Below are 57671 nucleotides of genomic sequence, written 5' to 3'. Positions count from 1 at the left end.
AGAAGCAGGAAAGTGGCGTTTAGAAGGTAAAGAGTACCGCGTTAAAGATGGTGACGTTGTACATTTCCGCTTTAATGTATAGTCTTTAACACATTATTAAATAACAAAAAAAGAGAACTTAGGTTCTCTTTTTTATTTTGGCAAGATCACTTTCCATTACTCCCATCTTTGTTCATATTTATTCAGCACAATCCGCATAGCAAGCTTCATATAGGCTACTTTGTCTAACACAAATACATTAAAATAGACCCAATAGTACTTGAAGCTATAAATCATTTACTAATCAAACTGGCAAAGTTTAATTTTACCGATAAACTTTCTAATACAATAAAATATATATGCTAGGAATTATATGAAAACTACGCTATTAACTTCTTTAGTACTTGCTACTGCATTTTCTTATACACCACAAAGTATGGCTTTTGATGAAAACATGTCATTACGTATTTGTGAATATGTCGCTATTAATGACAAGAAGCGTTTACGAAAGTATTTAAAGTCTAACAATATTACGATTAGATCAATATTTGATAACATTCAGTGTAACGGAGAAAACTTACTGACATTTTCTGCAACTTCAAACGCCCTAGATGTTGGCGAGTATTTAATAGGGAAATTACCAGTAAAAACCGTTAATGATAATTTAGCCGTAATAAAGAAAAATTCAGCACACTTAGCAAAAGTAGCAAACGATCGCATAAAATAAAGTTAATCAAATATACATTCACAAACTTATTAGTCTTATTGAACTAATAAGTTTGCCTTTTGCTGTGACTTTTGCACATATATCCGACAAATTGCACATTGAATAGCCAAACAAGCAAAAAGTCTTATTTATTTGATAAAAAACGGTTGACGTAACGCAATCAGATTTGCATAATACGCGCCACTTGCTGAGAGGCAAGATGGAAAGGCTACATAGCTCAGCTGGTTAGAGCACATCACTCATAATGATGGGGTCCCAGGTTCAAATCCCGGTGTAGCCACCACTTTACTCTTAGTAATATAGAAGAAATGCGGGTTTGGCGGAATTGGTAGACGCGCTGGATTTAGGTTCCAGTATCGAAAGATGTGAGAGTTCAAGTCTCTTGACCCGTACCATTCTACTAACATACATCATCATGATATATGTTAGAAAGTAAGTAACATTGTTGGGGTATAGCCAAGCGGTAAGGCAGCGGGTTTTGATCCCGTCATTCTGAGGTTCAAATCCTCATACCCCAGCCACTTTCTTTTACTCTCTGTATTATTCGAAAGTCCATCAATGTTACAAACTTAATTAAATAGAAGTATTCTGTTGGGGTATAGCCAAGCGGTAAGGCAGCGGGTTTTGATCCCGTCATTCTGAGGTTCAAATCCTCATACCCCAGCCACTTTCTTTTATTTATGTTCTATAGTTAGTTTATACAGTTTTGATTTATCAAAATTACTACCTGAAAATGCGGGAGTGGCGGAATTGGTAGACGCGCTGGATTTAGGTTCCAGTATCGCAAGATGTGAGAGTTCAAGTCTCTCCTTCCGCACCATTTTGGCTACCCTACGATTTATTCCTTTATCTTTATTATGTATCCTTACTAGTTTTACTTCTTTTATTACTTTAAACACCCTGTTCAACCTTTAAAATTCTTATACACAATTGACTAATTTAGTGATTTATTTTTTCATGTCAAAAAATCAGTCAATAAAAGGTATAAAACTTAGTAAAGGGTTATTCTATTTATAAACTTTATAACGCTGTAGTTTTTTATTTTAGTCATTAAAAATGAGCGGATAATTAATCAACTTGCTCTTAGTGCTGAATAGTACTGAAATCGAATTTATATTCCACATGCATAGGCTAACGCTTTATTTTTTATATTGGGTAGCTTATCAACCATCATTAAGCCTGCATTTCTAGCCAACTTAGCCAATGGTGAAATGTGACTGAACGACAAATAGAGCGCATCCATTGTTGTCATCATTAACAAGTTATCTGTTCTTCTTTGTTGTTGATAACGTCTTAAAACCTGTGGTTCATGCCATGACTCTCCATTACCAATCGCTTTGGCAATAACATGCTGTAACGCTTTAACGTCTTTAAAGCCTAAGTTAACGCCTTGCCCTGCCATTGGGTTAATCGTGTGCGCCGCATCACCAATAAGCAATACACGACCTTTATGGTATTGATTTGCATGTCTTCTGGTTAACGGGAATGCTGCTTTATTGATCACGTCTACTTTTCCTAAGCGTTCTGGAAAGTGTTGCATGATTTCTTGCGTTAAGTGACGATCAGATAATGCTGAAAGACGCTTTATTTCGTCTTTATCATGGTAACAAACTAATGAAGCGTAGTTCCCAGGCATGGGTAACATCGCAAGTGGACCTGAGGGTAAAAACTGTTGCCATGTTATATTTTGCTGTACTTTATCGGTCTTAACATTAATTAACATCGCTGATTGGGCATAATCCCAGCCAGTGGTACCAATATTCATAAGCTTTCGCACATAAGAATTAGCACCATCAGCACCAATCACTACTTTAGCCTTTATGATTGAAGTTGATAAAGTCAGTTCAACGTCAGTAGTGCTCTGCTCAATACTGATTAACGTTTCAGGGCACAATAAGGTAATATTGCTGTGTTGTTGCAGCTTTTGCCACAATGTTAGTTGAATTAATCTATTCTCAATTATATGCCCTAAATGGGTTTGTTTAATATCTGTAGCATTAAACTCTGTATAGCTTTGCTCAGACTCCCAAACACCAAGACGCTCATAAGGACACATTCGCCATTGCTGTAATTGCTGCCAGACATCTAGTTGCTTTAAGAGTTGCTCTGAGGCAATTGAAATTGCTGACACTCTAAGATCAAATGCTTGCTCAGGCGTAAAGTCCTTTGGTGCACTTTTTTCAATAATAGCGATTTTCAACCCTAACTCAGCAAGAGAGAGCGCACTTGCTGCTCCCACCATACCACCACCTACAACTACACAATCAAATTGATTCATAATGATTTTTTTATAACTTTATCGACGTTAAGTTATTCTACCCAACCTGATATGGTAATTCGATGTTTATGTTTAGGATTATTGAGCAACCGTACACTGTGAGGCATTGGGTGTGCTAACTTTAAAAGAGTAAGACTATTGAATTTAGGCGATAAAACATGCTTATAGAATTTTATTTTTTGTGGATAAAGCTCTAATTGGCCACCAAATCTTTGCTGCCAGCCAGTCGAAAGTTGATAAATAAAAGCGTATTTCCCTGCACTACCGTCAGTGTGGTAGCTGATAAATTGCCCTTTTCTATAGTCAGCAAAGAACGAATCTTGTAATTCACCTTCAACTAAAGCGTGTTTTTTCAATAATGTCAGTACTTTTTCACCAACCGATTTATGCAGTAAAGCTTGACCATGTTGCTTTGCATGTTTATTACTGGAACGATAAAAAGAAAATGAAAACTTCCGCCGATTAAATGCTTTAGTCGCTTGAATATGTCTTTGTTTGTCAATTATGGTAGTAGATATTCTATCCTTAACATTCATTAACGGGCGATATGGAGTAGTAAGTAAATTCCACTTTTTAAAATGGTTATTAACAATGATATTTTTTCTTAACCGTTCAGCATGCTGTATTGGTAAAAAGTTCTCAATTTGGCAATACCCTTTTTCGTCCAATGCTTGAACCCACTGCATAAAATTAACCTAAAAAAATAATGATGGATGATTCCAGTAATACAAATTAGTATTTGAATATAGTATTCAAATACTCGATAAAAAAACAATTAAAAATAAAACTGACTAAAGGAATAAATTATGTCGACATTGAGAAAAGAAAACAGGATAGCCAAAGATATTAACCTCGTTTACGACTTAAGCGAAAAACCAAACTTAAGCCAATTAAAAGCGCACGAAGACCGTGCCGTGATCTCAAAACTCAAAGCTGATTTAGTACTTCCCAATAATAAAATTTTAACCGTTGATATAGATTTTGATAGCACAAGTGGCTACCATGATAACGCCATCATGGTGATGGATGATTTTGGCGTTGAAATGATCGCCACCGCATTTGAAGTAAAGTATGGAAAAGAGCATGCCGATAAGGTGCGTAAAGCATGGGCAATTAAACGTAGTGAAAGCTCCCCAAGAAAGCCAACTTATCTCTTGGTACAAAAGCCTGAACTTGAAGATAAAGTGCCAAATGTTTTTGCAGCCTGCGGCGATGAACGTCACCCTCCAAAAGAAGCGCCAGATAGCGTTACGTAATACTATTAGTATTTTTACGGCAAAAACCTTTACTCAGTGGTGCTTTTTAGCACCACTTTTACTGCTAATAGCCGTTTTTTTTAGCGCTATTTCATCTGCAAAACATATAAATAACCAATCGCTTCATAGCATTGACATCATTCAAGATAATAAAGGTTTTATTTGGTTGGCTACCACTAACGGTCTCATTCGCCATGATAGTGAAAGTAGCATAACGTTTAACAGCAATAACAAAAATTGGCCTTTACCTTTTAATTGGATTAACGACATTGATTTAATAGACAATGATAAACTACTGTTGGCAACCGAAACTCACCATTTATGGTTATTTGATACCAACACAGGTGCAGCAACAGCATTAGCGATTGATGTTGACTCAAGTAATATTCATCAAGTACTTGAACATCAAGGCATGTATTATCTCAATGTGACGAATAAGCTTTATAGATTCAATCCGCTTTCACAGGAAACACAATTAATAGCAAATAACGTCGAAATTGATAATCTTGAGCATACCCGTAAGCACCTTTATGTATCAAAATCTGAAGGGGTATTCAAAGTTGTAGATGATACGTTAGAGCTAGTTGAAGCTGGCAATATAACCGCAATGTCAACTTCAGGAACGATATTGTTGATAGCCAAAGGTAATGAGTTAATCACGTTAGCTGATAACCAAGAAAAAAACCATATTCTGGTTAATGATGCTATTACATCACTTACTCCTTCACACGATAGTGTTAGCCTTTTTACGACTAACGTTAAGGGGCAGATAAATCAATATAAGCTAAATAACCTTACTGAAATAGCACATAACTACCCTAATATATTAGCAACTTTCGTGCAAAAAACTTTTCATGATAACACTGGGGTTTTATGGATTTTATCTAATCGTGGCGTAGAAAAAATAACTCAGTCAATCGCTAAAAACATTCCTAAAATATTTGATGTGCGATTTAATGCTATCGCATTAGCCGTGCATAAAAATAACTTAGTATTAGGCAGTTATGGCGCAGGGCTGAACTCACTTTCTGAGCTCAATAAATTTTTACCTAAAGGCATTAATAGTCAATTCAGTAATAATGGCAAAATCATTACCGATTTATATTCTGATGACAATAACCTTTACATCGCTACGTTTGACGGTTTATGGCAGTTTAATAGTGCTAGCCAAACGCTTTTAAAAGTAAATCTTCCAAACAACAATCTGTTATTACTTTCCATGAAACATAAGGATGGTGCGTTATATTTAGCAACGAATGCTAATGGTGTGATCAAGTTTGATATTGCAAGTCAGCGTGTTGAGTATCACATTCAAGGTGAAACCTTAAGCTCTTCAGAAGTAATAGACTCTTTGCCATTAGCGAATAATAAACTTTGGGTTGCTACCTCAACAGGCATTAACATTGTTGATACCACAGACAAATCAGTAACTAAAATCAATAGTTTCGGTGAAAATAAAGTCATTGCATTGCTTGAATACAAAGACAAAGTTTTTGTTTCAACTAAAGGCGATGGTTTTTTTATATTCAACTTAAAAGGTGAGTTACTCTCACATTTCGCCAAAAACATTACCTTTGGTTATATGAGCTTGATTAATGATGAAATATGGATTTCAGGCCGACCAGGTTTATATCGACTTAACCCAAATACCTATCAACTGAACTTAGTTACTAATACAGAACAGTTTACTTTCGCTAAAAAGCCAGTGCTAATGGATAACAAAATTTATGCCAGCCATTATGGTGGTGTTATAGAAGTTCCATTGATTATTGAAGACCAAATCGACATTAAAACCTTTATCAGTAAGACGATTGTTTCTGGTAAAGCCAAACTATTATGCGATGTTATTGATATTGACTCACCAAATGATATTGTGACCTTTGAACTTGCCAGTTTAGACTTTAGACCCGGTCAAGATAAGCAGTTTAAATACCAAATAAATGGTGGTTATTGGAATGATATTAACGGCTCACAATTAACATTAACGGGTTTATCATCTGGCGCGTATCACATCGAGATCATGGGCACTAATAGTTTAGGTCAATGGAATGATTACAAAGCCTATACTGATATTAATGTTTCCTACCCATGGTATTGGCACCCGAATAGCCAAATATTTTATGCCATCATCAGTATCAGCTTAATAATATTAACCTTATGGCTTTTGTATTTACGTTCTCGCTCTATTAGCAATATACACAAAACATTAAATGATGAACTTAGTAGCCAAAGCCAAGCAACATCGGTAATTCGTCGTAAATTAATTAAAATACAAACACTCATTGCTCCAAACGCTGAAAGCCTATCAACTGCTGAATCAATTTCTAATGAAAAAGAAATGCCTTATGTCCAGTCTCTGATACGAGAGTGTTTAGATGAACTTTCAACACAAAATAGTCATGCAGCGCCAAGTAGTTTATCTGGAAGTTCATTAACTGTCGCTTTGCCTTATCTTGCTGATTATTTTCATCGACAATTTCATGTATTAGTAACATTACACCTTGATGTTGAAGACCAAGACGTGCGATATGCCCTGCAAAGCGCTATTTATAGGATTGTTTATGAAGCAATATTAGCCGCTATTAGCAGTGATAATGGTGGCGTTTTTGAAGTGCGCGTTAACGTAAGTAATGGCAAGATTTGGTTGAAAATCACCTCTAATGAACAAAGCTTTGCCCAATTCAACAACAAAATTAACTTTGAAATGGCTATGTATTATATTCGTCAAGTAGCCAACAAATTTAACGGTACTTTCCACACTTATGACAATCAGGCAAACGGCAGTGAATTAATACTTGCTATCCCTTTAAAGAAATAGATTTACAGCAGGCCATTAAACAATTTTATACTGGAGTATTTCTAAGCTAGCATCACAAGCAAAGAAAGAGTAAAATATGCCTCCTTAAATTCTCTAGCAAAAACTAGAATCAATTCATAGAAAGATTAGGCGCGAATAAATGAGTAAAAAGCTATACATCAAAACTTGGGGCTGTCAAATGAACGAGTATGACTCGCAGAAAATGGCAGAACTTTTAGACTCAACCCATGGCTTTGAACTAGCCGAAGAAGCAGAAGATGCTGATGTTATCTTGCTGAACACCTGCTCTATTCGCGAAAAAGCACAAGAAAAAGTTTTTCATCAGTTAGGCCGTTGGAAAAACCTAAAAGTAAAAAACCCTGATCTTGTCATTGGTGTAGGTGGCTGTGTTGCTTCGCAAGAAGGTGATGCTATTCGCCAACGTGCGCCTTATGTCGATATGGTCTTTGGTCCTCAAACATTGCATCGTTTACCGGAAATGATCCAACAAGTTACCGGAAATAAAGGTCATGTTGTTGATGTGAGCTTTCCTGAAATTGAAAAATTTGACCGCTTACCTGAGCCAAAAGCCGATGGTGCGACAGCCTTTGTGTCTATCATGGAAGGCTGTAGTAAGTATTGTACCTTCTGTGTTGTTCCTTATACCCGTGGTGAAGAAGTTAGCCGTCCACTAGACGATGTTTTATATGAAATTGCTCAACTTTCTGAGCAAGGTGTCCGTGAAGTTAACTTACTTGGGCAAAACGTAAACGGTTACCGTGGCGACTCACATGACGGTAGTATCTGTCGTTTTTCTGAGTTATTACGTTTAGTAGCTACGATTGACGGTATTGACCGTATTCGTTATACCACATCACATCCAATTGAATTTACCGATGATATTATCGATGTTTATGCTGATGTGCCTGAGCTTGTTAGCCACTTGCACTTACCTGTTCAAAGTGGTTCAGACCGTATTTTAACGCAAATGAAACGCGGCCATACCGCTATTGAGTACAAATCTCAAATACGTAAATTGAAAAAAGTGCGCCCTGATATTTGTATGTCATCTGACTTTATTATTGGTTTCCCTGGTGAAACTGATGACGACTTTGAAGCAACAATGAACTTAATTACTGCTGTAGATTTCGATTTAAGTTTTAGCTTTATTTACAGTGCTCGACCAGGAACGCCTGCAGCTGATATGGTTGATGACATTAGCGATGACATTAAAAAACAACGCCTGCAGATACTACAAGACCGTATAAGCCAACAAGCCTTACGTATAGCACGTAACATGCTTAATACCGAACAGCGTATTCTAGTTGAAGGTCCATCTAAGAAAAATCCAATGGAGCTTCGTGGTCGTACTGAAAACAATCGCATTGTTAATTTTGTTGCTCCACATCACGTTATTGGTCAATTTGTTGATGTTAACATTACCGATGTTTACGCCAACTCTCTTCGTGGCGAGCTCGTTCGTCAAGAAAGTGAAATGGGCTTACGTATTGCACATTCCCCTGCTGACATTTTGGCCAACAGTCATCACCAAGGCGAGCAAAAAGATAGCGCAGTGAATGAACTTGGTGTCGCAACGTTTACCCCTTAAAGCAGAAATTTATAAACGCATTTACATGGCAAGGCTCTAATGCTTGCCATGTAAACTAAGTTTTCAAGCATTCAGGAATATCAATTGAGTAAAAATACCAGTATTAACTTTGAATTATCTCCCGCCGACAATAATCGTTTGGCAAACTTATGTGGCCCAATGGATGACAATCTCAAAACCATCGAGCGTCGAATGGGTGTTGAAATTAGCTACAGAAGCCAAGAGTTTAAAGTAACAGGTAAAAGCTTAAATACCGATGCTGTTAAAAATCTTTTGATCGACCTATATCTTGAAACAGAGATAGTGAAAGGAAAATCAACCACCATTACGCCTCAAATGCTTCATTTAGCCATTGTAGATGCCGGAGCACTAGAAGCAGCGCCAAGTAAAATTGATGCTAAATACGACGACATGGTGACGATAAAAACCAAACGCGGCATTATTAAACCTCGCAATGAAAATCAGCAAAGCTATGTTCAAAATGTTATTACTAACGACATTAGTTTTGGTGTGGGCGTTGCAGGTACAGGTAAAACATACTTAGCCGTTGCTTGTGCAGTAGATGCATTAGAACGTCAAGAAATTAGACGTATTTTGTTAACACGTCCTGCTGTAGAGGCTGGCGAAAAACTGGGCTTTTTACCGGGTGATTTATCTCAAAAAGTAGACCCATATTTACGTCCCTTATACGACGCCTTATTTGAAATGCTGGGTTTTGAGAAAGTTGAAAAGCTTATTGAACGTAATGTTATCGAAGTAGCACCATTAGCTTACATGCGTGGTAGAACATTAAACGATGCCTTTATTATCCTTGATGAAAGTCAAAATACGACAGTAGAACAAATGAAAATGTTTTTAACCCGTATTGGCTTTAACTCACGTGCTGTGATCACTGGCGACATAACCCAAGTCGATTTACCACGTGGACAAAAATCAGGTTTACGTCATGCCATAGAAGTATTGGTCGACATTCCAGGTGTTAGTTTTAACTTTTTTCAATCTAAAGATGTTGTACGTCACCCTGTTGTAGCGCACATAGTTGAAGCTTATGAAGCTTTCGAACAAAAAGAAAATCGCTTAAAAGTAGAAAAACAACAATATCGCGAACAACAACAAAAAGCCGAAGCTTTGGCACGCGACAGTGAAAACAAACATGGCGAATGACTCGACTAATATTATTGTCGATCTACAAATAGCTTGTGATGATAAAGCTATTCCTGAAAAAATTGATTTTCAGCGCTGGGTAGAAGCCGCACTTGTCCCCTATAATAAGCCATTTGAACTAACCGTCAGATTGGTCAATATTGAAGAAAGCCGAGAGCTTAACCATCAATATCGAGGGAAAGACAAGGCAACTAATGTGCTTTCATTTCCGTTTGATGTGCCAGAGGGTATTGAACTCGACTTACTCGGTGATCTTGTCATTTGTGTTGATGTTGTTGAACAAGAAGCAAAAGAACAGCAAAAGAATGTTAATGCGCATTGGGCGCACATGACAGTACATGGCTGCTTACATTTACTCGGCTTTGATCATATTGAAGATGATGAAGCAGATGAAATGGAAGCACTAGAAACAAAGATAATAACGGGCTTGGGTTATCCTGCGCCCTATGAAATAAATTAATAAAATAAAGTTAACGTAAACTTACACCGCTTCAGCTATATTTTACTAAAGCGAGTAAGCTACAATTTATTACTTGAATTTAATGAGAATCGGTTACAAACTAACCTAACTGTTTTAGATTAAATCAATTAAACCAACAAGGAATTAAAAAGGCTCTATGAGCGACGACCAACCCCACTCTAGTAACGGTTCTTCAAATGTATCTATTTTGAATAAAATTATGCAAGTATTTACCGGAGAACCGAGAAACACAGACCAGCTAGTCGAAGCATTAAACGATGCCGAAGACCGCGAACTTATTAATCCCGAAATTAAGCAAATGATCGAAGGTGTACTCATAGTCTCTGACATGCGTGTACGCGATATTATGATCCCTCGCTCACAAATGATCACCTTAGATATTAATGAGCCGTTAGAGAAATCTCTAGCTATTATCGTTGATTCTGGTCATTCAAGATTTCCAGTAATTAATGAAGATATTGATGACGTTGAAGGTATCCTTTTAGCAAAGGATTTATTAGCATACGGCTTTAACCAAGTTGATGAAGAGTTCACCATTTCAAAGGTTATTCGACCAGCGATTATTGTTCCCGAAAGTAAAAAGGTTGACCCTCTTTTAAAAGAGTTTCGCCAACAACGCTACCATATGGCTATTGTTGTTGATGAATATGGTGGAGTTTCAGGGGTTGTTACCATCGAAGATATTCTAGAGCTGATCGTAGGCGAAATTGAAGACGAAACCGATGATGCAATGGAAGAAGACATTAAATACCTTGCCGGGCAAGTTTATCAAGTAAAAGCGCTGACCGATTTAACTGACTTTAACAATTACTTTAATTTCAAGTTTAATGAAAGTGACGCTGACACCATTGGCGGTATTGTTATTCAACACTTTGGTCACATGCCGAAAAAAGGTGAAAAAATCACCATCAATAAAGTCATATTTAAAGTCACCGCAGCTGATAGTCGACGTATTCAAACCGTGCAAATTACTGTACCAAAAGAACATGTTGTCGCAGGTAAAGTCGCCGATTAATTTTTATGCTGACTAGATTCTTTAAACGAATGATTAGCAACATCACTGCTAAAGAAAATATACTCAGCTTCTTTTTGGGATTAGCTTTAGTTTTTTGCTACGCGCCATTTTCTTATTATTGGCTGATGGCAATACTGTTGCCGGCATGGTTATACACAATTCAAGGAAAATCAGCAAAAGCCGCGGCTAAGCAAGGGTTTATATTTGCTTTTGGTTGGTTTTCTGCTGGCATAAGTTGGGTGCATGTTAGTATCGATCAGTTTGGTGGTTTACCACTGGCTGTATCGATATTGTTGATGATACTCCTGTGTTTATATTTAGCTTTATTTCTCGCACTGGCTTGTTACGTTTCTGCGCGCTTTTCCCCTCATAAAAAACTTAACCTTTGGCTGTTGTTGCCTTTTTGGCTATTCAGCGAATTTTTACGTGGTGTATTACTTACGGGTTTTCCTTGGTTAACAATAGGCTATAGCCAAATTGATGGTCCGTTAGCGGCTTTTGCCCCAATCCTAGGGGAAAAAGGTATCAGTGCATTAGTTATTATCATCAGTATTGCTATTGTCTCTGTTATTAAACAACAAAAACGTTCTCTCAACATCGCCTTACTTTGCTCGATTGCTGTGGTTAGCTTACTGCTGCAAAATACTTCATGGGTAAAAACCACAGGTAAAACAGTTAAAACTGTGATGGTTCAAGGCAATATCAAACAAGAATTAAAGTGGGCGCCAGAATTAACATGGCCGACCATGCTTAAGTATTTAGACCTTACACGACAACATTATCCCGCTGATATTATTATTTGGCCAGAATCAGCAATTACCGCTGTAGAGCCAAGTACCCAAGCGCAAGATTTTTTAGAAATAGCACAAAGCTCAGCCTTACTTAATAATAGCGCGATAATTTCGGGCATAATTGATTACAACGTTAACAGCAGAAATTACTACAATAATTTGGTAGTGCTTGGTCAGCAATCACCTGAAGATGAGCAAGGCAGTTATCAATATAACAATGAAAACCGTTACGCTAAGCATCACTTATTACCCATAGGTGAATTTGTACCTTTTGCTGATTGGCTAAGACCACTAGCACCATTTTTTAATCTGCCTATGTCATCTTTTAGCCGTGGTGATTATGTTCAACCTAACTTAATCGCCAATGGATATCACTTACTACCATTAATCTGTTTTGAAGTTGCATTCGCAGAGCAATTAAGCGCTAATTTCTCTGATCAAACTGACCTACTGCTAACCGTGAGTAACGATGCTTGGTTCGGTGACTCACATGGCCCACATCAACATCTAGAAATTGTGAGAATGCGGGCATTAGAGTTTGGCCGACCATTTTTGCGTGCAACCAATAATGGTATAACCGCTGTTGTTGATCACCAAGGTAATATACTTAAACAAATTCCACAGTTTGAGCAAGCCGTGCTAGCAACACAAGTACCGCTAGTTAAAGGCATTACGCCTTATGCCCGCTATACACGTGTTATCGACTTTGCTATCCCACTGCTACTTTTATTATTTACTTTTCTCTATCAAAGGCAATATAACCTAAGAGAAACAACTGACTAACTGCTCACTTTTTGTAACACACCCCTTTCATATGCAATTTAATTCCAAACTCTAACGCCTAAACATTTAAAAGAAAACTGCCTTTCTGAAAGCTTAATTATTAACAACGTTTACATATAGTTAATAGCATATAGCCAAAGCTAATAAACTAGCCCTTTAAAAATATTCACATTACTTTTAAACCTTTTTCATGCTTCCTACGACTTACTATGTGTCAGTGCACTTGAGCAAATGGCCTTGCTTTAGATTTAAACACTGATTTGACATTCGGGGGAATGAGTCATGTCGATTAAAGACACTAGTGAACAAGATATTCAAATAATTAAAACAACACCGACAAAAAAAAGATGGTTAACCATCACGCTCGCCACAATTATTGTTGCAAGTATTATTTGGCAAATAGCACCATCTGCTTCACGCTGGAGTAAAGCTGAACAATCTATTGCCTTAGATCGAGTGCGCCTTGCAACGATTACACAAGGCGAATTTATTCGAGATATTTCAGTATTAGGACGAGTTGTTGCCGCCGTAAGCCCTACCGTTTATAGCCCCGCAGACGGCACTATTACTTTAATGATAGAAGCAGGTAATGAAGTCAAACAGGGCCAAATTATTGCACAGCTTGAAAGCCCTGAATTAAATAGCCGTTTGTTTCAGCAACAAACCACCTTAGAAAGCTTACAATCAAGCTTTGAACGTCAAAAAATTCAAGCAAAAAAACAGCGCCTTATTGATCAAAAAGCAGTTGATTTAGCCAACGTAAAACTCGTCACCGCAAATAGAGAAAAACGCCGGGCTGATTTAGGTTATAGCAAAAGTGCGATTAGCCAAATTGATTATGAAAAGGCCCAAGACGAGTTAGAGCAAGCTAACCTTCAGCATAAACATGCGGTTCAAGATGCGGCTCTTAATATCGAAAGTTCAGACTTTGACAGTCAATCTTTACAATTAGACATTCGACGTCAAAGTTTATTGGTTCAAGAATTACAGCGCCAAGTGAATGGCTTAAATATCGCATCGCCAGTCAACGGTATTGTTGGTAATTTAAGCACTAACAACAAAACGTTTCTCAGCAAAAATCAGGCTATTTTAACCATAGTTGATTTATCACAGTTTGAAGTTGAAATTGAAATACCGGAAAGCTATGCCGATGATTTAGCCATAGGCATGGAGGTTAATATTCAATTTGAACAACAACCCTTTCGTGCTCGTCTAGTCACAATTTCCCCGAAATACTGAATAATCAGGTTACTGGACGAGTGCGTTTTACTCAAGAAATGCCAAAAAAGCTTCGACAAAACCAACGTTTAAACACACAAATAATTTTAGAGTACAAAGAAAATGTCTTACAAGTGCAGCGAGGACAGTTTCTTGAAAGTAGTGGTGGTCGCTTTGCTTACAAAGTGAATAACGGCTTAGCTGAGAAAACCGCTATTACCACTGGAGCCCGCAGTTTAAGTCATGTAGAGATTCTCAACGGATTAACGCTAGGCGATCAAATCATTATTTCGGGTACTGATACCTTTAATGCTGCTAATCAAGTGTTACTTAGTGACTAAAGTCCTTAACAGATATAACAAATTAACTCATTTTCATCGCGCCATCAGTTCAGTTCATTTCGTTTTGGATTTGGATTTGGTGCGGCAATAAACCTCGATACATGAAGTAAATAATTATTATAAGAAATAAAGGAATTCAATATGTTAATCATGAAAAATATAAATAAAATATTCCAAACCGCTGATATTCAAACTCATGCCTTGCGTGACTTTTGTTTACAGGTTAACGAAGGCGACTTTGTCAGTGTCACCGGCCCTTCTGGTTCAGGAAAAACTACTTTTTTAAATATTGCAGGCTTACTTGAAACTTACAGTAATGGTGAGTTTTTATTAGATGGTGAAGATGTTGGGAAGCTGAACGACAATGGCCGTTCACGCATGCGAAATCAAAAAATAGGTTTTATCTTTCAAGGCTTCAACTTAATTCCAGACTTAAACCTTTATGACAATGTTGACGTACCATTACGCTATCGCGGTTTTAATGCCGCAGAGCGTAAACGCAGAATTGAAGAAAACCTCGAACGTGTGGGCCTTGCCTCTCGAATGAAACATTTACCTAGCCAATTATCCGGTGGTCAACAGCAACGTGTTGCCATTGCTCGAGCACTTGCCACTAGCCCACGCTTCTTATTAGCTGATGAGCCAACCGGTAATCTCGACTCTGAAATGGCTAAGGGTGTACTGACTTTACTTGAAGAAATAAACCAACAAGGTACCACGATTATAATGGTGACTCACGATGCACAACTCGCTCAGCGGGCTAAACGCACCATTCAAGTAAAAGATGGCAGAGTCAGTGAACTCGATATTATCACCAATATTCAACAAGCGACTGCGTAAAAAATTCAAGCGCCAGAAAAAGCACAAGGATAACATTATGTTTAATTACTATTTACGACTCGCTTGGATCAGCATTATTCGCCATTGGGGCTTAAGCCTTTTAATGATTTGCGCTATCGGCTTAGGTATTGGCACCGCCATGACCACAGTGACAGTGAACTACTTAATGTCAGCAAACCCCATTCCAGAAAAAAGCCAACAATTATATTATGTGCAACTAGATAGTTGGGATGTAAACGATCCATTTGACGACGGTTTAAATCCGCCTGATCAGCTCACTTATACTGATGCAAGTAACTTAATGCGCGCCAGTAAAGCTTATCGTCAAAATATTCAAGCTCAAGCCTTTGGTGTTATTGAGCCTGCAGATCCAGAAATGCTGCCATTAATTGTCAATGGTAGAGCTAATTCTGCAGACTTTTTTACCATGTTTAATGTGCCTTTTATTTATGGCAGCGGTTGGTCACAACAAAGCGATGAAAGTAAAGAGCTTGTCGTGGTGTTGAGTAAAGAAACCAATGACAAACTTTTTGGTGGTGAAAACTCTGTCGGTAAGTCAATTAAGCTCGAAGGAAATATGTTTCGTATTGTCGGCGTTATAGATCAATGGCAACCCAAGCCAAGATTTTACGATATTACCACTGGTGCGTTTAATGAATCTGAAGATATATTTGTGCCCTTTCATTTAATTGCCGATGAAAAAATTTCCCGTTCAGGTAATACCAATTGTTGGAAACCGACAGGTGATGGCTTTAAAGCTTTTTTAGCTTCTGAATGTATTTGGACACAATTTTGGGTGGAATTAAAAACCCAACAAGATAAAGAGGATTATCTGCAGTTTCTTAATGCCTATGTAGAAGAGCAAAAACAATTTGGTCGTTTTCAACGTCCAATGGATAACCGCTTAAGTAATGTAATGCAATGGTTAGAATCTCAAGGAGTTGTAGCTGACGATGCACAAATGATGATGGCAATGTCATTTATGTTTTTACTGGTGTGTTTACTTAATACCGTGGGTTTATTACTCGCTAAGTTCTTAGGCAAAGCCCCTGAAATTGGTTTACGACAAGCTTTAGGTGCTAGCAAGGCCACATTATTTAACCAGTATATTATTGAGTCTGCATGTATCGGGATATTAGGTGGAATATTAGGTTTATTACTCGCTTACTTAGGTTTAAAAGGGGTTGAAGGCTTGTATGGCGATTACATGAAAGGCTTAGCAAGTTTAGACATTAATATGGCTATTTTAGCGGTATCACTTGCCCTTTTTTCCACGATATTGGCCGGTTTATACCCAACATGGCGTGCTTGTAATATCCAGCCTGCTCAGCAACTTAAAAGCCAATAAGCTATAGGTAAATAGGAAATTATTATGTTAGAAACGGGACTCATACTACGTGCTTTGGCACGCAATAAAATAGGGGCACTACTTATTGCCCTGCAAATTGCCTTAACCATGGCGATTATGGTCAACGCTATATTTATGATCCAAGATCGCCAGCAACAAATGCAGCGTGAAAGTGGTATAGACGAAGCAAACACCTTCTATTTAACCAATACGGTATTTGGACAAGACTATAATATTCAAGCCCATTTACAAACTGATTTACACATGATTCGCAACACACCTGGGGTTGTTGATGCTGTTCAAATCAATGCTGTGCCATTAAGTGGTAGTGGATGGTCAATGGCACTGCAACATGAAGCTGGTGAAGATAAAGATGCGGTAGGCTCGGCAATTTACATGGTCGATGACCATGGCATCAACACACTAGGTTTAGAACTTATAGCGGGTGCTAACTTCAAACAAGGTGATGTTGAGTTACGTAAAGATGGTCAATCAACATGGCCCGATAAAACCATTATTACGCAAGCTTTCGCAGAAAATTTATACCCCAATGACTGGCAGTCTGCTGTAGGTAAAACGGTTTATATTTCACAAACACAACCCATGCAAATTATTGGTATTGTAAAAGCATTACAAGCACCATGGAACGGTTGGAATGGGGTTGAACGCAGTATGCTTGTACCATTTCAGCGTGAAGCAAAAGGCGGCTATTATTTCATTCGTACCGAAGAAGGAAGACGGGACGAGTTAATGCCGATTATTGAAAAAGCATTAGCAGAAAGCGATAAAGAACGCATTATTCGTCGAGTAACAACGACTGAAGATACACGAAACCGAAGTTATCAGCAGCATAATGCAACGAATAAAATCTTAACCACCGTTGTCATAACCTTAACCTTAATCACCGGCTTTGGTATTGTCGGCCTAGCTATTTTCAGCATTAATCGTCGTACAAAACAAATTGGTACTCGTCGTGCGCTCGGTGCAACAAAAGGGCAAATAATGCGTTATTTTATGATGGAAAACCTTATTATCTCTACTTTTGGCAATATTATCGGTTGTATCGGCGCGATTGGACTAAATATGTGGTTGGTTAGTACCTTTAATTTATCCCCAATAGGTTTTGAATTAATACTTTTTGGTATTGTAACGTTATTTGTTGTTGGGCAAATAGCCGTGCTATACCCAGCACGTAAAGCCGCATTAATACCGCCAGCAACAGCAACTCGCACGATTTAGCCGACTAGCTTACATAACCTGATAATTATTTTAGCTGAAATATAGAGCCTAAAAGCTCTATATTTTTTTAGCTGAAAACTTTCCATTACCTCTTCGAAAAAGATGATACTTCATTATTTTTCATGCTAGTATTTGCCCACTTAAGCATCCAAGGAAGTATTATGAAGAGTCTATCAAGTGCGGTAAAAGCAGCACTATTTCTCGCCACATTGAGCCCCGAAATCACTATTGCAAAAACCACACTAATTACTAATATTCAAGGCTATACCATCAATGGACAGAACCTTGAAAGCTTTAGCGCCATTGCATTTACTGACGATAAAATTGATAAAATCTATTCAGCAAAAGATGCATTACCATCATCAAATAAAATAACGATTATAGATGGTGAAGGCAAAACACTTATCCCAGGTTTGATTGATTCCCACGGTCATATTTTAAGTTACGGCTTAAGTTTATTGCGTGCAGATTTAGTCAATACTATCTCTGAACAAGATTCTATTAATAAAACGCTAGACTATGCAAAAAATAATACCGGGTTAACATGGATACAAGGCCGTGGTTGGAATCAAACTCAATGGCCAAGTAATGCCTTTCCTACTGCAGAGAGTTTAGATAAACACTTTCCTGATCAGCCGGTTTGGCTTGAACGGGTTGATGGACATGCAGGTTGGGCCAATTCAACAGCAATGGCTATGGCGGGTATCACTAAAGACACTGTGTCTCCTGATGGCGGTGAAATAATTAAAGATAAAAACGGTATGCCTACCGGTGTGTTTATCGATAATGCTATGGCACTGATTAATAACAGTATTGCGCCATTAACAATTAAGCAGCAAAAACAAGTGTTAGTAAAAGCAATGGACTCGCTTGCTAGTTTTGGCCTGACTAGTGTTCACGATGCCGGTATTGATACAGACAACCTAAATGCTTTTAAAGCGTTAAGCCAAGAGAATGCCATGAGCATTCGCGTTAATGCCATGTTGTATTTACCATCGCCTAATTGGGAACAAACATTAGCCAGCGGGCAATATCGAAGTAAAGACGATATGTTCACTTTCAATAGTGTAAAAATTCAAGCCGATGGCGCTTTAGGTAGTCGCGGTGCAGCATTAATTGAAGATTACTCAGACCATGCAGGTCATAAAGGTTTATTACTTAATACACCAAAAGAGTTTGAAAATTTGGTTGATACGTCAATGCGCTTAGGCTTTCAAGTGAATAGCCACGCTATTGGTGATCACGCCAATAAACTGGTGCTAGATACTTACGAAAAATATATTAAAGCAACAAAAACAGGTGCTTTACGTCACCGCGTTGAACATGCTCAAGTACTGCGCATTGAAGATATCCCAAGATTTGCAGAACTAGACGTCATTGCTGCTATGCAAGCAACCCATGCGACTAGTGATAAAAACATGGCACAAGATAGACTTGGGCCAGACAGAATATTAGGCGCGTATGCCTGGAGAAAACTCTTAGATGCTAACGCGGTTATTGCTGCAGGTTCTGATTTCCCTGTTGAATCACCCAACCCATTTTTTGGACTTCATGCTTCCATTACTCGCCAAGATCATAAAAATAGCCCACAAGGAGGATGGTTTGCTGATGAAAAAATGACGCCACTAGAATCATTTAGAAGCTTTACCCTAGATGCGGCTTACTCTGGTCATCAAGAAAACATTATTGGCAGTTTAGCAAAGGGAAAGAAAGCTGATTTTATCTTGTTAGATAAAAACTTATTTACCATCCCAGAACAAGACATTTGGACAATCAACGTTGATAAAACATGGGTGAATGGCAAATTGGTCTATAAAAAATAACAATGCTAACCATAATCACAAACTTTATTAAGCGCTTTTGGCAAGCGATTACGCTGGTCGTACTCATACTTATAACCGTTGGGTCATTGTTTCCTGTAGAACACTTACCTGCAGCGCCTGGCAGCGATAAAACACATCATTTTATCGCCTATTGCGCCTTAATGTTACCGGTAGCATTAAGGCGGCCAAAATATTGGTTAGCTTTTGCTTTATTATTTATTATCTGGAGTGGCTTAATTGAATTGATTCAACCACATGTTAACCGCTATGGTGAATGGTTAGATATGGCCGCTAACGCCGGTGGTGTTTTAATAGCGATAGTGCTTAGCCAAGTACTGCGCTGGTTAACTACACCTTCTAATAAGACGTAATTTAGCTAAATGAAAAATCATAGCGACTAAATAAGATTGTTTCAAAGATAAATGAAGCCTAATCCGCTTTATTTATCTTTGAATGTCAACATAACTTAGCTCGTATTAACTTCACTGGTTTTTAATACGTTAACATCATTTCAATTGTTAACTTTCAAAGCGGTTAACAAAATCGAGTACAGCTTTATTCCTGATAAAGAGTCACCCTATTTCGGCCATTATTCTTTGATTCGTATAACGCTTTATCAACATTTTCAAGCCACTGAGAGACCGAGTTATAGGTTTCAAGGACTTCGGCAACGCCAATACTAATGGTGTATTTTATCTCAATATCATTATGGATATAGACTGAAGACTCAACCGTTTTTCGTAAACGTTCAGTAAATATCAACGCGTCTTTGGCATGAGTACCTGAGAGTAAAACTACAAATTCTTCGCCACCATAACGCCCTGCAATATCAGTTTCACGTACTTGTTCGCGAATTACTTGTGCTAGATGCTTGATGACATCGTCGCCAACTGTATGACCATAGTTGTCATTAACCACTTTAAATTTATCAATATCCAACATAACTAATGTACTGGTAAGCTTATGACGAATATATCGCTTAAATTCAATTTCTATACATTGTTGCCAATGATTACGGTTAAATAATTGAGTTAAACCATCAACTTGACTCAACACCGCTAAATCAGCATTAGCTTGCTCTAATTCTATTTTATGAGTGGCATTATCAGTAACATCGTAAACTAACAAACACAAATGAGAAACGCCCCCAGTAGAAGACATTAATGGAATAAATGTTGTGTTTTGGTACATAAATTCAGCGCTACCGGTTATAGGACGATAATTATCAAACTTAAAAACATACGGCCGCTGCTCCCAAATCGTAAAAGCTTTATTCTTCAATAAAAATACTGACTCAGCTTTACGACGAAACCATTCTTCTGGTATTTCATCAAAAAGCCCAAACACTGATTTTCCTTTAACATCACGAGGCAATAATCCGCTATGGTTCTCCATAAAACCGTTCCAAATTTGGATGGTGTAATTACGGTCGAGTACGACTAAACCAACCTCGATGTTATGAAGCATTTCCATCATCCAATGTAACTCATTTAACTCTTCTGTTTGCACTGACATGATTAATCCAACAAATAAGCAATTTTATTATTAAATGTGGCGACTGATTTTTCTGTAAATAGCAGAAGTAAATCACATTTAATGGCGTAATTTTCAATTCCGTAGCTAATCTCGATGGCGAGCGTTTTCTTCCACTTTTTAGTATTGGTCGCGATGAGTTCCGATATTTTTCTATGTTGGCCTAGTACTACTGGGTGGCCTTGACTAAATGACATATCTAGTTGCGACGAAATACCATTTAAGCAAGCACCAATAAGAATATTGGCCATATCCATCAGTAACTCTAGCTCAACGGTCTGATCAAAAGTACTTGCTGAATTACCGGCTAAGTTACTGCTAATGGAGTCGTCATACTTCATCAAAGAGGCGATATCTTTAAAGCTAGAGTCATTAAGAATAAGTAATGCTTCACCAGAAATACCCGCACCAATAAAGCCTTGGCATATGCCTGATGTGGTATCTTTGCCCTCAACATCGCTAAGCGCCATCGTAAGCTCGCTTACTTCAATAAAATTTACATTCGGAATGGGAAGTACGACAAAAACACCCAATAAGCGGGCGAGTAAATCCCCCGCTTGTCCCATCGCTACATTGGCAATTTCCTGATAACAATCAAGTAACTTACTGTCTACTTTGAACTCACTCTGATCCGAATGTAGTGATTTATTAACCGCTGAATTTTGACTTTCGACGCCAGCATTATCTTTGTTTTCGGGTGCTGTTTGTGATGGTTTTTGTCTCGTGGGTGCGCCTGCTTCAGAAATAGCCACGTCATCAGAACTGCAAATACCATAAGCTAGCAAAACTGTCGCAAGCTTATCTTTATCTATAGGTTTTTTGATAAAATCTAGTGCACCTAATGCTGTGACTCTTTTGTGAGCTTCGGGCTGAATATCACCCGATATAATAACAACTAATGTTGGTAGGTCTTCTTTAACAATGGCTTCTAACACTTGATAACCATCCATTACAGGCATATTCAAATCAAGTAATAATATATCTCCTTTACCCGCTTTAATTGCTGATAAAGCTTCAACTCCATTAGTGGCAAAAGTTATATCTACATCCCAACCAATTGGCAGCGAACGCGCGACTTGTTTTCGCGCCATAGTTGAGTCGTCACAAATAAGTAAAGAAGTTGGCATAACTGAAAAATCCTAAGTTACTGTAGGAGAATGGATCATTAAAATGTTTGTAAGTTATACAGCTAATAAATTTAAGTGACTAAATAATCGATATAAACTCACAGCACTACCTTAAATCATAGTTTGATTTTAAAAATAAAACACGATTAATTCGCATTTTTTACGTCACCTAGGTAAGCTTGAGATCTATTTTACCTTAAGTAAATAACCTAATAATGAAAATTTTAAAATTACCCGCAATTGCTCTACTCAGCTCAGTATTTATGTTTTCAGCAATGGCAGAAACTTCTGCTGCTGAATTGACCGAAACAACCAACTTAGTTATGGCAGGCAATAAGTATGTAACTTTGCTAGGTAACCAAATAAACGTGGGTGATCAAGCACCTGACTTTAAAGTAGTAACAGAGTCATTCTCTCCTGTTACATTATCTGAATTTAAGCCTAAATCCGTATTAATTTCAGTGGTACCAAGTTTAGATACTGGTGTTTGCTCTATTCAAACTAAACGCTTTAATGACGAGGTCGCAAACCTACCTGAAGATGTTGTTATGTTAACAATAAGCAATGATTTACCTTTTGCTCAAAAGCGCTTTTGTAAAACAGAAAAGGTAGACAATATCAGAGTATTATCAGACGCGGTTTGGCGCGATTTTGGTCATAATTATGGTTTACTGATTAAAGATATGGGGTTACTAACACGCGCCATTATCATTATTGATGCTGATGGAGTAGTCGCCTATAAAGAATTAGTCGCGAACATCTCTCAACACCCCGATTATGAAACAGCACTGACAAAATTAAAATCAATGAGCCAAACCTTAAAACCCGTTGAACCGACTATGAATGAGCAATCAGAATAACGACATTTTAGTTATTATAATAGTCAGGGGCGAGTAAGATACTCCCCCTGACTATAACTACTTAGCTAGCTACGGAATAACCTCACCAAAAAATTAAAAAAATAATAACCAATAAAAACAATGAGATGCCAAAATAAAACTTTAATATTTCATTTTATTTGAAAAAATAATCCGCATTACTCTTGAAATTATATTCATTAATCCCATCTTTAGTAGTGTAGTCGCCGATAGGGTCTACATTAACCGCCTGTTCAATTTTGAAAGGCACAATTAAACTCTGAAAACATTAAATTTCAGATGTAATAATTCGCAGCATAAGCTGGTATTAGCATCCGAAAATATTTACAGAGACAACATATTGCTAAACTTTAAATAGGATATGAATTATGCGTACAACTACAGATTTCAGCCCACTTTACCGCTCATTTATTGGATTCGATCACTTAGCTGGTTTAATCGACAAAGCATCAAGAGCAGACAAACAATCTTCTTACCCTCCGTATAACGTAGAGTTACTCGCCGAGGATCAATATCGTATAACCATGGCAATTGCTGGTTTTGCTGAGCAAGAGCTTGATATTGAATCTAAACAAGACACCTTAATTGTCACCGGTACTAAAACTGGCAACGTCAGCAATGCTGATCGTAAGTTTCTCCATCAAGGCATTGCTGATAGAAACTTTGAACGTAAATTTCAATTAGGTGATCATGTTAAAGTTATCGGTGCATTTATCGAACATGGTTTATTACACATTGATTTAGAAAGAGAAATTCCAGAAGCGTTAAAACCAAGAAAAATTGCTATTAACGGTAAAAGTTTATTGCAACAAAGTAAGGTCTTAGATAAAAGTTAACACGCTACTTTGATTTGTTTCTCCCTGTTATTTTGCCCAGTCTTTGACTGGGCTTTTTTATGCCTAATTAACAGTAAAAAGTTATTACCGTTAATTACGCTATAGCTCTTATTACTACTTAAGAAATACGACTTAACTATTCCTACTTAGCCATCACATCAAGTAATGCGTGAACTGTTGCCTCTACACCCGATTTAATAGCTGGCGCTGGTGTTATTTTAAATTGTGGACTGTGATGACTCGGCACAGGTAGACCACCATTAGCAGCACGTTCAAAATCGGCTTTTGGCGTACCACCTACTTTAAAGTAAACGCTAGGAATATAAGGGTCTGTCGTAAAAAAGCCAAAGTCTTCCGCACCCATACCTGTTTCTGCAGGTTCAAGTAATGCATCGGCGCCCATTTTTTGGTTTAATACGCCTTTCAAGCGTTTGGCCAGTTTTTGATCGTTAAATGTCGGCGGGAAAGCAAATTCACTCACTACCACTTCAGGTAGTTTATCTTCTGGCATACCTGCAGTGCGTGCAGTGCCAATGGCTATTCGTTTAATTGCCGAAAGTAGTTGCTCACGTACTTCAGGTGTTAAGCTACGAACAGTCAACTGCAGCTTAGCTTCATCCGAAATAATATTGTGTTTAGTACCCGCATGAAATGCGCCGACTGTGATAACACCGGCATAACGAGGTGCCAATTCACGGCTAATAATCGTTTGTAAGTTATTAACAATTTGAGCGCCAATCACAATTGGATCTTTACCCTGGTGTGGCGATGCACCATGAGCACCAATGCCATGCACCGTTATATCAACCGTGTCAGCGCCAGCATATGGAGAGCCTTCATCAACAATTATTTTACCTGCTTCTGAGTTAGCACTAACATGAAATGCAAAAGCATAATCAGGCTGTCCAAAGCGCTGCCATAAGTTATCGGCCATCATGGCAGAAGCACCTGGCCCTTTTTCTTCAGCAGGTTGCCCTATAAGCATTAACGTGCCTGACCATTTATCTTTGTTTTCAGCCATATAGCGTGCAGTACCAACTAAGCTTGTAATGTGAACATCATGTCCACAAGCATGCATAACGCCTACAACTTCATTGTTCCAATCTTTCATTTTGACCTTAGAAGCGTTCGCTAAACCTGATTGTTCAACGACAGGTAACCCGTCCATATCAGCTCGAACCATCACCATCGGTCCTGTGCCATTTTTCATTATAGCGACAATACCTGTTCCGCCGACACCTTGTGTAACTTCAAAGCCAACAGCGCTCAACTCTTGGGCTAAACGTTTTGCTGTTTTAGTTTCCATTAAAGACAATTCAGGGTTGCGATGAAAATGATCCCATAACGGTGCTAAGTGCTGTTGGTAATCTTTGGCAATAGCGTCTGCAGTATTTTGCTCAAAGGCTAAAACATTACTGGCAGTAAAAGACGATAAAGTTAGTGCAGATGAAATTAAAATAGATAGTAAATGGCGATTCATTGTTGGCTCCAGATATAGTCAAAATATAATCCAATATTTATAATCAGTGACGAATAAAACTTGATCCATCGTTGATCATAACCCACGGAAAATTGATTAACTTACTCTACCTAGGCTAAAACTCAATGTCTTGTATTTTCGTTAAGCTGCAAGTACGAAAAGATAACTGACTTCTTTCTGTACTTAATTGATTTAAATTTCGAACAATAATTATCAATAAAATAAACGAATTATGCTCTTCTGAATTCTCGACTTATTGCTTAACTAAAACTCTTTTTGATGATTGATCCTACTTAGAATGTGCATTTTTTAATGATGTTGTTTACTTCTTGATTTATGAACCTCGGGGATATGAATTTTTTAACAACAAATATAGTTTAATAAACTCGCTTAGAGATAAGCTTATAAATATTGCACACTTCTTGTTTATGTTTTATGGAAGTTTAAGCTTTTTTAACCAATGAATTTTTATTAATAACCGTAAAAATCACTATTTACTTATTAAGCGTTACCCGTCTAAATTGGCAATAAAAAATAAGGCGCGGTAACAAAAACTGGCTTAATATCGGAATGTTCTTTAATCAATGAAAGTAATCAATTTTTAATCAAGCTAACACTGCAAATCTTGTTATCATGGAGGTATATATTACCTTAACTTAGGTGTATTCGAATCAAGCCTGCATGTGTAACAGTGACTGAGCTATAATTAAACCTGCACACACTAAGTTTGTCACCACTCATTTAGCGGTTGTTTTCATCAAAAACTTTACGTATCTAACGTAAATAACAACTCGGCTAAAGTCGGTTGCCATTGAAAGGTTTTTAAATGAATGCGTGCGCCAATAATGATGACTTGCTCATCTTGAAGTAATCCGCGTTGCCGTTCAAAGTGGTCACTACCCGGTGCAAATGAAATCTTTCCTTGGGAGTTAATTACTCGATACCAAGGTACCTCTCGCCCACGCCAACCATCATTAAGGACAGCGCCTAGCGCTTTCCCAACTAAACGTGCGCGCCCAGGTAAACCAGCTAAATCTGCAATTTGGCCGTAACTGGCAACTTTTCCCAAGGGGATTGCCTGCACGGTTTGCCATATTTTTATATGATTAGCGTTTAAAGGCTTGGCAATATTTGGCACTGCTTGTGCCTTTATCACCAAGGTAAAATACTACCATTAGAGTGTTTAAAAACGCCACTCTCTATCAGGGTAAGGTTATTAATTAACCCCACCAGTTTTTTAGCAGAATCACTTGCGCTGATATCCCCCCGTAATTCACCATATCAGTTTGCACATAACCTGGATGGTAAACACCAACCGCAACCTTGTTATGAGCTAGATCATGACTCAACGACATAGCTGCTGCATTTAACGCTGCCTTCGACATTCTGTAGCCATAACGTCCTCCAGAGCCATTGTCACTAATAGATCCCATTCTGGAGGTAATAAGTGCTATTTTTGCACCTTCATTCAAATGTGATTGTAAACTAGCAACAACTCTCAGCGGTGCGATAGCGTTAACTTCAAATTGTTCGCGAATCGTTGCTAAATTAAGCTCGGTTAAGCTCTCGTCTCTTAATATTCCTGCGTTGCACACTAATACGTCAATATCGACATGGCTTAATGCTAACACCATATTAGCGATACCAAGATCTGTGGCTACATCGATATCTTCGATAATATTTACCGCAAGTTTTTCTAACTCGACTGACGACTGTCGACACAAGGCAAAAACATTATCTCCTTGTGCTTTGAAATGCACACACATGGCCAGTCCTATACCTCGGTTTGCGCCAGTGATCACAATGTTTTTACTCATTTAAATACCCTTAATGTTGAAAATTTAATAACTTACCTACTATTAAAACTAAAAAACCACTTCGTATGAAGTGGTTTTTACTATTTTAGCAAGCTTATCTAGTTCGTGTTGAGCTTATTCGCCACACTTACCTTCTTTTGCGTCTTTGGCTTTACCTTCACCACATTTGCCTTCGCCACATTTACCTTTGGCTTTGTCTTTCATTTTGCTTTCGCCGCATTTGCCTTCACCGCATTTGCCTTTGGCTTTGGCTTTCATTTTACTTTCGCCACATTTGCCTTCACCGCATTTGCCTTTGGCTGCGTCTTTCATTTTACTTTCGCCACATTTGCCTTCACCACATTTGCCTTTAGCTGCGTCTTTGGCTTTGTCTTTCATTTTTCCTTCGCCACATTTGCCTTCGCCACATTTACCTTTTTCATCGTCAGCAGAGACAATAGTCATGACATCTTGTACTGCAAATGGATTTGTTTCAGCTTTTACTGGCATTGTTGCCGCAACAGTTAACGCAAATATGCTTAATAGAGCTGCAATTGAAGATTTTTTAATTAATTTCATACTGTATTCCTTTTATTTTATTATATTAATTTGACACTACATTTATAAGTATAGCTATTTACAAAGACCATACACCACGATAATAAATTTCAAGTTCTTTACATTTTTTTACATTAACTTTCAAAAATAACTTATCTCACTTTTTCATCAGACTATCTTTATCTCCATAAAATCACAAGCAATAAAAACGAACTTAGTTCCCTGTGCATTTGCGTTTTATCTAGGTTTAACTGTTAATAATAGTATTTTTGTAGGTCTCATTATTGTGCACTATTTGCCGAAAGAGTAATAAATTGTTAACCCATTGTTAATGTAGGGTATGTGTTTACAGCACTAATAATAAAAACAGGGATTTTACAATGGGGAGATAAAATTCAGCAGGACATATATGAGGCTTACCAATGGGCTATTGCTGCTGGATTAGCGAGCAAAGATAATGCTTGTATTATGGGTGGTAGCTTTGGCGCCTACTCCGCGTTACAAAGCGCGATAGAGTACCCTAAAACATACCGCTGCGCGATTGGTTATGCCGGTGTTTATGATTTAAACTTAATGTTCAATGAAGGTAATATTAAAAACATTTATGAAGGCAAAGCATATTTAGAGGATACTTTAGGATACGATGAAACCATAAGAATGAAAATGTCTCCTGTATATCATGCTAATAACATTGAAATTCCGTTATTCATAGCTCATGGTAAAAAAGATGAACAAGTGCCTTTCGAGCATGTCGCAAGACTTAGAGCAGCATTAGATGAGGCAAAAAAATCTTATACATGGCATAAATTTAGTCGTGAGAGTTATGGTTTTTTTGACCCTGATAACCATGCAGAATATATGAAAAACGTGTTGGACTTTTTAAATAAGAACATTTAGCAACACAGCTAACCCGTTATTGAAATAAAGTAAGAGGGGTATATGAGTACCCTTCTTATTTTTAATTGTTATTTTAGCCATAATTAAATTACTGACTTCTACATGAATGATACGGTTTAGTTTATACTGCCAAAATAGTAATTAACCGAAAATTAAAAGTTCGTTTTATACCTGATCAAATAATCGGTTTATTTATGCTTATGAGGGTAATCACCTCTACCTTCACTTTTACATACCCAGTTCAGAGAGTTACCTATCAATTACCTCAACCAACAAAACTGCTAACGTATGCTCCTCACAAAAAATTCACCTGTACAAAAAATAATCCTAGCACCTATGGAAGGTGTTGCTGATGAGTTAATGCGGCAATTATTAACATCTTTAAATAGTTATGACTTTTGTATCACTGAATTTGTTCGCGTGGTCGACTCATTAGTCCCTAAACATGTTTTTAGAAAAACCTGTCCTGAATTAGAGCATGGCTGTGTGACCCAAAGCGGCACCCCATTAAGAATGCAACTACTCGGCCAAGAACCCGATTGGATGGCGGAGAATGCCGTTAGAGCGCTTGCCATGGGATCGCATGGCATTGATGTAAACTTTGGCTGCCCTGCGAAAGCGGTAAATAAAAGCAAAGGGGGGGCTGTTTTACTGAACGAGCCTGAAAAAATTCATCAAATAATGACTAAAATGAGAGCTGCTATTGGCAGCAATGCTACGTTATCAGCAAAAATAAGACTTGGATTCACTGACGCCTCAAAGTTAGATGAAATTGTTAGTGCGGTGCAATCAGCCAATGTGAATCAATTAACTATTCATGCCCGTACCAAACAAGATGGCTATCGCCCTCCCGCTTATTGGCATTTTATTGCCGAGATAACAAAAAAATATAATATTGAAATCTTTGCTAATGGTGAAGTTTGGAATAAAAACGATGCGCAAAACTGCATCAGTCAAAGCCAAACTCCAAACCTGATGCTTGGCAGAGGTGCATTAGCTTTGCCAAACTTAGCAAATGTAATCAAATTTAATGAAACACCTATGGCTTGGTCAGAGCTTAGTCGCCTATTAAAGCGTTACAGTGAATTGGAGTTACAAGGAGATAAAAGCTTTTACTTTTCAAGTCGCTTAAAGCAATGGTTACGCTATTTAAAATTATATTACCCTCAAGCCGATAAGCTGTTTAATGCGATTAAGCTATTAAAAAATAAAGATGAGATTCTCTACCAAATAGAACAAGTGTCAGCGGTGCATACTTAATTTCCGCCAATTCCCTTATGAATATTAACCATAAATTTGAGAAAATTATTATTAGACTAACCAAGATTTTTACTAGGCAACAAGGTAATATAATTAGTCTTAAAGACAATTAATTATCCTTAAAAAAGAAGCAGCGAAAGTGAAAAACGGTTCAGAGTTAAGAGCACGATATAATGATGTCAATCGAGGTGTTTACTTTATTGGCACAACACCACCTAAAAGTGATACCCCTATAGATCAGGTTTCAACCATTGCGGATAAATTACTTGAGCGTGTCAGCGACATCGACTTTGACGGTTTAATTGTTTATGACATTCAAAATGAAGATTCGCGTACTTCCAAACCGCGCCCTTTTCCATTTAAGTCTACGCATGATCCTCGACTTTATTCTTCATTGTTACAACAAAAGTCAAACCGACCGGTTATTACCTATAAAAGTGTTGTGCAATCTAACGGTGATGACTTCAATCAATGGGCAAATGAGGCTTGGCACGAATATGGAATTCGTGACATTGTGCTTGTTGGTAGCCCTTCTCAACAAAATAACATTAGCTTACCTTTAGGAAAAGCTTATGAAACCTTAGTAGCTAATGAAAACGACTTTTTTATTGGTGGCATTACCATCGCCGAACGTCATGCAAACAAAGGTAATGAGCATGCTAAGTTGATTGAAAAACATCAGCAAGGTTGTAATTTCTTTATCTCTCAAGCTATTTATAATCCTCAGGCAACCATAGATATGTTGACGCGATATGCTATTGAGTGTCAGCAACAAGGTATAAAGCCACAGCGCATTATTTTAACTTTTTCACCTTGTGGCAGTATGAAAACTTTAGAATTTATAGAGTGGCTTGGTGTCAGTGTTCCTGAAGCCACTAGCTTACGCATATTAAATGCTGAACGTCCTTTATATGAATCGATCAGAATTTGTAGTAATACCCTAGTTCAAATACTTGATGCAGTATTACCATACAAAGTACCTTTAGGGCTAAACATTGAAAGTTTAACCAATCGTAAAGAGGAAATTGATGGTTCAATATTACTTTACAAATTATTACGCTCAACCATGGATAATTACTTAGCTAAAAAAGAATTAAGTGGCTTATTTACGGACTAATTGGCAACTTTACTTTATCTTGGTTAAAGCTTTAGATACAGTGATTAATCAAGTTAAGGTATTTTTTGTGTAGATACGTTATGCTTAATTTGATTTTTTATACTGGTTTCAAAGGAGTTTAAGGTATGTCAGGTACTGCAATGGTTGTGGCTATAGTATTTATATCAGTCGGGTTTGGTGTCATGTTCGACATGTACAAGAAGCATTTAGAATTCAAAGAAAAAACATTAAACCATAACAGTCAAAGTAATGAACAAGCGATCGCAATGACAAAGCAAGTTCAAACACTTGAAGCACGTATGCGCGTACTAGAAAAAATTGTGACTGATGAAGGTTATGACCTTAAAAAAGAAATCAATAAACTGTAAAGCCACAACGTTCATTTTAATGTTGATAATCTCAATATGCCCATACTCTATAAATAAGCATTAATATGAAATTAATCATGAAAACTGAATTTGATAATCTACGAAAAAATCCACTTCATGATTACGAAAGCGATACCAACGGTGAAAAGCAGATAGTAAAAATATATCGTGATGAGCAACTTATTGCGAAAAAAATAACCTTAAAGAAATCAATTCGCTACTTTGCTATTACTGGCTACTTACAATTCCTTACCGCGCAAACAGAATAAAAACCTCTTAACTTGAATATACGATGAACAACGCTTTTTGTGTACTCCAGACTTCAGTTATATAAATTAGCTTTCAAAGGGATCACTCAAAGACGCTAATGTTTTACCGTGAGGAATAGGTAATTTTGTTTCAGGGTCAACTTGAACAAAAACAATATCATCAGCTAAGCATATGGTTTTTTTAGTTATCTTATTACGCATCATGCATGTAATGGTAATAGAAGTTTTACCGACTGACTTTGTTGATAAGCCAAATTCAACTACATCACCTTGCTGAGCAGGTGATTCAAAGTTAATAGCACCGATATGCTTGGTAACTAAGCAGTTAGTCTCAAGTTGACAAATAGCATATATCGCAGCTTCTTCATCAATCCATGCCAGTGCTCTGCCCCGAACAATGAATTGGCATAATTTAGATCATTAGGCAAAATTAGTCGACGTGATAAAAAACGCATAGGTATCCTTACTTAAACTGAAAAAACCGACACAGGTTGTGTCGGCAGATAAATTAAAATTTAGTTTACAGTGATTTAGAAGCAATAATGTCTTGAACTAAGGCTAAGCCTGATTGCTTACATTCAGGTAGGTCAATATCGGTTGTAGATAAAGCATGAGTTCTATCACCCCATTTTACAACATGTGCGCTCCAAGTTAGACCACCACCGAAAGCAGGAAGTAATACATATGACTGCTTAGCAATAAAACCTTCTTCAATGGCTTCTACAAAAGCAACTAAGGTTGTTGCTGCCGACATGTTGCCATACTTATGAATATTGACAAATACTTTGTCTTTATCCATTTTCAAACGTTTTACAAGGGTATCAATGATACGTAAATTGGCTTGATGAGGTACAACACTTGCTATTTGGTCTGCAGTCAATTGCGCTTGCGCTAAGGCTTTATCACACGCTTGGGCCATACCTGCAACAGCTTTTTTAAAGATCTCTTGACCTAAAAATGCCCAGTTAGACTGGCCAAGCATACGCCCTTGGTTGGCATATTTCATACCCCAACCCTCTACTGACAATATGTCGCGCGACTCGCCGTAACAACCTAATGCTTGTGTAATTACACCCGTTTCTTCAGTCGTTTCTTCTAAATAAAGTGCGGCAGCGCCGTCACCAAATAATACCGCTACGTCACGATTACTCCAGTCCATAATGGGTGAAATAGTTTCAGCGCCAATAACCAATGCAGATTTAACTACACCACTTTTAATCATAGCGGTTGCTACACTTAAACTGTACATACCACCGGTACATGCTGTACCTACATCCATACAAGCGGCATTTTCGGCGCCTAATAAACGTTGTACATTAGAAGCAGCATTCGGACAGATTTGATCGAATGTGGTACTACCAAAAACGATTAACTCAACATCTTCAGCTTTTTTCCCAGCAGCAGCTAATGCACGAGCACAGGCAACATAGGCTAGCTCACTAACAGAAACATGAGAAATTCTTCGCTCTTTCATGCCTGTTCTAGAGGTGATCCAATCATCATCTGTTTCCAGAAAAGTTGCTAAATCATCATTACTAAGGATCGCGGGAGGTAAGCACTTGCCCCAACCGGTAATTGCTGCGTATGTCATAATAAACCTTATTTACTGTTGTTTTTACATTCATTACGTAAAGAACAATCTATTTTTATCCTAATATCATACTACAAAAACATCCTTGATTAGAGGGGTTTTTAGCGTATTTACAAGCTACCTTTAGCATACACGTGGCATAAGTTAAATTTTCGATATGATTAACTCATAGCTATTACGCCAATTTTTATAATCAACTGGGATAGCAATAGGAATATTATCTTTAATTAAAACCAATGAAGGAAAACCTTGGATGGGTAACTGTCGCATTTCAGCAATATCTTTTTTTAATAAAGCATCGGTGTGTTGGCTGTTTATTTGCTCCAAGAAATCATCACCATCTAAACCAATTTCAACAGCCAATGCTTGTAATGTGGTTATATCTGATGGATTTTGTGCCTGTAAATAATAAGCCTGTTGGATTGTCGAAAGCATAGCCTGTTCTTTGCCACTAGCACGTGCAACAATCGCAGCCCGACATGCAGGATATGTAGAGCGCCTTGGCTGACATTGTTGCCAAAAGTCAAAATTAAATTCCGTACCTAACTGCTCTGCGATATTTCGCCAAGTTTGCTGTAAGAATGTTTGCATTTCAATGGGCATAGGCTCATTACTATCTGGCGCTAACCCTCCCAGTCTGTAAATTATATCAACATGCTGTGCGAGTGATTTTTGCAGTTTATGCCAGGTTGGTGCATAGCCCCAACACCAACTGCACATGGGATCGTAAATATATACTAAAGTGGAATTCATTGTTTACTCATTCAAATTTGTTGAAGCTTATACGTAAAGTAAGACTAAATTTATCTACATTGTAACAATACCGAGTAAAACTCAAGTTATGTAATGAGTGATTTTTTCCTGTATGCTAATTTACTATAAAGCATTAACCCATAAGGAAGGTGGCTACATGTTAGTAAAAATATGTAAAATAATGACAATAACGTCATTAATTTTAGCCTTTAATACCTCGGCAGTACAGATATCAGAATGCATGAGTGACGAATGTATTACTTACTTTAAATCTTTTAAAAAAGCTTCAAATCGCGGCCACAGTAATGCCATATACAATTTAGCAAAGTTTTATCATTACGGTTTTGGTACAGAAATAGACAAAGCTAGAGCATTAAAGTTTTATAAAAAAGCAGGTATTCATGGCGTTAGAGCGGCTGAATATAAAGCAGGTATGCTCTTACTAACAGAAGAGCAGCTTTATGACTTTGATGAAGGTATAAAGTGGTTAAAACGCGCCTCAAGAAAAGGACAGCCCAACGCCGCATTTTTATTAGGGCAAAGCTACCTTTCTAAACAACGTTATTCAGAAGCAGACATCTGGCTCACGATGGTTTATAAAACTCACCCGACCAAAATTGTACGTTGGATTAAAAAGTCTCAGCAAACCGAAGCATTCAATGCACATAACTTGCCTTCTTTGCATCAAGCACTTGCCGAGACTCCCATTGAGAACTTTGAAATACTCAAAGCCGCTTCTTCAAGCAATATTGAAGTAATCACAATAACCGGCAGACATAGAAATACAGCTTTAGATGCAATGTTAGCCGGATTTAGAAAGCGAATTACATCAACAGGCACTAGACTGCCAAATATTACCTGCGACCAAAACGTAGCCTGCAATAAGAAAACTCTAAATGTTATGAAAGATAGTATATGGGTCAGTCAAAAGTAATGATTAGTGACAAATAAAAAAGCTTAAGTAATGAACTTAAGCTTTTAGAAAACATTGAGCTAACTCTGTGTTAGCTTAAAACGGCATTTTCATCCCTGGAGGCATTTGCATGCCGCCAGTTAGTGCGCCCATTTTGTCTTTGTTTTGCTCTTCTACACGACGTACAGCATCATTCATTGCAGCTGCAACTAAGTCTTCAAGCATATCCTTGTCGTCTTCCATTAAACTATCGTCAATAGAGACACGACGAACATTGTGGTTACCCGTCATTGTTACTTTAACCATGCCAGCACCAGATTCGCCTGTGACTTCCATGTTGGCTAACTCTTCTTGAGCTTTTGCCATTTTAGCTTGCATTTGTTGGGCTTGTTTCATTAAGTTGCCCATGCCACCTTTCATCATAATTTTAACTCCAAAAGTAATATGCCGCCAAAGATAGTGGTTAACGGCTAAAATTTCAAGTAGCGATTATCGTGCTACAACAGTTTCTTGATCAAGTTCAGCTTGAAATTGCTGCTGCAAGGCAATAACAATTTCATCTTCTGCTAATACTTGTTTTGCATATTCATAGCGTTTGGCATTGATATCTGATTGAATTTGATATGGATCTGCTACTGTTTTTTCAACAATATTTAATTCAACAGTGACTTTGCGTTGCAAGTATTCAGATATGTGTACTTCTAGTTGTTTATGGGCCGCATCACTATTTAAATGTCTTATAGATTTATCTAATTGCAAAATCAACAAATCTTCAGTAGATTTTCCATCAATTGTCGCATGAATTGCTAGCTGCCTTAAACGAGCAATTAACGACATACTGTCAATCATATGCGCCCATTTATCAACCTGATTTGCCAATTTAATCGTGGCTGGGTTAATCACATCTTCAGTATAAGGCTGTTCAGGCAGTGTCGCTAAATCAGGTACATTGGGTTTATCTACTGTTATATTTTCAACAGCATCTACATTTGATTGACCTGCTTTATCTAAAGGCAGACGCATGTCAGCGCCATTAGACTTTTTTACGCCCTCCTCCATCGATTTTTTACGACTTCTGAGCATATTTCGTGTTTCAATAGCAGCAGTAACATTCGATGCATATGGCTTTTTTTCATCAACTTTTTCTGGTATTTCATTACTGTGAATTAAAGATGAATCGACTGATGTGTCAGCTACTTTTTCTAAAGAAGTTGAAGGTTGCGTTAAAAAATCTACTTCAGGTTTTGTTTGAACAAATGCATTAGCTTCCTGTTCAATTGCTAACATTTCTTGGCTTAACGCTTCGTTCTCATTAGCAAAACTATCGATATCTTCATCTGAATTTGTCGATAAAGTCTGCTCCTCGTTAGCATAGTTTTCTTGATATTCACCTTCATCAACATTACTTGCTATAGATTCAACAGACTCTGCATTGATCATTGATGAATCAACAGTATGTGTTTCTTCCGCTAATGTAAGTCCAGAGTGTTCATGTACTGTAGATTTTTCTTCACCTACATTGTCTGCCGCTAAGTTATCCTCGTTGGCTAAAGGCATAACATCGGCGAGTGCCAATTCATCTAAATTGATACTCGATGAGTCAGCAGTCATACCTTTTGTCACATCAGGAAGCTCTTGGCTATTGGCAACAGGTTTAAATGCAAGCAAGCGTAATAACATCATATCAAATGCCGCTTGTTCGTCATCGGCATAAGGTAAATCTTTTCTAGCTGTTAATACTATTTGATAATAAAGCTGTACGTCTTCAGGAGACATCAATTGGCAAAAACGCATTAACATCTGTTGATGCTCAGCCGGTAAGTTAAAATTAGACTTTACCACCTGTGTCATCGCAATTTGATGCAATAATTGTATTAATTCAGCAGATAAACGACTGTAACTTGGCGCGTACGAAGCAATAGAAAGAGAGAGTTGCATCAAAGCTGAAGCATCTTGTTTCAGCAACGCGATAAGGATTTTAAATACCCAATCACGATCGACTCCACCAAGCATTTGTTGAACATCATGTCTGGAAATGTTGCCGTTACCCTTAGCAATACATTGATCTGTTAAGCTCAAACAATCGCGCATACTACCACGGGCAGCTTTCGCAAGAAGTGCAATAGCTTCAAGATCGAAGGTTACACTTTCTTTGGTAAGTATTTCCGTTGTTTTATCGCTAATTTGTTTAATTGTGAGTGCTTTTAAATGAAACTGTAAACAACGCGAAAGAACAGTAACAGGTAGCTTTTGTGGGTCAGTAGTAGCAAGAATGAACTTAACATGTTCGGGAGGCTCTTCTAGTGTCTTCAACAAAGCATTAAAACTACTTTTGGAAAGCATGTGTACTTCATCTATTAAATAGACTTTATATCTGCCTCTAGTTGGCGCGTATTGAACATTATCTAAAATTTCACGCGTATCATCGACTTTTGTACGAGAAGCAGCATCAATTTCAAGTAGATCAACAAATCTACCTTGGTCAATATCAACACAAGCATCACAAACACCACATGGTGTTGCGGTAATACCTGTATCGCAATTTAGGCTTTTAGCAAAAATTCTGGCAATAGTCGTCTTACCGACACCTCGAGTACCAGTAAATAAATACGCATGGTGTAATCTGTTTTGGGAAAGTGCATTAACGAGAACAGTGACAATATGTTCTTGTCCCATTAGCTCGCTAAAGGATTTTGGACGCCATTTTCTTGCTAGAACCTGATAGCTCATATTTTGGCCTTAATCACCAGCATATTGCAATAAAGAGAACACAGATAAATCCATGCCTTTGAGTTTTTCTTCTCCGCCTAAATCTGGTAGCGATATAACAAATGCAGCATCAGTAACTTTAGCGCCTAAACGCCTAATTAACAGAGTCGTTGCTTCAATTGTGCCACCAGTGGCAAGTAGATCATCTATGATTAATACATTATCGTTTTCATTTAACGCATCTTGATGAATTTCTAAAGTGTCTTGACCGTATTCCAGTTCATAGTCTTGCTTAAAAGTTGCTCTTGGAAGTTTACCTGGCTTACGCACAGGTACAAAACCGACTCCCATCGCTACCGCTAATGGAGCTCCAAATAAAAAACCACGAGCTTCAGTCCCTACAATTTTAGTAAATCCGCCATTTTTAAATTTATCAGCTAAAATATTAATGGTGAGTTTAAGCGCTTCAGCATCATCAAGAATGCCGGTTACGTCTCTAAATAAAATACCAGGCTTAGGATAGTCGGGAATGGTATGAATTGCAGATTTTAGTATATTGATTTGTGATTCAGTCATGTTCTATAAGTCAAAATATATTTTAGTTACAGAATAAAGCAATTCTGTGAAAAATTATAGTGACTGACGACGAGTATTTGGCAATAGTAGATCATTTACTAAGTTAATAAAATTAAGTTGATCTATAGGTTTGTCGATAATCGCACTAAACATTAGTGTATCACAGAGGTATTGAACCGACTTTATGCCTTGTGTAGTCATAAATATCACTGGAATGTCTGCAAATAATTCATGCTGTCTAATGTGTTTAGTTAATTGAATCCCATTCATAATTGGCATTAAATGGTCGACTACAACTAAATCAAAACTATTGTTTAATAATGCTTCTGATGCATCTAAACCATGACATGCCGAGGTCACAAAGTATCCTTGGGCGGATAACAAAGCCGTAAGGTTCTCTATTATGATCGGATTATCGTCTACAACGAGTATATTCATCCTAAATAAAAGTACCTTTGACTAATTTGATAATAACGTAAACCAACCAGCTAACATTGGTAACAATGGTGCGGCGAACATGACCAAAACAGCGGTTAATATGTGGAGAATTGAGGTGCTATCTGTAAAGTTATCTTCTGACATAAAAGGTACCCAGTAGGTTGATTAATCGGCGCGCATTGTAGACCAAAGCTTTTAGAAAAGGTAGTTTTTTTTAATTGAGCGTATAGAACTTAAGTAGTATTGGAGGGGTTTGGAGTACAAATTTTTAATGCTTTTTAACTTTATCTTTAGTACGGAATGACCACAATAGCCATCCATATTAATATCGATCCAAACATGAAATCAATGTGCCAAGTAAATAAGTATAAACGTTTCTTGATTGTTCGATATGAGAAAACCATATTTTAAATATAAAAAAACCAGCCTATCTGGCTGGTTTTTTATTGAAGCTAAATAATAAACTTAGATGGCTACATTTTTACGTTGCGCTGTATCTTTAATAAAGCCAACCCAACCCTTAGCAGACTTACGAGTCTTAGGATCTTTCATGGCTAAATTAATAGCTTTATAAGCTTGTTTATACTGTTCTAAATAAAAGTGAGATTCTGCAATACTCATATGCAGTCTACCCTCATTTGTAACACCAAGCTCTAAAGCTTTGTTTAACGCGACAATAGCGCCCTTAAATTGCTCATCTTGCTTTAATAACATACCTTGTTTGCTGTAATGCTTAGCAAGGTTAGTCATTTTAGCTAGTTCACCGTAATAGCTCGCTGCTTTATCAATATGTTGAGCTGCATGCCAGGCATTAGCTAATGAAGATAAGTTTTTATCATCACGAGTTACTAGTCCTGAATCTATATGCTTCTCTAAAAGTAAAGCGGCTTTATATGGCACTGCGTTTTGCGAATATAAACTTGCCAGTGTTTTAATTTCAGATTCTTTAACAAGGAAACCTTGTTTATAAGCTAGGTCAAGTGTTTCTAGACCCTTCTGATAATCCTCAATTAGCAAATAAAACATGCCAAGTTGAGTCCACCAAGTTTTATCTTCTGGAAATATTTGAACTACAGTTTCAAGCGTTTTAACAGCTTCCTTAAATTTCTTAGTTTCATAATAAGATGTAACTTTCAAAATGTAAGGGTTTTTGTTTTGCTTGTCGCCATAAGCTGCAATGGCATTATCTGCTGGCACAATCATTTTATCTAATTGCTTCAACGCATAATGTGCATTCGCTATTTTAGTCCAAGTATCGCCATCTGATTTACCTGTAAAATCCATCCAAGCTTTATAATTGACTAATGCCTCTTCATAAGCTTTGGTTTGCATCTGTAAATCAGCTAACAACTTAATAGCGTCGCCATGCTCTACTTCGTTAAGAATATCAGGTTCAACAGCTAGCTTAAGATATTTAATAGCATTATCTTCTTCGTTACCAATACTTGCATACATAACAGCAATAAAACGAGAAACATAAGCTTTATCAAACTCTTTACTAGCATCAATATCTAATAAAATAACTAAAGCACCTGGAATATCATCTGCAGAATAAGCTTCAAACGCTTTAGCCACTTTTTTGCCGACACTAGGGCCAACTAATTGTGTTTTACGTTGTGGCTTTTCCGCATCAGCACCTGCTGCTGATACAGTTATAGGCAATTGAATTAGAACAACTGAAATAATTAACAGTAAAGATGAAAAAATCTTATTCATTATTAATTTCCTCCGTCCATTTTAAAGTCAAGACGTACAGTCAAACCAGGTTGTCTCATAGGTTTACCATCAACAACTTTTGGTTTGTACTTCCATTTTCGCAAAGCACGTTTAGCTTCTTTGTCGAAAATTCGTTTTGGCTCAGCTTCAATAACATCAACGTCTTCAACACCACCAATTTCATTGATAGTAAACGAAAGCGTTACCCAACCTTCTTTACCATCACGAGCAGCTTGTATTGGATATTTTGGTTCAATACGAACTATCGGTGTTGCATCTCCGTCTCGACCAAAACCAGCGCCAGGTGCAGAAATACCTGCGTTTGCTCCAGCTAACTGAACACCAGGCATATTGAACGTTAGTCCACCTGTGTCGTTATTAGTCTCAGGCTCTGGAGCTTGAGGCTTAGGCGGCGTTTTAGGCGGCGGCGGCGGCGGCGGCGGAACACGTTGACGGCGTTCTGCTGCTGATTTAGGTGGCGTCGTATTAACTTCTACAATGATATTTTCTAAAGCTTCTTCTTTGGTTCTATCACCGCTAGAAACAAGAAACGCCATAAAAGCAAACAAAGCAAATGTTACTGCCGCGCCTAGTAGTATAGATACTAAAAAGCGAACCATAGACTACCCCTTAGCTGCAGCGATAGAAATTCTGTCTATGCCCGCTTCTTTAATTGCATCCATTACTTTAACAACAACACCATGTTTCGCGTCTTTGTCAGCTTGAATGATTACAACATCAGTTGGTTGCTCAGCCAATAATTTTTCAATATTGGCCGCTACGCGCTCAACATCTACACGACGCTTGTCTAACCAGATCTCGCCATTATCTTTTATTGCAACAAAGATATTAGCTGACTTTTGTTTAGACTGATTAGCCGCTTTAGGTTTATTAACTTCAATACCAGCTTCTTTTACAAAAGAAGTAGTTACGATAAAGAAAATCAGCATGATGAATACGATGTCAAGCATCGGTGTCATATCTATTACTGCTTCTTCGTCTTCACGAATACGTTTACGTGCCATTCGAATATCTCTCTAGTGATGAGGTAAACTGTCAACCAGTTTAGCCTTTGCTAGTTTAACTTTAGCGTCTAACCTTGAACTGAAAAACACACCTGATAAAGCTGCAACCATACCCGCCATTGTCGGGATTGTTGCCATTGATATACCAGACGCCATCAGACGCGGATTACCAGTACCTTGTTGTGCCATTACTTCAAACACACCGATCATGCCGGTTACGGTACCAAGTAAACCAATGAGTGGACACATTGCCACCAAGGTTCTAATTGTGAGCATACGTTGCTCTAGTAGTTCTGTCGCTTCGGAGATCCAAGTATCTCTAATTCGATGTGCATACCAAGAAGTAGTATCTTCTCTCGCATCCCAACGTCCGACGATATCGTCTTTCATTTTTGGATAAACTTTTGATAAGAACCAATAACGCTCTATCATCATTATCCACATCAATAAGAGAGCGAAGGCAACAACGTAAAGCACGTTACCGCCAGTCGCAATAAAACTCCTGACAGATTCCCAAAGCTCTATCAGGAATAACATTATTTAGACTCCTTCTCGGCAATCGCTGCGATTAAGCCAGCGCTTTGCTCGTCTAATTTTTGTAATACAGACTTACTTCTACCAGCAACAATGCTGTGGATTAGGATAAGTGGCAATGCACAAATCAAACCTAGGGCAGTTGTTACAAGTGCAAGAGAGATGTTACCCGCCATAATTTTCGGGTCACCTGTACCAAATAATGTAATCGTTTGGAAGGTCATAATCATACCGATTACTGTACCTAATAGACCCATTAGTGGTGCAATTGCAGCGAACATTTTGATTAAGTTAATACCGCGGTCAACTTTTGGTGTTTCGCGTAAAATAGCTTCATCAAGTTTAAGTTCAAGTGTTTCTGCATCAACCGACTTGTTTTCAAAGTACACTTTTAATAAGCGACCAAGTGGGTTGTTGTCATTAGGTTGGTCAAGGTTCTTCTCTTGAGCTTTAATTTTAGAACTCATAGCACCAAGAACTATCATACGCTCTAGAGCAATAAGTAGACCAAAAAATAACAATACAGTAATGGCATAACCAACTTCTTTACCTTCATGGTAGAATTCCATTAATGTTTTCTTACGCGTTTCAAGCGTTAAGATAGCACCACGAGATGGATCCACATATAAAGGAGCGTAACCTGAAGTTACACCGAAGAATGATGAAGCTGCACCAGCAATGTAACCTGCAGGTTGTTTAGCTAGTGGTTGTACTTGACCCACTTCATCGTTGTAGTTTAAGTAGCCATTTTCAGATACTAAGTTGAAAGTACCGATACGTGTAACAGATTCAGTAGACTTTGAACCATCTAAGTTAGTTACTTCAGTAGTAAACTTAGAAATTTCACCTGATTGAGTCATTTCAGTTTGAAGTGCAAACCAAAGTTCTTCAAGTTGCTCAAGTTCAGGAATCGCTTTAGAGTTAGCGATTTTGTCTAAAGCTGCACCACGACCTGGGTATTCAGCTGAAACAAGTGACGTTACGATTGAACCGTAAGCATTAGCTGCAGCTGCACGACTTACACCGAACATTTCACCTAATGTACCTTGAGCGTTGTCTAGCTCTACAGCTTTCTGCGCTAAGGTAATTTCGTTATCAGCATATTCTTTAGTTAAACGCTTATTACGAGCTTGTTGGTCTGCTAAATCTTTTTTAGCTTTATTCAATAAAGCTTGTTTGTCAGCACGTGCAGAAGTAAATTCCGCTTCACGTTTTTTATCAATTTTAGCTTCAGAAATACGGTCATTTTTAACTTGTTTTAACAAGTCATCTAACTGATTAGCTGACGCTGAAGCTGCTACTGTCATTGAAGCAGCAAATAATACTAAATTAATAACTTTTTTCATTATTTTTCTCCTGCTGCAAATACTGGTAGTTTAGCTAAATCAAGTGGTAATTGCTTACGAGCCATACGAACGGCATCAGTTACAGGTTTCAAGTATTCGTCACCTAAAGCTTCCCATGCGCGTTTATCATTGTTCCAAACCCAAGAGTTTTTCATGTCAAGAGATTGAGCAACAAATGAAATACGTCCCATGTGGACAAAGTCTGCAGTAATCATACGATCACCTAAGTCAAGCTCACCTTGATACACACCGAATATAGTGCCGTAACTGGCTTCAATTTCATAAGCTTCAAGTACTAAACGAAACTGTTCAGATACTGAAACGTCTGAGTCACCCATTACATCACGTAAACCAGCAATACGCTCTTTACGTGCATCAATGTTCATAGGAACATCAAGGTCAACAAACTTGTCTAATGTGTCAATCATTTTATACATCAATGGCACTACGCCTTGCTTGGTTTTATCTATACCAGCAATTTGATTTTGTAAAGATTGAATGTTGGCTTTTTGATCGTCAACCATAAGCTGAACGTGATCGTTATAACCTTTTAACACATCAGCTTCGTCAACTGTATTACGGTACTCAGCTAGTAGCTCTTGAGTTTGACCATAGATATTGTCGATTTTGCTTTGTGATTTGCTTGAAGCTTTAAAAATTTGAGCTTCGGCTTTTTGTAGATCTGTTAATGCGTCTGCAGCAGCGAAGTTGCTTGCTGAAAATGCTAGTGCGCCGATTATCGTCGATGCGATAAGGCTTTTCTTGCTTAATTTGGACATAGTTCCCAACCAATTGCTATTGAATTTTGATAACAAACTTTATTGTTAACGCAAATTTAATAATCTGCCATTTTAAGTTTTAATTTGTTTAGAATAAAACCATGCAATATTCCCAGAGGACAGCCTAACTGTCAACTAAGTACATTTAAAAGTCTGCTTATTTTACTTTTAACAAGTAAAGTAAACCTTTCGTAACGAGAATAGAACAATATATTCATTTAATAAAGAACAAGATTGATTTAATCGATGTTACAGAAGTCCTCTTAATTGTAAAAATATGTGCTCCCTATGTTTTACTAACTCTTTCGTAGTAAGTCAAACGATATTAGTGAATTGGCGCTTAATTCCTCTCTTTTGCTTCTTAATTGAACAATAATTAAACTTCACTAATATCAGGGGAGTAGTAATTAACTTCGTTAAAATTGGGTGAATGCTAGAATAACAAGCTAATCTAAAGTGAATTTCACCCTTTAATTTGAGGATATTTAAATGAATATCAGGCTCGAAACCAGCCGGTAATTGAATATCGATTTTTAGGTGAAAATGGGGCAATAGAGGTCACTGAATGTACTTTATCAACATTAAATAATGTTAATGAATTAAATGCAGGAGACCAAGATCTCATTGGGGTTCCATCTTTTTCATAAAACTGTAACAACCCACCACAGTCTGGATGCCAACCTTCAGTAAAACCTAGCACGTAGGCAATACGTCTTGTCTCTCCGGGAATATTATCAATATGGCGTGTTAAAAAGTCACCTCTGCGATATCGAGTTGCCTGGCCATCCGCGAAATTTAATTCAGAGTTACTGGTAATTTCTTTAATAACCTCCAGCGTATTTTCTGAATTCAATAGTCCTAAAAAGTTACGCAACTCTATTAATGAGTTTTGTTCTATTTTATGTCGCCCGTATAAAAAACCACCCCCGTTAGCTGCCAGCTTATGGATGTCTTTATACAATTGATTTTGTGTTGTCACTGGTAATGCTTTGATTTCAGCATCAGTAGCTTGCCTATTTTGTCCATTTAAGTGAAAAGCATTAGCAAAGTCTACTTTAGTTTCCAATGATATTTTTAATTTATCTAGGTCAGGTTGCGCTAAAAAATCAAACACTCTGACAATACCATTTTTAGAAAATTCATCTTTTAATGTTGATATGTTTGTAATGTTTTTTATTTGAATAGTCATTTAATACCTATAATTCTTTTGGGTTTTCGCCACTTCTAAGCCACCCTGTTATGGATAGTCTATGACCTGTTGCAAAAGGTGAGACATAACCAACGAGATGATTAACTGGTACTTTAAAAACGTTTATTTCATTAAACGATGGAGAAAAACTTTTTTCAATTTCTAAATTACTATTAAGTATATGAAGCGCCCCACCCCAATCAACACACCAGTCTTTTGTTAAATTAATGACAAATGCCGCTATTCTGTTTTTGCCCTTAACATCGTCATTATGGCAACTAAGAAAGTGACCGGCCTTAAATCGAGTGATTTGCGCATCTAAAAAAGTGATCTCTGGTGCATCTAGTACCTCTCTAAAGTAATTTAATACCAACTCACTGTTTAAAAATTTAACAATGTCGTTGAAAAAATGTTGCGGCATTAAGTTATCATAGTAAATATCGTAAATTGGAATGGTTTCATAAAAGTACTGAAAATCATTTTCCGCTTGTTTATGCACTAACTTTATCAGATTATTTTTATGGCTATCATCCCAACTTTCTACATCTAAACTATTTGAGTCTTGATGAATGCCATTGTTTTTAAATACTAAGTTCCATTGCTCTTGAACTGATATTTTATCATGGATAAAGTTCGCAGTTTTATTTGTTAGGGCTGTCTCTAACTTTACATAACCATCATTTAAATAGCTCTGCTTGAGTTTTGCTATATCTTTAGTTTTATTCAAAGATAATTTCATCTTTTACCTCAAGGTTTTCCTGTGAAACACTTTTATTAGCGCATAATTTTACTGTATTATCACATGCATATATTAAATAACCACTATGTGTTTGTTACTCTTGTCGCATACACCAATAAAACATTGCCCTATGACTTTAAGTGAATCGTTAAAAATAGCAGAATCTGCCCATCAACAAAAACAATTTGAAGTGGCTGAAATAGCATATTTGAAAATTATTAATGAATACAATAATAATGACGCAACTTATGGCTTAGCAACTTTATATGCTCAGACTAAACAATTTGAACGAGCCATACCATTATTTAAGGATGCGCTAGCTAAAGAGCCTTTCGCACTAGATATTACGCTTAATTATGCTATGTGTTTAAATGCTGCAAATAAATCTGATTTAGTTTTAGCGTTAATCGCAGGTATTAAAGATCGATTACCCAACGATGCCCACATTATAAATTCATTTTCTCATTTAGCTCTGTCAATCAAGCAACCAGAATTATCACTTGAAATAGCGACAAAATATGAAAACAATAATCCCCAAACAAAAATAATTTGTGCTCAAGCATATATGCAATCTGACCATTGGAATAAAGCAGTAGCTCTATGGCAAAAGATAGGCATGTTATCGTCACAACAGGCTGTTATACAAAAAAACCTTTCCATTTGTTACGCAAAGTTGAGGCAGTATAAAAATGCCATTAACGCATTTGACACTTTTCTTAAACACACTCCAGTTAATAGTATTAACTTCTTAAAATTTGCTGACTTATATATTCTTGCTCGTGATGTAAAGCTAGCAAGAGTCCAATTAGACAAAGCTATAGCCCTGAACGATACTAGTTTGACTAGATATGAAATTGAAATACGCGTTTGTCGTTTTGAAAATGCTCAAGCGTCGGCATTAATTGCCGCTGACAACGCCTTAAAAATGAATCCAAATAGCTATATTGCTTGGGGCGCTAAACAAGAAATTGGTGCACAACATCAACAAGCAATAACTTGTTTATCGCACCTTTTGGATGACTCGATAGATAATAATTTTCAGAACCAACAAAATTTATTCATTTTAGCAAAAGCCTATGAAAAATTAGCGCAATACCAACTGGCTTTTCGCTGTTTTAGTAAAGCCAATAATTTGCAAAAGGATATTATTCAACGTCTTAATTTAACCTATGACCTTCCTAGTGCTGAAGAGCATAATCAATTTCTTCAGCAAGTTACCTCTTCAAATAAAATAAAACAGTTAACCCCTAGCCATATTTTTATTGTCGGTATGCCCAGATCTGGCACAACGTTAATGGATCGAATGTTATCTCAGCATCCGAATATAGAAAGTAGTGGCGAAAATGAAGCACTAGCATTATTTATTGAAAACAAAGTTAATGCGCAAAAAGAAAACATTGAAACCAATTGGGATGATTTTTTTAGTCAAAATAGAATTGAAATGCAGCGTTCATATAACAGTAAAACGGCACTAAACGCAGACATTATAGTAGATAAAATGCCTCATAACTTTCGTTATGTGGGCGCTATATTATCTATTTTTGAACAAGTTAAAGTCATTCAAATGAGAAGGACGCCTGAAGATTTAGCATTATCAATTTTCTCTCAACCCTTTGCTCCACATCATAATTATGCAGCTAATTTAAAGAATATTGCCCATGCAATATTTCAAGCAAATAAGCTAATGGACTTTTGGCGAGACAGCTTCCCAGAACAAGTTATTGATGTAAGTTATAATCAGCTAACGACTTTACCTAAAGATGAAGCGAGGTTGATCTTTAAGTTTTGTAATCTAGATTGGCATGATGATTATCTAAATTTTCACAAAAAGCATGTTAATAGTTTCACCTTTAGTGAGCTGCAAGTACGGCAGCCAATTAATACCAGCAAACAAAACTTTGCTCGACATTATGAAGAAGAGTTATCAACATTTAGACAGCTTTATAATCAATTAACTCAAAGTAAATGCTGACTCCTAGCCTCTAACCATTGGCTGCGAGCTTGAAAACTCGCTAAAATAGACCTTTGTTCTTCTATAGATAAATCAGGGTGCCAGATAGAGAATATCATCACCACGCGATCTTCTTCTGAAGGATTAATAGCTTCATGTATATAAGAGTCATCAAAAATAATGACTTTACCTTTTTGCCACGCCCTAATTTCATTTGCTACGGTTAAATAACCGCCTTTTGGTACAATAATGGGTAAATGTACTGTCAAACTATGATTAGACTGCCCAAAGTGCGGCTGGATATGCTGTCCGGCTTTTAACAACGAAAAAAACACCTCAAATGGTTTGCCATCGACCTTATATAAAGGGATGCCTGCCAATATTTTTGCTGTTTTAGGCATTAATGACAATAAACTATTATTAGCTACGCCATCTTTATATATATTGAGTGCTGTCCAATTTTTTGATCCTACTAATGATTCAAAACCTTTTACTTTATAACTACCATCTAAATATGGCATGCCTTTTTGCTCAATTAAACTCAGGAGCTTAACAAACTCATCAGTTAAGTCATCAAAGCTTTCTTCAAGTAATTGGCACCAATCAAATTGGTTACTCTCATGGATAGGCTTAGCTTCAAGTTCAGGAATGTAGAATAAATGTGGTTTTTGACCATCTGTTAGGTAATTTACCTGCTCATTATGAGTTTGTGGCCATATAGCGTTTGCTATTCTTGTGCTGCCCTTTGTAGATTCAACACTTTGTGAGTGTAGTTTAGTGAAGTGAGAACGTAGTGCCTTATTTGCGTGATGAGATCTTACCCGGGTTTCATAAGAAAGCTTTTCGTTTTGATGCATTAAAGTCAACCTAGCATCAATATCATTACCTAATGAGTATAAAGCTAAAGCTTTTTCTAGCTCGCCGATTTGTTGGAAAAAGTAACCACCATAAAGGTAGGCTTTCAAAAGCCGCTTGTCATGTTTTATGCAAGCTAAATACGCATTTCCAGCATTTTTTGTCTCGCCAATTTGCTCTTCAATTATGGCTAGTCGATATAGCTGCTCTAAGTCTTTATCATTTGTAGCGATGTATTCTCTTAATAATTCCAACCCCTTTTGGTTATTCTGGCTATTAAATGCCTGATCTACTTGTTCTAATAACCGTTTTTTGCTCATAACTTATAACCCCTGATTTTCCAGCCCATAACACCTGCATTGTCATTCAACTGTATCAATTTAAAAGATACTTTAGTGCCTAACTTTTCAAGTGAAGTACAGAGCTTCTTCACTTTATCTTTCGATAAAGACGCTAAAATCAATTGATTTAATCTCGAGTTTTCTGCATCAATTCTTGCCTTCATATTTTGGAATGCTTCCATTATAACGACAAGATTTTGGTTTTTATTTTTAAGTTGAATAAGCTTATCAATTGCTAAAAAGACCTGACCTGTGATGGCATTACTTTTGACCCAAGCAGCATTGTTAAGAATTTTCTCTCCATTTTCATTCAATTGTTGCAAACTCAAAGACCCAGCTAAAAACAACTCAAAATTTTCCAATAAGCCACTTGTAAGCAGTAAATTAAACTCCTTTATTTTATCCTTTGCAGGAATGACTACTTCACTATCTTCATGGTGAATAACAAACAAAAATTGTCCTTTATGCTTTAAAACTCTCACTAGTTCAGGGGTAGATAAATTGAGTTTTGAATACTCTAAGCCAAATTGACTTGTCACAGCGTCAAACACACAATCGTCAAATGGGAGTTTTTGAATATTTATATCAGGAATAAAATGAACGGTACTTAGCAGCACACTTGCATCAGTGTATTTTTTGGGGTCTATAGAGGCGCGATCAACTGCGGTAACTTTTAGGCTTTTATTAAATTGTAATAAACGCCTTGCAACACTGCCATTACCCGTTGCTAAATCTAGCACAGTTGAATAATGGCTTAACTGTAATGAAAAACACCGCCAAATATCTGAAAGTATGACATGGTCTTCTGTATTACTCTTTGTAATACAGCTCTCTTGATGGTTATTTTGCCAGTATAATGACCAAGCTTCAGTCTTTTCCATACTAATCCTCTCTTGGCGTTATATCACACGGTGCGGTTAACCGGAAAATATCAGCAGGTCCGTTAAAAGGTATTGTTCCATGCCAAACATATGAGGGAAATAAAACAACTAACCCTGCATTAGGTGTGACAATTTTCGATACTTTTTCTCGCTCTTTTAGATTCATCGAGCTTTCTCCGAATTTTATTGCACCTGCATGCTCTGAAGATTGATCGTATTGAGAGAAATCAGGTACTTTCACATAAAATGATGAACTCAACCAACCTTCAGGATGAACATGATTAACATGGAAACCATTGGGTTTAAGCTTTACTGACCATGAACCAGAAAAGTTTACGTGATTAGTTTTTCTCGACAATAGCGGGTGTAAGCTATCATCAGGCAGTGACGATATATAATCTAGAGTGACCTCTTCAAACGATTTTTTGAGATCAATAATTGGCTTTATCGGTTGATAAAAAAGTCTACCGGGTGTCTGCGTACCAAACTTTAATGTTTGTTTCAAAGGCTCATGCTGTGTCTGATGCATTGACAATAAAGCAGCCTCTAATTCATCTAAAAACATAGCCCTTGAACTATATCCATTGGGTACTGGAATATCATAGCTCTGTATATGTTTCTGATAATCTACTAGCCATTCATATCGTGGGTCATTAGTCAGTCTCCAGCAGATACTCTTATAAGCGATGAGTAGTTGATTATGAGGCGCTATTTTCTCAGCGTAAGCTATTTGATGCAGCGCTTTATCATAATCAAAATCTATGATTAATAATTCGATTAAATCTAAAGCATTTGAAAGTTTATATTCATTGAGCAGTACTGGCTCTATCAGTGAGATTGCCAGTTTAATTTCGCCCTCTGAAGCTAAAAACTTACCTTTTAAATGCAAAAGCTCAGGCGTTTTATCAAGCTTTAATGCCTCTTCAACTACGACTGATGCTTGTGCTTTAGCCCCAGAGGAAAACAAACTCTCAGCATAAGTATGCCGTAATCGGGAATTATTCGGTAAATGTTCAATCGCAAGTTTAAAGCTTTTACCAAACTCACTTTTCTTACCTGTTTGCCAATAGAATTCATTCAGTGTTTCATGCACTTCACAATTATCTGGTGCTTTTCTTAGTGCATTCCAGTATGCCTGTTCTGCTGCAGGGTAATTACCCATATCAAATTGAGTATTTGCTTCATTAAAATCAATGTCAGAGATGTTTGGGGCAATAAGTTTCGCTTCGTTGAAACACTTAATCGCAGCAGAAAAATCACCCGTCATGCGGTAGGCTATGCCTAGGTTATGTAAAGCATTTACATAACGAGGATTTACACTCAGTGCTTGCTTATAATAAGCTATAGCAGCAACGAAATCGTGTTCAGCTTTGTATATATTCCCGAGCGATGTTAAGGCTGAAGTATTATTTTTAGACAAGTTTAGCACTCGTAAAAAACTATCTTTTGCTTGCGTTAATTTCTTATCCTGTAAATATAATAAACCAAGGTTTTTGATCGCATCGACATATTGAGGGTGTAATTTAATGGCTTTATTGTAATGAAATTCTGCTAACTTACTATTTGATATTTGTTTATAAGTATTCGCAATATTGTTATGAACTTGTGACTGATTATCGTTAATCTTTAAAGCGCTATTGAAATAACTAATCGCCTTATCAATATCGCCATCAGCTTTATAAGCCATCGCAGCCAAATGCATTACATCCCATGATCACTCGCTGAGATTAATAATGGCTTAAGTTCTTTCAGCACAAGTTTGACTTGGCCTTTTTGAAATAAAGAAAATAGTTGTTGAAGTTTAATGGTTATATTTGAGGAGCTAACATTTTGCATATTTTATAGTATCTATTTTTATAAATGTAATTTAGCAGCGTCATATTTAGTTTTATTACCATACACCATCTTACGTTAGATTAAAAAAAAAGTGACCAACAAACGTTGGTCACTTTTTTATTTCTTAATACTTAATTAAAACTAAAGTAAGTTTTAATTAGTGATTAATTAAACGTGTAAGAAGCACTCAAGAATACGCGAGGACCAATTACGTCATACGTTTCTGGGAAAGTGTTAGCTTGTGATTGTGACTCACCTAAAGCAGTAGGTTCTTCATCAAATACGTTTTTAACACCAAAGTTAACATTTAAGTTTTCGTTAACTAAGTAGCTTGCACTTAAATCAACATAGATAGCTGCATCAATTTCAGAAACAACTAAGTCACTACGTGTAATTGGGTCATCACCAATTAGTTGGTCATCATCAGTTGAACCGATGTAACGTACTAAAGCAGATAATGTTAAATCGCCATTTGTCCAGTTAACACGAGTGTTAGCTTGGAACTCAGGTTGTGGGTTACCACAAGTGTTACCGTATGAACCAGCACATTCGTTGATTGTATCTAAACCAACAACTGGAACTACGTCAGACGTATCAAGGAATGTAGAACGGAATTGAATGTTCAAGTCAGAACCACTATCAAACAAACCAAAATCAAGTTCAGTATTGTAAGTTACGTTAAAATCAACACCGCTTGTTTCAATTGATGCAATGTTTGCATTCAATGATTTAACAACGTCAACATTACCGTCTGCACGACGACTAATGTTTTGACATGTTTCATGCGATGCATCTTTAACAACGTTGTAACAAACGTCAAGCGTGTTATTTACACCGTATACAGAAATAGCATCTTCGATTTCAATTTTGAAGTAATCAATTGTGAAATCTAAACCTTCAAATGGTTGAACAACAATACCAACAGTAAGCGTATCAGAAGTTTCTTCTTGAAGATCTGAGTTACCACCGAATGAACCTTCGATTTGACCGTTAGCTTGTTCGAAAACACCGATTTGGGCAGCTGATACACCGTCAGCAAGACAAAGTGCGTCACTTGTAATACCAGCTTTGTAACCATCTACAGCACATGGATCAACCGCACCTGGGAAGCCTGCAGACGCACCTAAGAATAACTCAGATACATTTGGAGCACGTACTGATGATTGGAAGCCAACACGAGTGCTGATCCAGTCAGTTGGTGCCCAGTTTATCGCTGTAGCGAATGATGAAACACGACCAATGTTAGAGTAATCAGCAAAACGTGCTGCACCCCAAAGGCTTAAGTCTTCAGCAAATTCTTTACCGCTCATAAGTGGAATAGAGAATTCTGTAAAGATTTCATCAGAGCTATATGAACCAACAGTTGCTTCACCAGCATTAAAGCCTAGTACATCACCTGCAGCTAAGAATTCATCTGGACGGTAAGTTGATTCGTCTTGACGTTTTTCATAACCAAAAACAACACCAACTGATTCTTCAGCGCCTGGGAAAGTAAATGGTAATGCACCAGATACCGTTGCCATGAACACTTCTTGTTTAAGTGTAGTCGCGTTAGTTGCACCAATATTAACAAAGTCTACAGCTTCATCAGAAATGTTGCCTTCACCGAAAATATTAAGTGGAACACAACCGCCTGATGTATCTTGACACGCTGTAGCATCGTCATTAACTAAAATAGCTTGTTTAAAGCGTGAAGCTGCAACATCGTTATTTAACAGTGTTGTGTGGTCTAATTGTGAACGACTGTAATAAACATCGTATGACCAATCGTCATTAATGTAACCGTCGATACCAACTAAAATACGCATTGCATCACGTGTATCGATAGATTGGCGTGAACCGTTTTCTACCATACGACGACCAACAAACATATCATAAGTGCCATCAGCATTTAATGCTGATTCAAGAAAATCATCTGACTCATCATCAGGAGTTCCATTATTATTTGTTATTTGTGCAGTTAAGATTGCATTTTGAACATCAGCACCAAAAAATGCACTGTTAGGGTTTACTGTAATTGTTGTAAACGCTGGAGTTGGTGCTAATTCTTGTGGAACTTCGTTACGAATAAAAGAAAGTTCACTGTAGATACGAGTCTCGTCATTAATGTAAAAATGAGAGAATGCGTTCATTGTTAGACGTTCTTGAGGTAACTGTAAAAAGTTATCAGGTGCATAGTTAAAACGATCAGCGCCTGTAAATGCAGCACCAGTACCATCTGGAAGGAAACGACCTAAGCTTGAACCAGCATTTGCACCAGTGTTAAGCGTTGGACCACCAAATACACGAGTACCTGGAATACCAGAAGAACCACCAGCAATTAATTCGCCATCGCCTTCAGTTAAAGCAACACTTGCAAAGTCACGGTCGCCTTGGAATAAAGGTTCACGTTTTGAGTAACCAACGTAAAGTACTGCGTTACCACGGTCATCAGCAAAGTTGCCACCCATGGTTAAATCTAAGTTGAATTTTTCAGCATCGCCTTCAGTCGTTACATCATATAACGTTGAAATTTCAACACCTTCAAAATCATCTTTCATTTTAAAGTTAACAACACCACCGATTGCATCTGAACCGTATACAGCAGAAGCACCACCAGTGATGATTTCAACGTTTTCAATTAGAGAAGCTGGAATCGTGTTTAAATCAACAACGCCTGATTGGTTAGCAGGAACCCAACGACGACCGTTAACCATAACTAAAGTACGAGAAGTACCTAAGCCACGTAAATCTACTGTTGCTGTACCGTCACCAGGGTTGTTTGAGCTAGGACCAAACGAAGGTAAAGTAGAAGGTAACTCAGCAAGTTTTTGCTCGATGTTAAGGTTACCTGAAATAGCGAATTCTTGAGCGCTAATTTCGATAATAGGTGTTACAGCAGTTAATTCAGAACGACGAATACGTGAACCAGTTACCTGGATACGTTCAACACCTTTCTCTTCTGCAGCTGCTTCTTCAGCAAATGCCATAGCACTTGGTGCAGCTAGAATAGTTGTTGTTGCGCCAGCTACAAGAGCTAAGCGAACAGCTTTAGTAAGCTTGTTACTTTGATACATTGATATACTCCCTGGACCACTTTCGTGATACTAGTGTTTAATTTCAAGACTATGTTGTCTTGTTGTTGAATTACTTATTGGTTGAAAACCAAATCTGTCAGCTAAGATATTAAACTTAATCTTGTTAATGGGTCAACACAAACAGTTACGTTTTATTTACATACTTCAGCAATATCACTAAAACACATTAGAAAAAACATAGATTAGTCGCTAGATACAATAAGGTATTAATATGACTTTATTTACAAAAACTTACTTACCAAAGATTATAACGATTAAGTAAACACAATCGAAAGTAAAAATTAAAGTATTATAAAACATAGGGTTAATTTGATTCTCTTGTTTATTGATTAATGTAAATCTACATATATTACGTAACTAAAAGTTAAACTAAGTAAAAAAACCATATAAAAACCCAGCAGCAACATAAACCTTTATTAACAATAACTTAAAGAAAACAGTTGTTAACGTAAACAAAATGAAACAGTTGCTAATATTTATTTTCAATTATTTTGTAACCGAGCAAAATTTTAACAACAATTAACCACTCTACGCAGGTTTATTGGCATTCTAGGGCTTTTTCAGTGATTAAATTTAAGCTCCTAAGCTCAAAAAAAATACAGGTGAATAAATTGGTTATGTATTTTTATCATCCAATAACTCCCTAAAATTTAAAAGTCAGCGTGCTCTATAGCTATGAGTTATAAATCGACATAAATTCACTGTTTCATTGTGCTATAGTTGCCCTCAAATTTACTATGCAAAATATTCTATGGTTATTGATCCCGTCCTCGACATTAGTTTATGGATAACCTTATGTAGTGTTGGCTTTGTTGCGGGCCTTATTGATGCTATCGCTGGTGGTGGTGGTATGCTAACAGTGCCAACATTATTAACATCAGGTTTACCGCCCCATGTTGCACTTGGAACAAATAAACTCGCGGCCTCTTTCGGTTCACTTACTGCGTCGTTTACTTTTTATCGAAAAAACCTGTTTAACCCTAAATACTGGCGACTATCTATTATAGCAACTGCTGCCGGCGCGATTTTAGGCACTATAATTGTAAATTTTTTATCTGTAGAGTTTTTAGATAAATACATTCCAGTGCTTGTAGTTTTGACCGCTATTTACACGCTATTCTCAAGATCCGTTACCAGTGAAGTTCTTGGTTTACCAATAAAAAACAAGATAATAAAAATTAAACAAATAATACAAGGGCTCATTTTAGGCTTTTATGATGGTGTCGCAGGCCCTGGTACTGGCGCATTTTGGGTAAGCTCATCAAATGCCCTGTACAAAATTGATATTCTCCTTAGCTCAGGATTAGCACGCTCAACCAACTTTGTTAGCAATTTCTTTAGCTTATTAACCTTTATCTATCTTGGACACGTTAATTTTGTACTTGGCATTTCGATGGGAATTTTTATAATGCTTGGTGCTTGGGTAGGCGCTCATTGGGCGATTAAATTTGGTAGTAAGTTTATACGCCCTGTTTTTATCACTGTTGTTATTCTTATGTCAGTTAATTTAGCCTATCAAGCTTGGTTAAGTTAAGGAAAATTTCTCATGCAAAGTGCGATTAATAAAATTCATGCAATTCTCGATCAAATAGACGAACAAGCTAAACTTGTTGACCAACAAAATAAGCATTCAAAGTCTCATAAAATAATTCAAGAAAATGATATTTTTTCTGAGAAGCTATTTCTCACTCACAGTGATCAATTTCATCCTTATGTGGCAGAAGTAAAAGATAAAACCAATGAATTGTCTCGCCTGTTAACGGCTAATAAAAACACCCTTGCCCATAGTCGCTTGTTAATTATCGAGCAGCAGATTTCAGCCTTGAGAAATGCATTAAATTCAAATAGCACTCTGCATAAAGAACCTGCTCAACGACTTGTTGCCATTAAATCCAGACGTTTTAAGAAAGCAGCACAGGCGGTGATGCAATCAAGTCATAACTTACACAATAAACTTAACGAAACTTTTGAGTTTGAAAGGCGATTACTAGAAATGATCGAAATACGTGAAAGACAAATGCACGGAGCACCAGCTAATAAATCTAAACAATTAACAGATGAAACACTTGCCCTACATCAACGTCTTGGCCGATGTCGCCAAGCCATTTCAAAATTAGAACGCGAAATATCTAAATCCGAACAGTTTTAAAGTAGCGTCTCTATTCAATTTTTTACTTAAAATTTGTATTTACGCCGAAAAAAGATTGGTGTTTTCATTGCACTAGCATTAGTCTTGCAAATATATCCATTAAAAAAAGTCATAAACATGAAAATTTCTGACGATATACATAACTATTACGAGAAGTTAGTTTCACAACATTTTACAGCCTTGAAACTAGAAGATAACTATGATGCTGAGTTCATTGCCGACTTAGTTTGCGTTGTGTTAAACCAATTACCTACACGCTACATACGCCATGAAGTTGATATGGCTTTCTATTTGCCCGCTTCTGAGCGGTTTGAGATGGAAAACAACGTCAAAGTTGCTGTATCTAAAGCTTTAGAATTCATGAAAGAGCATAATTAATCTCTCTCAATTTCCTTATGCCGCTAAATTAACGGCTAGCTTTAATAACTAAATCATTACAATAAGTGGGTATACTTTTGAATATTC

56 protein-coding genes, 5 tRNA genes and 1 pseudogene (2 of these 62 only partly in view) are annotated in these 57671 nt (G+C 37.1%); 34 read left to right on the top strand and 28 right to left on the bottom strand.

Annotated features, from left to right (window positions below; genetic code table 11):
• The 7 genes from ychF to DBO93_RS05040 all read left to right on the top strand — a co-directional run.
• Positions 1 to 82, top strand: partial view of a redox-regulated ATPase YchF gene (ychF, locus tag DBO93_RS05070; RefSeq protein ID WP_108455347.1) — the 3' end only. Its footprint begins 1010 nt before the window's first position; the window shows 82 of its 1092 coding nt (coding positions 1011–1092); its start codon lies beyond the left edge, outside the window; the stop codon is at positions 80 to 82.
• A gap of 270 nt (positions 83 to 352) precedes the next feature.
• On the top strand, positions 353 to 706 hold the full coding sequence (locus DBO93_RS05065) for a DUF3718 domain-containing protein (protein ID WP_108455346.1): 354 nt from the start codon (positions 353 to 355) through the stop codon (positions 704 to 706).
• A 206-nt stretch (positions 707 to 912) separates the two neighbouring features.
• Positions 913 to 989: transfer RNA gene (locus tag DBO93_RS05060), tRNA-Met, on the top strand.
• 27 nt (positions 990 to 1016) lie between these two features.
• Positions 1017 to 1101: transfer RNA gene (locus tag DBO93_RS05055), tRNA-Leu, on the top strand.
• 51 nt (positions 1102 to 1152) lie between these two features.
• Positions 1153 to 1227: transfer RNA gene (locus tag DBO93_RS05050), tRNA-Gln, on the top strand.
• Between the two features lie 71 nt (positions 1228 to 1298).
• Positions 1299 to 1373: transfer RNA gene (locus DBO93_RS05045), tRNA-Gln, on the top strand.
• Positions 1374 to 1441: 68 nt separating this feature from the next.
• Positions 1442 to 1526, top strand: a tRNA-Leu gene (locus tag DBO93_RS05040).
• A gap of 291 nt (positions 1527 to 1817) precedes the next feature.
• On the opposite strand, the gene DBO93_RS05035 is transcribed toward DBO93_RS05040, so the two are convergent.
• Both DBO93_RS05035 and DBO93_RS05030 read right to left on the bottom strand, forming a co-directional pair.
• A complete protein-coding gene (locus DBO93_RS05035) occupies positions 1818 to 2984 on the bottom strand; it encodes an FAD-dependent monooxygenase (RefSeq protein ID WP_108455345.1) in 1167 nt (388 codons plus the stop codon).
• A 32-nt stretch (positions 2985 to 3016) separates the two neighbouring features.
• Positions 3017 to 3670, bottom strand: a complete 654-nt coding sequence (locus tag DBO93_RS05030; RefSeq protein WP_108455344.1) for a 2OG-Fe(II) oxygenase family protein — start codon at positions 3668 to 3670, stop codon at positions 3017 to 3019.
• Between the two features lie 120 nt (positions 3671 to 3790).
• Here DBO93_RS05030 and DBO93_RS05025 point away from each other — a divergent pair, with 120 nt between their 5' ends.
• From DBO93_RS05025 to DBO93_RS04965, 14 genes are all read left to right on the top strand, one after another.
• Complete coding sequence (locus tag DBO93_RS05025) at positions 3791 to 4240, top strand: hypothetical protein (protein ID WP_108455343.1); 450 nt, start codon at positions 3791 to 3793, stop codon at positions 4238 to 4240.
• Positions 4176 to 7058, top strand: a complete 2883-nt coding sequence (locus tag DBO93_RS05020; protein WP_162533728.1) for a hypothetical protein — start codon at positions 4176 to 4178, stop codon at positions 7056 to 7058. The genes DBO93_RS05025 and DBO93_RS05020 overlap by 65 nt, the downstream gene beginning before the upstream one ends.
• A 139-nt stretch (positions 7059 to 7197) precedes the next feature.
• Positions 7198 to 8646, top strand: a complete 1449-nt coding sequence (gene miaB / locus DBO93_RS05015; protein WP_108455341.1) for a tRNA (N6-isopentenyl adenosine(37)-C2)-methylthiotransferase MiaB — start codon at positions 7198 to 7200, stop codon at positions 8644 to 8646.
• A gap of 84 nt (positions 8647 to 8730) precedes the next feature.
• Positions 8731 to 9810, top strand: coding sequence for a PhoH family protein (locus tag DBO93_RS05010; RefSeq protein WP_108455340.1), 1080 nt, complete (start codon positions 8731 to 8733; stop codon positions 9808 to 9810).
• Positions 9800 to 10270 (top strand): rRNA maturation RNase YbeY, encoded by a 471-nt coding sequence (gene ybeY / locus DBO93_RS05005; RefSeq protein ID WP_108457756.1) that lies wholly within the window; start codon positions 9800 to 9802, stop codon positions 10268 to 10270. The genes DBO93_RS05010 and ybeY overlap by 11 nt, the downstream gene beginning before the upstream one ends.
• Before the next feature lie 157 nt (positions 10271 to 10427).
• A complete protein-coding gene (locus DBO93_RS05000; RefSeq protein ID WP_108455339.1) occupies positions 10428 to 11306 on the top strand; it encodes a transporter associated domain-containing protein in 879 nt (292 codons plus the stop codon).
• Positions 11307 to 11311: 5 nt separating this feature from the next.
• Positions 11312 to 12880 (top strand): apolipoprotein N-acyltransferase, encoded by a 1569-nt coding sequence (gene lnt, locus DBO93_RS04995; protein ID WP_108455338.1) that lies wholly within the window; start codon positions 11312 to 11314, stop codon positions 12878 to 12880.
• A gap of 282 nt (positions 12881 to 13162) precedes the next feature.
• Positions 13163 to 14119, top strand: a complete 957-nt coding sequence (locus DBO93_RS04990; RefSeq protein ID WP_239059121.1) for an HlyD family efflux transporter periplasmic adaptor subunit — start codon at positions 13163 to 13165, stop codon at positions 14117 to 14119.
• A gap of 20 nt (positions 14120 to 14139) precedes the next feature.
• Entirely contained in the window at positions 14140 to 14439 is a 300-nt protein-coding gene (locus DBO93_RS18895) for an efflux RND transporter periplasmic adaptor subunit (RefSeq protein WP_239059120.1), read from the top strand.
• A 141-nt stretch (positions 14440 to 14580) separates the two neighbouring features.
• A complete protein-coding gene (locus DBO93_RS04985; RefSeq protein ID WP_108455337.1) occupies positions 14581 to 15279 on the top strand; it encodes an ABC transporter ATP-binding protein in 699 nt (232 codons plus the stop codon).
• A gap of 37 nt (positions 15280 to 15316) precedes the next feature.
• Positions 15317 to 16627, top strand: coding sequence for an ABC transporter permease (locus DBO93_RS04980; RefSeq protein WP_108455336.1), 1311 nt, complete (start codon positions 15317 to 15319; stop codon positions 16625 to 16627).
• A gap of 24 nt (positions 16628 to 16651) precedes the next feature.
• On the top strand, positions 16652 to 17866 hold the full coding sequence (locus tag DBO93_RS04975) for an FtsX-like permease family protein (RefSeq protein ID WP_108455335.1): 1215 nt from the start codon (positions 16652 to 16654) through the stop codon (positions 17864 to 17866).
• Between the two features lie 161 nt (positions 17867 to 18027).
• Entirely contained in the window at positions 18028 to 19689 is a 1662-nt protein-coding gene (locus DBO93_RS04970) for an amidohydrolase (RefSeq protein ID WP_108455334.1), read from the top strand.
• 2 nt (positions 19690 to 19691) lie between these two features.
• Positions 19692 to 20060 carry a VanZ family protein gene (locus DBO93_RS04965; RefSeq protein WP_108455333.1) on the top strand — a complete coding sequence of 123 codons (369 nt, stop codon included), beginning with the start codon at positions 19692 to 19694 and terminating at the stop codon, positions 20058 to 20060.
• Positions 20061 to 20244: 184 nt separating this feature from the next.
• Here DBO93_RS04965 and DBO93_RS04960 read toward each other — a convergent pair whose 3' ends face one another.
• The gene (locus tag DBO93_RS04960) at positions 20245 to 21204 is read right to left on the bottom strand and encodes a diguanylate cyclase (protein WP_108455332.1); all 960 of its coding nucleotides are present in this window, start codon (positions 21202 to 21204) and stop codon (positions 20245 to 20247) included.
• A gap of 2 nt (positions 21205 to 21206) precedes the next feature.
• The gene (locus DBO93_RS04955; protein ID WP_108455331.1) at positions 21207 to 22349 is read right to left on the bottom strand and encodes a response regulator; all 1143 of its coding nucleotides are present in this window, start codon (positions 22347 to 22349) and stop codon (positions 21207 to 21209) included.
• 275 nt (positions 22350 to 22624) lie between these two features.
• Between DBO93_RS04955 and tpx the strand changes: the two genes are divergently transcribed.
• Together tpx and DBO93_RS04945 are read left to right on the top strand one after the other, a co-directional pair.
• Positions 22625 to 23209 (top strand): thiol peroxidase, encoded by a 585-nt coding sequence (gene tpx, locus DBO93_RS04950; protein WP_239059172.1) that lies wholly within the window; start codon positions 22625 to 22627, stop codon positions 23207 to 23209.
• 386 nt (positions 23210 to 23595) lie between these two features.
• Complete coding sequence (locus DBO93_RS04945) at positions 23596 to 24063, top strand: Hsp20 family protein (RefSeq protein ID WP_108455329.1); 468 nt, start codon at positions 23596 to 23598, stop codon at positions 24061 to 24063.
• A 142-nt stretch (positions 24064 to 24205) separates the two neighbouring features.
• Here the strand turns inward: DBO93_RS04945 and DBO93_RS04940 are convergent, their stop codons facing one another.
• The 4 genes from DBO93_RS04940 to DBO93_RS04925 all read right to left on the bottom strand — a co-directional run bounded on the left by DBO93_RS04940 (position 24206) and on the right by DBO93_RS04925 (position 27918).
• A complete protein-coding gene (locus DBO93_RS04940; protein WP_108455328.1) occupies positions 24206 to 25543 on the bottom strand; it encodes an amidohydrolase in 1338 nt (445 codons plus the stop codon).
• A gap of 766 nt (positions 25544 to 26309) precedes the next feature.
• Entirely contained in the window at positions 26310 to 26681 is a 372-nt protein-coding gene (locus tag DBO93_RS04935; protein ID WP_239059119.1) for an MGMT family protein, read from the bottom strand.
• Between the two features lie 82 nt (positions 26682 to 26763).
• The gene (locus tag DBO93_RS04930) at positions 26764 to 27360 is read right to left on the bottom strand and encodes an SDR family NAD(P)-dependent oxidoreductase (protein ID WP_343215944.1); all 597 of its coding nucleotides are present in this window, start codon (positions 27358 to 27360) and stop codon (positions 26764 to 26766) included.
• Positions 27361 to 27474: 114 nt separating this feature from the next.
• Positions 27475 to 27918: a hypothetical protein gene (locus DBO93_RS04925; protein WP_108455327.1), complete on the bottom strand. Its 444-nt coding sequence runs from the start codon at positions 27916 to 27918 to the stop codon at positions 27475 to 27477.
• A 321-nt stretch (positions 27919 to 28239) separates the two neighbouring features.
• On the opposite strand from DBO93_RS04925, the gene DBO93_RS04920 reads away from it, so the two are divergent.
• The 5 genes from DBO93_RS04920 (at position 28240) to DBO93_RS04900 (ending at position 31808) form a co-directional block, all read left to right on the top strand.
• Entirely contained in the window at positions 28240 to 28794 is a 555-nt protein-coding gene (locus DBO93_RS04920; protein WP_162533727.1) for a prolyl oligopeptidase family serine peptidase, read from the top strand.
• Positions 28795 to 29082: 288 nt separating this feature from the next.
• Positions 29083 to 30054 (top strand): tRNA-dihydrouridine synthase, encoded by a 972-nt coding sequence (locus tag DBO93_RS04915; protein WP_108455325.1) that lies wholly within the window; start codon positions 29083 to 29085, stop codon positions 30052 to 30054.
• Positions 30055 to 30193: 139 nt separating this feature from the next.
• Entirely contained in the window at positions 30194 to 31171 is a 978-nt protein-coding gene (locus DBO93_RS04910; protein WP_108455324.1) for a methylenetetrahydrofolate reductase, read from the top strand.
• Positions 31172 to 31296: 125 nt separating this feature from the next.
• The gene (locus DBO93_RS04905; protein WP_108455323.1) at positions 31297 to 31539 is read left to right on the top strand and encodes a hypothetical protein; all 243 of its coding nucleotides are present in this window, start codon (positions 31297 to 31299) and stop codon (positions 31537 to 31539) included.
• 77 nt (positions 31540 to 31616) lie between these two features.
• Entirely contained in the window at positions 31617 to 31808 is a 192-nt protein-coding gene (locus tag DBO93_RS04900) for a hypothetical protein (RefSeq protein WP_239059118.1), read from the top strand.
• A gap of 66 nt (positions 31809 to 31874) precedes the next feature.
• On the opposite strand, the pseudogene DBO93_RS04895 reads toward DBO93_RS04900, so the two are convergent.
• The 3 genes and pseudogenes from DBO93_RS04895 to DBO93_RS04885 form a co-directional block, all read right to left on the bottom strand.
• A pseudogene (locus DBO93_RS04895) lies at positions 31875 to 32263 on the bottom strand (hotdog domain-containing protein).
• Positions 32264 to 32328: 65 nt separating this feature from the next.
• A complete protein-coding gene (locus DBO93_RS04890) occupies positions 32329 to 33399 on the bottom strand; it encodes a beta-ketoacyl-ACP synthase 3 (protein WP_108455321.1) in 1071 nt (356 codons plus the stop codon).
• A gap of 144 nt (positions 33400 to 33543) precedes the next feature.
• Positions 33544 to 34152 (bottom strand): DsbA family protein, encoded by a 609-nt coding sequence (locus DBO93_RS04885; RefSeq protein WP_108455320.1) that lies wholly within the window; start codon positions 34150 to 34152, stop codon positions 33544 to 33546.
• 157 nt (positions 34153 to 34309) lie between these two features.
• Between DBO93_RS04885 and DBO93_RS04880 the strand changes: the two genes are divergently transcribed.
• Positions 34310 to 35086 (top strand): tetratricopeptide repeat protein, encoded by a 777-nt coding sequence (locus tag DBO93_RS04880; RefSeq protein ID WP_162533726.1) that lies wholly within the window; start codon positions 34310 to 34312, stop codon positions 35084 to 35086.
• Positions 35087 to 35161: 75 nt separating this feature from the next.
• Here DBO93_RS04880 and DBO93_RS04875 read toward each other — a convergent pair whose 3' ends face one another.
• The 13 genes from DBO93_RS04875 to DBO93_RS04820 form a co-directional block, all read right to left on the bottom strand.
• A complete protein-coding gene (locus tag DBO93_RS04875; protein WP_108455318.1) occupies positions 35162 to 35491 on the bottom strand; it encodes a YbaB/EbfC family nucleoid-associated protein in 330 nt (109 codons plus the stop codon).
• Between the two features lie 63 nt (positions 35492 to 35554).
• Complete coding sequence (gene dnaX / locus DBO93_RS04870; protein ID WP_108455317.1) at positions 35555 to 37795, bottom strand: DNA polymerase III subunit gamma/tau; 2241 nt, start codon at positions 37793 to 37795, stop codon at positions 35555 to 35557.
• A 9-nt stretch (positions 37796 to 37804) separates the two neighbouring features.
• Complete coding sequence (apt, locus tag DBO93_RS04865; RefSeq protein WP_108455316.1) at positions 37805 to 38350, bottom strand: adenine phosphoribosyltransferase; 546 nt, start codon at positions 38348 to 38350, stop codon at positions 37805 to 37807.
• 54 nt (positions 38351 to 38404) lie between these two features.
• A complete protein-coding gene (locus tag DBO93_RS04860) occupies positions 38405 to 38788 on the bottom strand; it encodes a response regulator (protein ID WP_108455315.1) in 384 nt (127 codons plus the stop codon).
• 21 nt (positions 38789 to 38809) lie between these two features.
• Positions 38810 to 38932 (bottom strand): hypothetical protein, encoded by a 123-nt coding sequence (locus DBO93_RS19095; protein ID WP_259366249.1) that lies wholly within the window; start codon positions 38930 to 38932, stop codon positions 38810 to 38812.
• Positions 38933 to 39253: 321 nt separating this feature from the next.
• Complete coding sequence (locus DBO93_RS04855; RefSeq protein WP_108455314.1) at positions 39254 to 40504, bottom strand: hypothetical protein; 1251 nt, start codon at positions 40502 to 40504, stop codon at positions 39254 to 39256.
• 2 nt (positions 40505 to 40506) lie between these two features.
• Positions 40507 to 41124, bottom strand: coding sequence for an energy transducer TonB (locus tag DBO93_RS04850; RefSeq protein ID WP_108455313.1), 618 nt, complete (start codon positions 41122 to 41124; stop codon positions 40507 to 40509).
• A 3-nt stretch (positions 41125 to 41127) separates the two neighbouring features.
• A complete protein-coding gene (locus tag DBO93_RS04845) occupies positions 41128 to 41529 on the bottom strand; it encodes a biopolymer transporter ExbD (RefSeq protein WP_081149207.1) in 402 nt (133 codons plus the stop codon).
• A 12-nt stretch (positions 41530 to 41541) separates the two neighbouring features.
• Entirely contained in the window at positions 41542 to 42066 is a 525-nt protein-coding gene (locus tag DBO93_RS04840) for a MotA/TolQ/ExbB proton channel family protein (protein ID WP_077285344.1), read from the bottom strand.
• On the bottom strand, positions 42066 to 43409 hold the full coding sequence (locus DBO93_RS04835; protein ID WP_108455312.1) for a MotA/TolQ/ExbB proton channel family protein: 1344 nt from the start codon (positions 43407 to 43409) through the stop codon (positions 42066 to 42068). The genes DBO93_RS04840 and DBO93_RS04835 overlap by 1 nt, the downstream gene beginning before the upstream one ends.
• Complete coding sequence (locus tag DBO93_RS04830; protein WP_108455311.1) at positions 43409 to 44188, bottom strand: DUF3450 domain-containing protein; 780 nt, start codon at positions 44186 to 44188, stop codon at positions 43409 to 43411. The genes DBO93_RS04835 and DBO93_RS04830 overlap by 1 nt, the downstream gene beginning before the upstream one ends.
• 496 nt (positions 44189 to 44684) lie before the next feature.
• Positions 44685 to 45377 carry a 2OG-Fe(II) oxygenase family protein gene (locus DBO93_RS04825; protein ID WP_108455310.1) on the bottom strand — a complete coding sequence of 231 codons (693 nt, stop codon included), beginning with the start codon at positions 45375 to 45377 and terminating at the stop codon, positions 44685 to 44687.
• Between the two features lie 7 nt (positions 45378 to 45384).
• Entirely contained in the window at positions 45385 to 46116 is a 732-nt protein-coding gene (locus DBO93_RS04820; RefSeq protein ID WP_108455309.1) for a 2OG-Fe(II) oxygenase family protein, read from the bottom strand.
• Between the two features lie 130 nt (positions 46117 to 46246).
• On the opposite strand from DBO93_RS04820, the gene DBO93_RS04815 reads away from it, so the two are divergent.
• The gene (locus tag DBO93_RS04815) at positions 46247 to 48088 is read left to right on the top strand and encodes a tetratricopeptide repeat-containing sulfotransferase family protein (protein WP_162533724.1); all 1842 of its coding nucleotides are present in this window, start codon (positions 46247 to 46249) and stop codon (positions 48086 to 48088) included.
• Here DBO93_RS04815 and DBO93_RS04810 read toward each other — a convergent pair.
• The 4 genes from DBO93_RS04810 to DBO93_RS04795 all read right to left on the bottom strand — a co-directional run bounded on the left by DBO93_RS04810 (position 48073) and on the right by DBO93_RS04795 (position 55036).
• Entirely contained in the window at positions 48073 to 49242 is a 1170-nt protein-coding gene (locus DBO93_RS04810) for an aspartyl/asparaginyl beta-hydroxylase domain-containing protein (protein WP_108455307.1), read from the bottom strand. The two genes, DBO93_RS04815 and DBO93_RS04810, sit on opposite strands and share 16 nt — an antisense overlap.
• Positions 49239 to 50144, bottom strand: a complete 906-nt coding sequence (locus tag DBO93_RS04805; RefSeq protein WP_108455306.1) for a class I SAM-dependent methyltransferase — start codon at positions 50142 to 50144, stop codon at positions 49239 to 49241. The genes DBO93_RS04810 and DBO93_RS04805 overlap by 4 nt, the downstream gene beginning before the upstream one ends.
• Position 50145: 1 nt before the next feature.
• Positions 50146 to 51846, bottom strand: a complete 1701-nt coding sequence (locus tag DBO93_RS04800; RefSeq protein ID WP_108455305.1) for a tetratricopeptide repeat protein — start codon at positions 51844 to 51846, stop codon at positions 50146 to 50148.
• 298 nt (positions 51847 to 52144) lie between these two features.
• Positions 52145 to 55036 carry a TonB-dependent receptor gene (locus DBO93_RS04795; protein WP_239059117.1) on the bottom strand — a complete coding sequence of 964 codons (2892 nt, stop codon included), beginning with the start codon at positions 55034 to 55036 and terminating at the stop codon, positions 52145 to 52147.
• A 772-nt stretch (positions 55037 to 55808) separates the two neighbouring features.
• Between DBO93_RS04795 and DBO93_RS04790 the strand changes: the two genes are divergently transcribed.
• The 4 genes from DBO93_RS04790 to DBO93_RS04775 all read left to right on the top strand — a co-directional run.
• Positions 55809 to 56591 (top strand): TSUP family transporter, encoded by a 783-nt coding sequence (locus DBO93_RS04790; protein ID WP_108455304.1) that lies wholly within the window; start codon positions 55809 to 55811, stop codon positions 56589 to 56591.
• 12 nt (positions 56592 to 56603) lie between these two features.
• The gene (gene priC / locus DBO93_RS04785; protein WP_108455303.1) at positions 56604 to 57206 is read left to right on the top strand and encodes a primosomal replication protein PriC; all 603 of its coding nucleotides are present in this window, start codon (positions 56604 to 56606) and stop codon (positions 57204 to 57206) included.
• A gap of 117 nt (positions 57207 to 57323) precedes the next feature.
• A complete protein-coding gene (locus tag DBO93_RS04780; RefSeq protein WP_108455302.1) occupies positions 57324 to 57584 on the top strand; it encodes a late competence development ComFB family protein in 261 nt (86 codons plus the stop codon).
• A gap of 77 nt (positions 57585 to 57661) precedes the next feature.
• Positions 57662 to 57671, top strand: partial view of an SLC13 family permease gene (locus DBO93_RS04775; RefSeq protein ID WP_239059116.1) — the start only. 1766 nt of this gene lie beyond the right edge of the window; 10 of the gene's 1776 nt are visible here — the first part of the coding sequence; it begins with the start codon at positions 57662 to 57664; its stop codon lies beyond the right edge, outside the window.

It is taken from the genome of Colwellia sp. Arc7-D (genome assembly GCF_003061515.1).
Classification (GTDB): Bacteria; Pseudomonadota; Gammaproteobacteria; order Enterobacterales; family Alteromonadaceae; genus Cognaticolwellia.
The sequence above is the reverse complement of the archived record's forward strand: the minus strand, read 5'-3'. Positions and strand labels throughout refer to the sequence as shown.

What these genes read in the sequence shown, in the direction of transcription:
- DBO93_RS05065 (WP_108455346.1), top strand. Translation starts at nt 353, where the DNA reads ATGAAAACTACGCTATTAACTTCTTTAGTACTTGCTACTGCATTTTCT.
- DBO93_RS05035 (WP_108455345.1), bottom strand. Translation starts at nt 2,984, where the DNA reads ATGAATCAATTTGATTGTGTAGTTGTAGGTGGTGGTATGGTGGGAGCA.
- DBO93_RS05030 (WP_108455344.1), bottom strand. Translation starts at nt 3,670, where the DNA reads ATGCAGTGGGTTCAAGCATTGGACGAAAAAGGGTATTGCCAAATTGAG.
- DBO93_RS05025 (WP_108455343.1), top strand. Translation starts at nt 3,791, where the DNA reads ATGTCGACATTGAGAAAAGAAAACAGGATAGCCAAAGATATTAACCTC.
- DBO93_RS05020 (WP_162533728.1), top strand. Translation starts at nt 4,176, where the DNA reads ATGTTTTTGCAGCCTGCGGCGATGAACGTCACCCTCCAAAAGAAGCGC.
- miaB (WP_108455341.1), top strand. Translation starts at nt 7,198, where the DNA reads ATGAGTAAAAAGCTATACATCAAAACTTGGGGCTGTCAAATGAACGAG.
- ybeY (WP_108457756.1), top strand. Translation starts at nt 9,800, where the DNA reads ATGGCGAATGACTCGACTAATATTATTGTCGATCTACAAATAGCTTGT.
- DBO93_RS05000 (WP_108455339.1), top strand. Translation starts at nt 10,428, where the DNA reads ATGAGCGACGACCAACCCCACTCTAGTAACGGTTCTTCAAATGTATCT.
- lnt (WP_108455338.1), top strand. Translation starts at nt 11,312, where the DNA reads ATGCTGACTAGATTCTTTAAACGAATGATTAGCAACATCACTGCTAAA.
- DBO93_RS04990 (WP_239059121.1), top strand. Translation starts at nt 13,163, where the DNA reads ATGTCGATTAAAGACACTAGTGAACAAGATATTCAAATAATTAAAACA.
- DBO93_RS04985 (WP_108455337.1), top strand. Translation starts at nt 14,581, where the DNA reads ATGTTAATCATGAAAAATATAAATAAAATATTCCAAACCGCTGATATT.
- DBO93_RS04980 (WP_108455336.1), top strand. Translation starts at nt 15,317, where the DNA reads ATGTTTAATTACTATTTACGACTCGCTTGGATCAGCATTATTCGCCAT.
- DBO93_RS04975 (WP_108455335.1), top strand. Translation starts at nt 16,652, where the DNA reads ATGTTAGAAACGGGACTCATACTACGTGCTTTGGCACGCAATAAAATA.
- DBO93_RS04970 (WP_108455334.1), top strand. Translation starts at nt 18,028, where the DNA reads ATGAAGAGTCTATCAAGTGCGGTAAAAGCAGCACTATTTCTCGCCACA.
- DBO93_RS04965 (WP_108455333.1), top strand. Translation starts at nt 19,692, where the DNA reads ATGCTAACCATAATCACAAACTTTATTAAGCGCTTTTGGCAAGCGATT.
- DBO93_RS04960 (WP_108455332.1), bottom strand. Translation starts at nt 21,204, where the DNA reads ATGTCAGTGCAAACAGAAGAGTTAAATGAGTTACATTGGATGATGGAA.
- DBO93_RS04955 (WP_108455331.1), bottom strand. Translation starts at nt 22,349, where the DNA reads ATGCCAACTTCTTTACTTATTTGTGACGACTCAACTATGGCGCGAAAA.
- tpx (WP_239059172.1), top strand. Translation starts at nt 22,625, where the DNA reads ATGGCAGAAACTTCTGCTGCTGAATTGACCGAAACAACCAACTTAGTT.
- DBO93_RS04945 (WP_108455329.1), top strand. Translation starts at nt 23,596, where the DNA reads ATGCGTACAACTACAGATTTCAGCCCACTTTACCGCTCATTTATTGGA.
- DBO93_RS04940 (WP_108455328.1), bottom strand. Translation starts at nt 25,543, where the DNA reads ATGAATCGCCATTTACTATCTATTTTAATTTCATCTGCACTAACTTTA.
- DBO93_RS04930 (WP_343215944.1), bottom strand. Translation starts at nt 27,360, where the DNA reads ATGAGTAAAAACATTGTGATCACTGGCGCAAACCGAGGTATAGGACTG.
- DBO93_RS04925 (WP_108455327.1), bottom strand. Translation starts at nt 27,918, where the DNA reads ATGAAATTAATTAAAAAATCTTCAATTGCAGCTCTATTAAGCATATTT.
- DBO93_RS04915 (WP_108455325.1), top strand. Translation starts at nt 29,083, where the DNA reads ATGCTCCTCACAAAAAATTCACCTGTACAAAAAATAATCCTAGCACCT.
- DBO93_RS04905 (WP_108455323.1), top strand. Translation starts at nt 31,297, where the DNA reads ATGTCAGGTACTGCAATGGTTGTGGCTATAGTATTTATATCAGTCGGG.
- DBO93_RS04900 (WP_239059118.1), top strand. Translation starts at nt 31,617, where the DNA reads ATGAAAACTGAATTTGATAATCTACGAAAAAATCCACTTCATGATTAC.
- DBO93_RS04890 (WP_108455321.1), bottom strand. Translation starts at nt 33,399, where the DNA reads ATGACATACGCAGCAATTACCGGTTGGGGCAAGTGCTTACCTCCCGCG.
- DBO93_RS04885 (WP_108455320.1), bottom strand. Translation starts at nt 34,152, where the DNA reads ATGAATTCCACTTTAGTATATATTTACGATCCCATGTGCAGTTGGTGT.
- DBO93_RS04880 (WP_162533726.1), top strand. Translation starts at nt 34,310, where the DNA reads ATGTTAGTAAAAATATGTAAAATAATGACAATAACGTCATTAATTTTA.
- dnaX (WP_108455317.1), bottom strand. Translation starts at nt 37,795, where the DNA reads ATGAGCTATCAGGTTCTAGCAAGAAAATGGCGTCCAAAATCCTTTAGC.
- apt (WP_108455316.1), bottom strand. Translation starts at nt 38,350, where the DNA reads ATGACTGAATCACAAATCAATATACTAAAATCTGCAATTCATACCATT.
- DBO93_RS04860 (WP_108455315.1), bottom strand. Translation starts at nt 38,788, where the DNA reads ATGAATATACTCGTTGTAGACGATAATCCGATCATAATAGAGAACCTT.
- DBO93_RS19095 (WP_259366249.1), bottom strand. Translation starts at nt 38,932, where the DNA reads ATGTCAGAAGATAACTTTACAGATAGCACCTCAATTCTCCACATATTA.
- DBO93_RS04855 (WP_108455314.1), bottom strand. Translation starts at nt 40,504, where the DNA reads ATGAATAAGATTTTTTCATCTTTACTGTTAATTATTTCAGTTGTTCTA.
- DBO93_RS04850 (WP_108455313.1), bottom strand. Translation starts at nt 41,124, where the DNA reads ATGGTTCGCTTTTTAGTATCTATACTACTAGGCGCGGCAGTAACATTT.
- DBO93_RS04845 (WP_081149207.1), bottom strand. Translation starts at nt 41,529, where the DNA reads ATGGCACGTAAACGTATTCGTGAAGACGAAGAAGCAGTAATAGATATG.
- DBO93_RS04840 (WP_077285344.1), bottom strand. Translation starts at nt 42,066, where the DNA reads ATGTTATTCCTGATAGAGCTTTGGGAATCTGTCAGGAGTTTTATTGCG.
- DBO93_RS04835 (WP_108455312.1), bottom strand. Translation starts at nt 43,409, where the DNA reads ATGAAAAAAGTTATTAATTTAGTATTATTTGCTGCTTCAATGACAGTA.
- DBO93_RS04830 (WP_108455311.1), bottom strand. Translation starts at nt 44,188, where the DNA reads ATGTCCAAATTAAGCAAGAAAAGCCTTATCGCATCGACGATAATCGGC.
- DBO93_RS04825 (WP_108455310.1), bottom strand. Translation starts at nt 45,377, where the DNA reads ATGACTATTCAAATAAAAAACATTACAAACATATCAACATTAAAAGAT.
- DBO93_RS04820 (WP_108455309.1), bottom strand. Translation starts at nt 46,116, where the DNA reads ATGAAATTATCTTTGAATAAAACTAAAGATATAGCAAAACTCAAGCAG.
- DBO93_RS04815 (WP_162533724.1), top strand. Translation starts at nt 46,247, where the DNA reads ATGACTTTAAGTGAATCGTTAAAAATAGCAGAATCTGCCCATCAACAA.
- DBO93_RS04810 (WP_108455307.1), bottom strand. Translation starts at nt 49,242, where the DNA reads ATGAGCAAAAAACGGTTATTAGAACAAGTAGATCAGGCATTTAATAGC.
- DBO93_RS04805 (WP_108455306.1), bottom strand. Translation starts at nt 50,144, where the DNA reads ATGGAAAAGACTGAAGCTTGGTCATTATACTGGCAAAATAACCATCAA.
- DBO93_RS04800 (WP_108455305.1), bottom strand. Translation starts at nt 51,846, where the DNA reads ATGCATTTGGCTGCGATGGCTTATAAAGCTGATGGCGATATTGATAAG.
- DBO93_RS04795 (WP_239059117.1), bottom strand. Translation starts at nt 55,036, where the DNA reads ATGTATCAAAGTAACAAGCTTACTAAAGCTGTTCGCTTAGCTCTTGTA.
- DBO93_RS04790 (WP_108455304.1), top strand. Translation starts at nt 55,809, where the DNA reads ATGGTTATTGATCCCGTCCTCGACATTAGTTTATGGATAACCTTATGT.
- priC (WP_108455303.1), top strand. Translation starts at nt 56,604, where the DNA reads ATGCAAAGTGCGATTAATAAAATTCATGCAATTCTCGATCAAATAGAC.
- DBO93_RS04780 (WP_108455302.1), top strand. Translation starts at nt 57,324, where the DNA reads ATGAAAATTTCTGACGATATACATAACTATTACGAGAAGTTAGTTTCA.